The sequence below is a fragment of the Leifsonia sp. GW821-FHT13C09 genome (assembly GCF_058806435.1).
Map to the genome: position 1 here is coordinate 113,121 of NZ_JBXAPS010000002.1, position 56,444 is coordinate 169,564.

General features: G+C 71.0%; 54 protein-coding genes (2 of these 54 cut by a window edge). 23 read left to right on the forward strand and 31 right to left on the reverse strand.

From position 1 onward, the window contains the following. On the reverse strand, positions 1-1,128 hold the 5' portion of the coding sequence (locus AC1ROW_RS08660; protein ID WP_493018475.1) for an MFS transporter. The gene continues 567 nt to the left of window position 1, outside the view; only the first 1,128 of its 1,695 coding nucleotides appear in the window; it begins with the start codon at positions 1,126-1,128; its stop codon lies beyond the left edge, outside the window. Positions 1,129-1,434: 306 nt separating this feature from the next. On the opposite strand from AC1ROW_RS08660, the gene AC1ROW_RS08665 reads away from it, so the two are divergent. Next, positions 1,435-2,034, forward strand: coding sequence for a TMEM175 family protein (locus tag AC1ROW_RS08665; protein WP_493018476.1), 600 nt, complete (start codon positions 1,435-1,437; stop codon positions 2,032-2,034). Positions 2,035-2,044: 10 nt separating this feature from the next. Here the strand turns inward: AC1ROW_RS08665 and AC1ROW_RS08670 are convergent, their stop codons facing one another. After that, positions 2,045-2,623 carry a helix-turn-helix domain-containing protein gene (locus AC1ROW_RS08670; protein WP_493018477.1) on the reverse strand — a complete coding sequence of 193 codons (579 nt, stop codon included), beginning with the start codon at positions 2,621-2,623 and terminating at the stop codon, positions 2,045-2,047. 148 nt (positions 2,624-2,771) lie between these two features. Here AC1ROW_RS08670 and speB point away from each other — a divergent pair, with 148 nt between their 5' ends. The 4 genes from speB to AC1ROW_RS08690 are packed head-to-tail and all read left to right on the forward strand — an operon-like array spanning position 2,772 to position 6,462. After that, entirely contained in the window at positions 2,772-3,761 is a 990-nt protein-coding gene (speB, locus tag AC1ROW_RS08675) for an agmatinase (RefSeq protein ID WP_493018478.1), read from the forward strand. A gap of 41 nt (positions 3,762-3,802) precedes the next feature. After that, positions 3,803-5,401: a purine-cytosine permease family protein gene (locus tag AC1ROW_RS08680; RefSeq protein WP_493018479.1), complete on the forward strand. Its 1,599-nt coding sequence runs from the start codon at positions 3,803-3,805 to the stop codon at positions 5,399-5,401. Continuing rightward, the gene (locus tag AC1ROW_RS08685; RefSeq protein ID WP_493018480.1) at positions 5,398-5,787 is read left to right on the forward strand and encodes a nuclear transport factor 2 family protein; all 390 of its coding nucleotides are present in this window, start codon (positions 5,398-5,400) and stop codon (positions 5,785-5,787) included. The genes AC1ROW_RS08680 and AC1ROW_RS08685 overlap by 4 nt, the downstream gene beginning before the upstream one ends. Then, positions 5,788-6,462 carry a cyclase family protein gene (locus AC1ROW_RS08690; RefSeq protein WP_493018481.1) on the forward strand — a complete coding sequence of 225 codons (675 nt, stop codon included), beginning with the start codon at positions 5,788-5,790 and terminating at the stop codon, positions 6,460-6,462. A 19-nt stretch (positions 6,463-6,481) separates the two neighbouring features. Here AC1ROW_RS08690 and AC1ROW_RS08695 read toward each other — a convergent pair whose 3' ends face one another. From AC1ROW_RS08695 to AC1ROW_RS08780, 18 genes are all read right to left on the reverse strand, one after another. Then, positions 6,482-7,474, reverse strand: a complete 993-nt coding sequence (locus tag AC1ROW_RS08695; protein WP_493018482.1) for an ROK family protein — start codon at positions 7,472-7,474, stop codon at positions 6,482-6,484. Beyond that, positions 7,471-8,508: an SIS domain-containing protein gene (locus tag AC1ROW_RS08700; protein WP_493018483.1), complete on the reverse strand. Its 1,038-nt coding sequence runs from the start codon at positions 8,506-8,508 to the stop codon at positions 7,471-7,473. Before AC1ROW_RS08700 ends, AC1ROW_RS08695 begins: the two co-directional genes overlap by 4 nt. Before the next feature lie 11 nt (positions 8,509-8,519). After that, entirely contained in the window at positions 8,520-10,049 is a 1,530-nt protein-coding gene (locus AC1ROW_RS08705; RefSeq protein ID WP_493018484.1) for a GMC family oxidoreductase, read from the reverse strand. 13 nt (positions 10,050-10,062) lie between these two features. Further along, a complete protein-coding gene (locus AC1ROW_RS08710; RefSeq protein WP_493018485.1) occupies positions 10,063-10,821 on the reverse strand; it encodes a DeoR/GlpR family DNA-binding transcription regulator in 759 nt (252 codons plus the stop codon). A gap of 36 nt (positions 10,822-10,857) precedes the next feature. After that, positions 10,858-12,303, reverse strand: a complete 1,446-nt coding sequence (locus AC1ROW_RS08715) for an APC family permease (RefSeq protein ID WP_493018486.1) — start codon at positions 12,301-12,303, stop codon at positions 10,858-10,860. A gap of 189 nt (positions 12,304-12,492) precedes the next feature. After that, the gene (locus AC1ROW_RS08720; RefSeq protein WP_493018487.1) at positions 12,493-14,004 is read right to left on the reverse strand and encodes an APC family permease; all 1,512 of its coding nucleotides are present in this window, start codon (positions 14,002-14,004) and stop codon (positions 12,493-12,495) included. A 122-nt stretch (positions 14,005-14,126) separates the two neighbouring features. Then, positions 14,127-15,509, reverse strand: coding sequence for an LLM class flavin-dependent oxidoreductase (locus AC1ROW_RS08725; protein ID WP_493018488.1), 1,383 nt, complete (start codon positions 15,507-15,509; stop codon positions 14,127-14,129). A gap of 6 nt (positions 15,510-15,515) precedes the next feature. Then, positions 15,516-16,751, reverse strand: a complete 1,236-nt coding sequence (locus AC1ROW_RS08730; RefSeq protein WP_493018489.1) for an SfnB family sulfur acquisition oxidoreductase — start codon at positions 16,749-16,751, stop codon at positions 15,516-15,518. A gap of 172 nt (positions 16,752-16,923) precedes the next feature. Further along, positions 16,924-17,592, reverse strand: a complete 669-nt coding sequence (locus tag AC1ROW_RS08735) for a phosphatase PAP2 family protein (protein WP_493018491.1) — start codon at positions 17,590-17,592, stop codon at positions 16,924-16,926. A 90-nt stretch (positions 17,593-17,682) separates the two neighbouring features. Beyond that, on the reverse strand, positions 17,683-18,174 hold the full coding sequence (locus AC1ROW_RS08740) for a hypothetical protein (RefSeq protein ID WP_493018492.1): 492 nt from the start codon (positions 18,172-18,174) through the stop codon (positions 17,683-17,685). Positions 18,175-18,275: 101 nt separating this feature from the next. Further along, the gene (locus AC1ROW_RS08745; protein WP_493018493.1) at positions 18,276-18,731 is read right to left on the reverse strand and encodes a hypothetical protein; all 456 of its coding nucleotides are present in this window, start codon (positions 18,729-18,731) and stop codon (positions 18,276-18,278) included. Between the two features lie 175 nt (positions 18,732-18,906). Then, a complete protein-coding gene (locus tag AC1ROW_RS08750; protein ID WP_493018494.1) occupies positions 18,907-19,884 on the reverse strand; it encodes a zinc-binding dehydrogenase in 978 nt (325 codons plus the stop codon). Between the two features lie 33 nt (positions 19,885-19,917). After that, entirely contained in the window at positions 19,918-20,334 is a 417-nt protein-coding gene (locus AC1ROW_RS08755; protein ID WP_493018495.1) for a substrate-binding domain-containing protein, read from the reverse strand. Positions 20,335-20,519: 185 nt separating this feature from the next. After that, entirely contained in the window at positions 20,520-21,008 is a 489-nt protein-coding gene (locus AC1ROW_RS08760) for a flavin reductase (protein ID WP_493018496.1), read from the reverse strand. Positions 21,009-21,030: 22 nt separating this feature from the next. Beyond that, a complete protein-coding gene (locus AC1ROW_RS08765; protein WP_493018497.1) occupies positions 21,031-21,687 on the reverse strand; it encodes a LysE family translocator in 657 nt (218 codons plus the stop codon). A 2-nt stretch (positions 21,688-21,689) separates the two neighbouring features. Next, positions 21,690-22,946 (reverse strand): tryptophan 7-halogenase, encoded by a 1,257-nt coding sequence (locus AC1ROW_RS08770; RefSeq protein ID WP_493018498.1) that lies wholly within the window; start codon positions 22,944-22,946, stop codon positions 21,690-21,692. Beyond that, positions 22,924-23,238 (reverse strand): tryptophan 7-halogenase, encoded by a 315-nt coding sequence (locus AC1ROW_RS08775; RefSeq protein WP_493019002.1) that lies wholly within the window; start codon positions 23,236-23,238, stop codon positions 22,924-22,926. The genes AC1ROW_RS08770 and AC1ROW_RS08775 overlap by 23 nt, the downstream gene beginning before the upstream one ends. Before the next feature lie 179 nt (positions 23,239-23,417). Beyond that, the gene (locus AC1ROW_RS08780) at positions 23,418-23,804 is read right to left on the reverse strand and encodes a MarR family winged helix-turn-helix transcriptional regulator (RefSeq protein ID WP_493018499.1); all 387 of its coding nucleotides are present in this window, start codon (positions 23,802-23,804) and stop codon (positions 23,418-23,420) included. Between the two features lie 89 nt (positions 23,805-23,893). Here AC1ROW_RS08780 and AC1ROW_RS08785 point away from each other — a divergent pair, with 89 nt between their 5' ends. Beyond that, entirely contained in the window at positions 23,894-25,366 is a 1,473-nt protein-coding gene (locus AC1ROW_RS08785; RefSeq protein ID WP_493018500.1) for an MFS transporter, read from the forward strand. A gap of 71 nt (positions 25,367-25,437) precedes the next feature. Here the strand turns inward: AC1ROW_RS08785 and AC1ROW_RS08790 are convergent, their stop codons facing one another. Both AC1ROW_RS08790 and AC1ROW_RS08795 read right to left on the reverse strand, forming a co-directional pair. Continuing rightward, positions 25,438-26,829 (reverse strand): APC family permease, encoded by a 1,392-nt coding sequence (locus AC1ROW_RS08790; protein ID WP_493018501.1) that lies wholly within the window; start codon positions 26,827-26,829, stop codon positions 25,438-25,440. Positions 26,830-27,002: 173 nt separating this feature from the next. Next, complete coding sequence (locus AC1ROW_RS08795) at positions 27,003-28,727, reverse strand: amidohydrolase (RefSeq protein WP_493018502.1); 1,725 nt, start codon at positions 28,725-28,727, stop codon at positions 27,003-27,005. Positions 28,728-28,850: 123 nt separating this feature from the next. Between AC1ROW_RS08795 and AC1ROW_RS08800 the strand changes: the two genes are divergently transcribed. After that, the gene (locus AC1ROW_RS08800; protein ID WP_493018503.1) at positions 28,851-29,453 is read left to right on the forward strand and encodes a TetR/AcrR family transcriptional regulator; all 603 of its coding nucleotides are present in this window, start codon (positions 28,851-28,853) and stop codon (positions 29,451-29,453) included. Between the two features lie 130 nt (positions 29,454-29,583). Here the strand turns inward: AC1ROW_RS08800 and AC1ROW_RS08805 are convergent, their stop codons facing one another. Further along, positions 29,584-30,582, reverse strand: a complete 999-nt coding sequence (locus tag AC1ROW_RS08805) for a LacI family DNA-binding transcriptional regulator (RefSeq protein WP_493018504.1) — start codon at positions 30,580-30,582, stop codon at positions 29,584-29,586. Positions 30,583-30,815: 233 nt separating this feature from the next. Here AC1ROW_RS08805 and AC1ROW_RS08810 point away from each other — a divergent pair, with 233 nt between their 5' ends. The 7 genes from AC1ROW_RS08810 to AC1ROW_RS08840 all read left to right on the forward strand — a co-directional run bounded on the left by AC1ROW_RS08810 (position 30,816) and on the right by AC1ROW_RS08840 (position 39,378). Continuing rightward, positions 30,816-32,108, forward strand: coding sequence for an ABC transporter substrate-binding protein (locus AC1ROW_RS08810; RefSeq protein ID WP_493018505.1), 1,293 nt, complete (start codon positions 30,816-30,818; stop codon positions 32,106-32,108). Positions 32,109-32,155: 47 nt separating this feature from the next. Further along, positions 32,156-33,187, forward strand: coding sequence for a carbohydrate ABC transporter permease (locus AC1ROW_RS08815; RefSeq protein WP_493019003.1), 1,032 nt, complete (start codon positions 32,156-32,158; stop codon positions 33,185-33,187). Continuing rightward, positions 33,187-34,068, forward strand: a complete 882-nt coding sequence (locus tag AC1ROW_RS08820) for a carbohydrate ABC transporter permease (RefSeq protein ID WP_493018506.1) — start codon at positions 33,187-33,189, stop codon at positions 34,066-34,068. Before AC1ROW_RS08815 ends, AC1ROW_RS08820 begins: the two co-directional genes overlap by 1 nt. Positions 34,069-34,127: 59 nt before the next feature. Continuing rightward, positions 34,128-36,443 (forward strand): beta-xylosidase/alpha-l-arabinosidase, encoded by a 2,316-nt coding sequence (locus tag AC1ROW_RS08825; protein WP_493018507.1) that lies wholly within the window; start codon positions 34,128-34,130, stop codon positions 36,441-36,443. Positions 36,444-36,661: 218 nt separating this feature from the next. Beyond that, entirely contained in the window at positions 36,662-37,408 is a 747-nt protein-coding gene (locus AC1ROW_RS08830) for a 3-hydroxybutyrate dehydrogenase (protein ID WP_493018508.1), read from the forward strand. Continuing rightward, on the forward strand, positions 37,405-38,313 hold the full coding sequence (locus tag AC1ROW_RS08835) for an alpha/beta fold hydrolase (RefSeq protein ID WP_493018509.1): 909 nt from the start codon (positions 37,405-37,407) through the stop codon (positions 38,311-38,313). The genes AC1ROW_RS08830 and AC1ROW_RS08835 overlap by 4 nt, the downstream gene beginning before the upstream one ends. Beyond that, positions 38,314-39,378, forward strand: coding sequence for an alpha/beta fold hydrolase (locus AC1ROW_RS08840; protein WP_493018510.1), 1,065 nt, complete (start codon positions 38,314-38,316; stop codon positions 39,376-39,378). 7 nt (positions 39,379-39,385) lie between these two features. On the opposite strand, the gene AC1ROW_RS08845 is transcribed toward AC1ROW_RS08840, so the two are convergent. From AC1ROW_RS08845 to AC1ROW_RS08855, 3 genes are read right to left on the reverse strand one after another with little or no spacing between them, the layout of a single operon-like run. Then, positions 39,386-39,901, reverse strand: a complete 516-nt coding sequence (locus AC1ROW_RS08845) for a GNAT family N-acetyltransferase (protein ID WP_493018511.1) — start codon at positions 39,899-39,901, stop codon at positions 39,386-39,388. A gap of 7 nt (positions 39,902-39,908) precedes the next feature. Then, a complete protein-coding gene (locus AC1ROW_RS08850) occupies positions 39,909-40,178 on the reverse strand; it encodes a type II toxin-antitoxin system TacA family antitoxin (protein WP_431348364.1) in 270 nt (89 codons plus the stop codon). Positions 40,179-40,218: 40 nt separating this feature from the next. Beyond that, entirely contained in the window at positions 40,219-40,827 is a 609-nt protein-coding gene (locus tag AC1ROW_RS08855; RefSeq protein ID WP_493018512.1) for a TetR/AcrR family transcriptional regulator, read from the reverse strand. 58 nt (positions 40,828-40,885) lie between these two features. Between AC1ROW_RS08855 and AC1ROW_RS08860 the strand changes: the two genes are divergently transcribed. Then, complete coding sequence (locus tag AC1ROW_RS08860) at positions 40,886-41,935, forward strand: agmatine deiminase family protein (RefSeq protein ID WP_493018513.1); 1,050 nt, start codon at positions 40,886-40,888, stop codon at positions 41,933-41,935. After that, positions 41,932-43,635: an amidase gene (locus AC1ROW_RS08865; RefSeq protein WP_493018514.1), complete on the forward strand. Its 1,704-nt coding sequence runs from the start codon at positions 41,932-41,934 to the stop codon at positions 43,633-43,635. Before AC1ROW_RS08860 ends, AC1ROW_RS08865 begins: the two co-directional genes overlap by 4 nt. A 71-nt stretch (positions 43,636-43,706) precedes the next feature. Here AC1ROW_RS08865 and AC1ROW_RS08870 read toward each other — a convergent pair whose 3' ends face one another. Then, complete coding sequence (locus AC1ROW_RS08870; protein ID WP_493018515.1) at positions 43,707-44,168, reverse strand: NAD(P)-dependent oxidoreductase; 462 nt, start codon at positions 44,166-44,168, stop codon at positions 43,707-43,709. 80 nt (positions 44,169-44,248) lie between these two features. Here AC1ROW_RS08870 and argG point away from each other — a divergent pair, with 80 nt between their 5' ends. Together argG and AC1ROW_RS08880 are read left to right on the forward strand one after the other, a co-directional pair. Continuing rightward, a complete protein-coding gene (gene argG, locus AC1ROW_RS08875; RefSeq protein ID WP_493018516.1) occupies positions 44,249-45,685 on the forward strand; it encodes an argininosuccinate synthase in 1,437 nt (478 codons plus the stop codon). A 7-nt stretch (positions 45,686-45,692) separates the two neighbouring features. After that, entirely contained in the window at positions 45,693-46,178 is a 486-nt protein-coding gene (locus AC1ROW_RS08880) for a MarR family winged helix-turn-helix transcriptional regulator (protein WP_493018517.1), read from the forward strand. A gap of 15 nt (positions 46,179-46,193) precedes the next feature. Here AC1ROW_RS08880 and AC1ROW_RS08885 read toward each other — a convergent pair whose 3' ends face one another. After that, a complete protein-coding gene (locus tag AC1ROW_RS08885; RefSeq protein ID WP_493018518.1) occupies positions 46,194-48,845 on the reverse strand; it encodes a helix-turn-helix transcriptional regulator in 2,652 nt (883 codons plus the stop codon). 602 nt (positions 48,846-49,447) lie between these two features. Between AC1ROW_RS08885 and AC1ROW_RS08890 the strand changes: the two genes are divergently transcribed. Then, positions 49,448-50,761 (forward strand): UDP-glucose dehydrogenase family protein, encoded by a 1,314-nt coding sequence (locus AC1ROW_RS08890; RefSeq protein ID WP_493018519.1) that lies wholly within the window; start codon positions 49,448-49,450, stop codon positions 50,759-50,761. Between the two features lie 33 nt (positions 50,762-50,794). Here AC1ROW_RS08890 and AC1ROW_RS08895 read toward each other — a convergent pair whose 3' ends face one another. Continuing rightward, positions 50,795-52,111 carry a serine/threonine-protein kinase gene (locus tag AC1ROW_RS08895; protein ID WP_493018520.1) on the reverse strand — a complete coding sequence of 439 codons (1,317 nt, stop codon included), beginning with the start codon at positions 52,109-52,111 and terminating at the stop codon, positions 50,795-50,797. 97 nt (positions 52,112-52,208) lie between these two features. On the opposite strand from AC1ROW_RS08895, the gene AC1ROW_RS08900 reads away from it, so the two are divergent. The 3 genes from AC1ROW_RS08900 to AC1ROW_RS08910 all read left to right on the forward strand — a co-directional run bounded on the left by AC1ROW_RS08900 (position 52,209) and on the right by AC1ROW_RS08910 (position 53,197). Beyond that, a complete protein-coding gene (locus AC1ROW_RS08900) occupies positions 52,209-52,700 on the forward strand; it encodes a MarR family winged helix-turn-helix transcriptional regulator (protein WP_493018521.1) in 492 nt (163 codons plus the stop codon). A gap of 70 nt (positions 52,701-52,770) precedes the next feature. After that, on the forward strand, positions 52,771-52,935 hold the full coding sequence (locus AC1ROW_RS08905) for a hypothetical protein (RefSeq protein WP_185276055.1): 165 nt from the start codon (positions 52,771-52,773) through the stop codon (positions 52,933-52,935). Between the two features lie 10 nt (positions 52,936-52,945). After that, positions 52,946-53,197, forward strand: a complete 252-nt coding sequence (locus AC1ROW_RS08910; RefSeq protein WP_493018522.1) for a DUF6458 family protein — start codon at positions 52,946-52,948, stop codon at positions 53,195-53,197. A 62-nt stretch (positions 53,198-53,259) separates the two neighbouring features. Here AC1ROW_RS08910 and AC1ROW_RS08915 read toward each other — a convergent pair whose 3' ends face one another. Then, positions 53,260-54,630: a pyridoxal phosphate-dependent decarboxylase family protein gene (locus tag AC1ROW_RS08915; protein WP_493018523.1), complete on the reverse strand. Its 1,371-nt coding sequence runs from the start codon at positions 54,628-54,630 to the stop codon at positions 53,260-53,262. Positions 54,631-54,797: 167 nt separating this feature from the next. Here AC1ROW_RS08915 and AC1ROW_RS08920 point away from each other — a divergent pair, with 167 nt between their 5' ends. Continuing rightward, positions 54,798-55,706, forward strand: coding sequence for an aminoglycoside phosphotransferase family protein (locus tag AC1ROW_RS08920; RefSeq protein ID WP_493018524.1), 909 nt, complete (start codon positions 54,798-54,800; stop codon positions 55,704-55,706). A 50-nt stretch (positions 55,707-55,756) separates the two neighbouring features. Here the strand turns inward: AC1ROW_RS08920 and AC1ROW_RS08925 are convergent, their stop codons facing one another. Beyond that, positions 55,757-56,444, reverse strand: partial view of a DEAD/DEAH box helicase gene (locus AC1ROW_RS08925; RefSeq protein ID WP_493018525.1) — the 3' end only. It continues 1,340 nt past the right edge of the window; only the last 688 of its 2,028 coding nucleotides appear in the window; its start codon lies beyond the right edge, outside the window; it ends in the stop codon at positions 55,757-55,759.

Sequence of the window (56,444 nt, forward strand, 5' to 3'; positions counted from 1 at the left end):
GGTCAGCAGCGCGAACTGCCAGTACTCGAAGTTCACCGGGATGAGCAGGAGGCCGACGAAGGTGACGGCCACCAGCACGAGTCCGACGGTTGCGAACGCCCGCGATCCGAACCGGTCGGACAGCGCACCGGAGATCGGGCCCGCGATGAGGAAGCCGATCGTGATCGGCAGCATGTAGATGCCGGCCCAGAGCGGCGTGGACTCATAGCTGTAGCCGTGCAGCGGCAGCCAGATCCCCTGCAGCCAGATGATCAGCATGAACTGGAGGCCGCCTCGGCCGATCGCCGCGAGGAAGCCCGAGAAGATGCCCGACGAGAACGCGCGGATCTTGAACAGCCGCATGTCGAACATCGGCGAGGGCACCCTCAGCTCGATCATTACGAACGCGATCAGCAGCAGGATCCCGCCGATGATCGAGCCGAGGACCCACGGGTTGCCCCAGCCCTGCGACGACCCGCCGTAGGGCTGGATGCCGTAGGTGATGCCGGTGAGGAGCGCGATCAGGCCGATCGCGAAGGTGACGTTGCCGAGCCAGTCGATCTTGCCGGGGTTCTTCTGGCCGACCTCGTGCAGCGACTTGATGGACCAGATGGTGCCGATGACGCCGAACGGCACGGAGACGAAGAAGACGGCGCGCCAGTCGATCTCGGCGAGCACACCGCCGAGGATGAGGCCGATGAAGGAGCCCGCGATGGCGGCGACCTGGTTGAGGCCGAGCGCGAACCCGCGCTTGTTGGCCGGGAACGCGTCGGTGAGGATCGCGGTCGAGTTGGCGAACAGCATGGCGCCGCCGATGCCCTGGACGAATCGCCAGGCGATCAGCCACATGGCGCCGGGCCCGCCGCTGAACGGGTCGAGGCAGAGCGCGATCGCGGCCAGCGTGAAGATCACGAAGCCGAGGTTGTAGATGCGCACGCGCCCGTACTGGTCGCCCATCCGGCCGAACATGACGACGAGGACGGCGGTGACGAGCATGTAGCCCATCAGCATCCAGAGCAGGTAGGAGACGTTGCCGGGCTGCAGCGGGTTCAGCTTGACGCCGGTGAAGATGGCGGGCAGCGAGATGATGACGATCGAGGAGTTGATCGTCGCCATGAGCATGCCGAGCGTGGTGTTGGAGAGCGCCACCCAGCGATAGTGGGGGTGATCTTTGGTGAAGATGCCGGTGCGGGCCAAAAGAGTCCTTCGTGCGTTTCGTATGGAGTGTCGTGGGGCGCCGGCCCAGGCGGAGGTGCGCGCCCGAGCGGGAAGCGCGTCGGCGCGCTGATGATTTATATGCGTTAACTATATATCCGGTTGGGGTGTTCCCGGAAGTCGCTACGAGTTCCGCGCCGACCTCCCTCGCCCCGATCGGTTGACAGCCGGCACCCCGCCTGGCTTAGATGAGCCCCTGAGCGAGCCCAAGGGACGAGCGGGCAGGAACGGGGAGGAACCGTGTCGAAGACGAGGTTGGAGGCGTTCAGCGATGGCGTCCTCGCCGTCGCGATCACGCTCCTGGTCCTCGACCTCCACCTCGCGCCGGGCAACGGGACAAGCCTGCTGGCCCAGGTGGCGGCCGCCTGGCCGTCGTTCGCCGCGTACGTCGTCAGCTTCCTCGTCATCGGCGTGATCTGGGTCAATCACCACTCCGTCCTGCGGCTCGTGGTCACCGTCGACCGGCTCCTGCTCTTCTGGAACCTGATCCTGCTGATGTTCGTCACCGCGATCCCCTTCACCACGGCCACCCTGGCCGGGGCGCTCGCGGACGGCAGCGCCGCGGACGCGCGCGTGGCGGCGGTGCTGTACGGGGGAGCGTCGACCGGGTTCGCCGTAGCCTTCACGCTGCTCTTCGGGAGGGTCACGCTCCTCGAGGTGCGCGAGGGGCGGCTCGATCCGCGGGAACGCAGAGCCGACCTTCGTCGCTTCGGGGCCGGTACGGTGTTCTACCCGCTGCTGACGATCATCGGCATCGCCTACGCCCCGGCGATGCTGGTCGGTTTCGCCGCGCTGAGCGTGTACTACCTGTTCAATCAGACCGGCGCGGCGGAGGCGTAGCGCACGGCCGTCAGGCGCTCCAGAGCGCCGGCACCAGCACCCACAGCACCTCGGCGCCGTCGTCGGTCAGCACCCGCCAGCTGTGCGGCTCGTGGCCGCTGAAGGTGAGGCTGTCGCCCGGCCCGAGCTGCCACTCCCGGTCGGAGAAGCGCACCTCGATCCGGCCGCGGAGGACATGCAGCACGTCGACATCCGCCGCCACCGCGTAGAGCTCCTCGCCGCCGTGGCCTCCGGTCTGGATGACGGAGCGGATGACCTGGACGCGCGACTCCGAGCGCGGCGAGAGCAGGCGCTCCTCGGTGTCCGCGCCGCCGAGGTTGACCTTGGCGCCGGTGCCCGCGGGGACGAGCTGCACGTCCGGCTCTTCGAAGAGCGAGCCGACCGGGATGGAGAGGACGTCGCACAGGCTGATCAGCGAGGAGACGCTCGGGGAGGTCATGTCGCGCTCGACCCGCGAGAGGAAGCCCTTTGTCAGCCCGGTGATCTGCGCGACCTCGTCGATCGTGAGCTGCTGCGCACGCCGTGCCGCCCGCAACCGCGGGCCGATGGCGACGCGGCGGTCGGCGGGTTCGAGGGGCATCGGGCGCATGGGACAACGGTAACGGGTCGGCGGCCGCCGGGCCCGAATCGGCGGAGCGCGTTGACGTCCACGCGAATCGCGTTGTAGCCTCTCATGCAACAAAGGTTCCGTCATAGAAAACCAGCAAGAGCGCACCACACTGCACCAAGGAGGCTGCATGCCGCAGAACGTCGGCCCCATCGACTCATCGCGCACCCCCCGTTACGCCGGCCGCGACGGCTTCGCCCGGCTGCCGCGGCTCGACCAGGTGGGCCGCGCCGACATCGTCGTGGCGGGCGTCCCGTTCGACACCGGCGTCTCCTACCGTCCCGGGGCGCGCTTCGGCCCGAACCACATCCGGGAGGCCTCCCGCCTGCTGCGCCCGTACAACCCGGCGCTCGACGTGTCGCCGTTCGAGCTGACGCAGGTGGCCGACGCGGGTGACATCGCGGTGAACCCGTTCGACATCGCGGAGGCGATCGAGACCGTCCAGTCGGCGGCCTACGACCTCACCGCGGACGGGACGCGCCTGGTCACCCTCGGCGGCGACCACACCATCTCGCTCCCGCTGCTCCGCGCCGCCGCCGAGCGCCACGGCCCGGTCGCCCTGCTGCACTTCGACGCGCACCTGGACACCTGGGACACCTACTTCGGCGCCGAGTTCACGCACGGCACGCCGTTCCGCCGCGCGTTCGAGGAGGGCATCCTCGACACCGAGGCGCTCAGCCACGTCGGCACTCGCGGCCCGCTCTACGGCGAGAAGGACCTCGACGACGACCACCGCTTCGGCTTCGGCATCGTCACGAGCGCCGACGTCTACCGGCAGGGCGTGGACGAGGTCGTTGCGAAGCTCCGCGACCGCATCGGCGACCGCCCGCTCTACATCTCCATCGACGTGGACGTGATGGACCCGGCGCACGCGCCCGGCACCGGCACCCCGGAGGCCGGCGGCGTGACGAGCCGCGAGCTGCTGGAGATCATCCGCGGCTTCGTCGGCCTCAACCTGATCGGCGCGGACGTCGTGGAGGTCGCCCCCGCCTACGACCACGCCGAGATCACCGGGGTGGCGGCCTCCCACCTTGCGTACGATCTGGTGTCGCTGCTCGCGCTGCGGCACCGCGAGGAATCCGCCCGGCAGCCGGCCGACCCCTCCGCACTCCCCCACTGAGAACACCCCCATCCCCCCACCCGACCCCGAAGGGAACCCGCATGTCCGACGACGACGTCACCGCTGCACTGAACCCCCGCCCCAAGATCACCGAAGTGGAGGCCCACGGGATCGACACGATCCCGGACGCCGACCGCACCTCCAACTGGCTCGACCTCGCCCGCATCCAGTTCGGCGGCGTGAACACGTTCGCCACGATCCTGCTCGGCACCTTTCCCATCGCGCTCGGGCTGTCGTTCTGGCAGGCCGTGGCCGCGACCGTGCTCGGCGTCGCGGTGGGTATCGCGTTCCTGGCTCCGATGGCGCTGTTCGGGCCGAAGACCGGCACGAACAACGCGGTGTCCTCCGGCGCACTGTTCGGCGTCCGCGGCCGGATCGTCGGATCGTTCCTGTCGCTGCTGACCGCGATCGCGTTCTACTCGATCTCGGTGTGGGTGTCCGGCGACGCGATCGTCGGCGCGCTGACCCGGCTCGCCGGTGTGCCCGACTCGGTCGGGCTGCGGCTCGGGATCTACGCCATCATCGGCCTGATCGTGATCGTGGTGGTGATCTACGGCTACCAGTTCATGCTGCTGGTCAACAAGGTCGCCGTCTTCGCGAACACCGCGCTGATCCTGCTCGCCATCGTGGCCTACTCGGGCGTCTTCGACGCCGGCTACGATCCGGGCCCCAAGGCGCTCGCGATCGGCGGCGCGTTCTGGCCGACCTTCATCGCCGCCGCGCTGATCGTGATGGCCAACCCGATCTCGTTCGGCGCGTTCCTCGGCGACTGGTCGCGCTACATCCCGCGCTCCACCAAGCCGACGAAGCTGATCGGCGCGACCGTCCTCGGCCAGGGTCTCGGACTCATCCCGCTGCTGTTCGGCGTCGCCACCGCGACGCTCGTGTTCGGCAAGTCCGACTACGTCGTCGCGCTCATCCACGTGTCGCCGCTCTGGTACGCACTGCTGCTGCTCGTGGTGGCGTTCATCGGCGGCCTGTCGACCGGCACGACCTCCCTCTACGGCACCGGCCTGGACTTCTCGTCGGTCGTGCCGCGCTTCAGCCGGGTGCAGGCGACGATCTTCATCGGCACCATCGCGTTCCTCTTCATTCTGGTCGGCCGTCTCGTGTTCGACCTGCTCGGAACCGTGAACGCGTTCGTCGGCGCGATCGTCGTCACCACGACCCCGTGGATGGTCATCATGACCATCGGCTACGTCGTGCGGCGCGGGTTCTACGACCCGTCCGACCTCCAGGTGTTCAACCGCGGCGAGACGGGAGGCCGGTACTGGTTCGCGGCCGGCGTCAACTGGCGCGGGATGACGGCGTGGATCGTCGCCGCCGTCGTCGGCCTGCTGTTCGCGAACTACCCGCCGATCATCGTCGGGCCGTTCAGCGACCTCGCCGGCGGCATCGACCTGAGCCTGCTGTCCAGCGTCGTGGTCGCCGGCGTGCTCTACGGCTCGCTGCTGGCGATCTTCCCGGAGCCGCGGTACGTGTTCGGACCGGACGGCCCCCGCGGCGTGCGCTCGACCGACGCGGTCGTGCCGCCCATCCACCTGGACGAGCGGTCGGCGGCGGCCCGTGCGCACGCGCGCCGGGCGAAGGCCCAGCTGCGGGAGCCCCGCACGATCGAGGCGCCGGAGGCCGGCGCATGAGCGAGCAGGAGGTCCTGGCCGCCGTCGACCGGATCATCGACGACTTCGGCCACCACCGCCGCGACGCCTACTTCACGGGTTTCGCCGACGACGCCACCTTCGTGCTGCACACGCACCCGGTCCGGCTGGAGTCGCGCGCCGAGTACGAGGCGGCGTGGGACGCCTGGGAGCGCGACGGCTTCCAGGTGCTCGGCTGCCGGTCGACCGGGCGGCGCGTCCAGTTCGCCGGCGACGACGTCGCGATCTTCACGCACGACGTGGAGACCGAACTCGCCGACGGCGACGGTCGCACGACGGTGCGGGAGCGCGAGACCATCGTCATGGAACGCCGCGACGGTGCGTGGACATGCGTTCACGAGCACCTGTCGCCGCGTGAGGAGGCGTAGATGCGAGTGATCGATCTGAGCCATCCCATCCGCAGCGGGATGACGGTCTTCCCCGGCGACCCGGCCGTGCGCGTGGCGCCCGCCGTGACGATCGCGGAGGCGGGGGTGAGCGTGCTGAGCCTGGAGCTCGGCAGCCACACCGGCACGCACATCGACGCGCCCTCCCACACCGTCGAAGGCGGCACGACGATCGACGCCGTCGACCTGGGCCGGCTGGTCGGGCCGGCGCGGGTGATCGACGTGAGCGGCCTGCCGCCGCGGACCCGCATCCGCGCGGAGGACGTGCGCGGCCCGCTGTGGGAGGTCGAGCCGGGGACGATCGTGCTCTTCCGCACGGGCTGGTCCGCGCAGTTCGACGAGCCCGGCTACCTCGACCACCCGTTCCTGGACGCCGGGATCGCCTCCGCGCTGCTCGACGCCGGCGTGACCGTGGTCGGCGTCGACGCGCTCAACCCAGACGAGACAGTGGCCGACGAGACCGCGGCCGACGACCCCGCGCCTGCCTTGCCGTTCCACGACGTGTTCCTCGGCGCGGGCGGACTCATCATCGAGAACCTGACCGGGCTCGACCGGGTCACGGCGAGCGCGCCGCGGTTCGTGGGGCTTCCGCTGCCGATCGCGGGAGGCGACGGGGCGCCGCTTCGGGCGGTGATCGTGGAGGACGACGCGGAATAAGAGAGGAGCGGGAGCGGACCTACCGCCCGCGCCCGAGCATGAGCCACGAGCTGCGGTCCGGGCGACGGGATCCGAGGATCGCCGCTCCCAGCGCGCCGCCGAGATCGCCGAGCTCCGACACGCGGACCGGTGGCGTGGCGGAGTAGGTCGCGACCTCGCCCAGCCGGTCCAGGAGCGCGGGGCCGAACGCGGCGAAGCAGGACGCGGCACTGCCACCGAGTACGACGCCCTCGGAGCGGTGCACGGTGAGCAGGTCCAGGAGGCCGTCGGCGATCCCGCGGCCGTAGTCGGCGAACAGCGCCGCAGCGGCCGCGTCTCCGTCGAGGGCGCGGTCGAACGCCGCCCGGATGTCCTGCGGGCCTCCGCTCGGCCTGGCGAGCAGCGCGCTCGCCGACCGCTGCAGCGCCGTGCGCGACCCGACCTGCTCGAAGCACGCGCTCCTGCCGCAGTAACAGGGCGCCTCCCGGCCGGACAGGCTGAGGTGCCCGGCCTCCGGGTGGACGCCGTCGGCGCCGCGGACCGGTTCGCCGTCCACCAGCGCCGCGACGCCGACGCCTGTGCCGAGGGTCAGCATGAGCACGCTCCGGAACGGCCTCCCGGCGCCCGCGACCGCCTCCCCGATGGCGGCGGTCACCGCGTCGTTGTCGACGGCGACCGGCGCCTGGAACGCCGCCGCGAGCGCGCCCGCGAGATCGACACCGGTGAAGGCGGGGAGGGTGTCGGCGTTCCGGATGACGCCGTCCGCATCGATCGGCCCGCTCGCCCCGATCCCGATGGAGCGGACGTTCGCGGCGTCCGCCAGCGAGGCGGCGCGCTCGACCAGGAAGTCGACAGCGGCCTCAGGGGGCACCGGGCCGGGCGTCGGGACGACCAGCTGCGCGACGGTGTCGCCGTAGCCGTCGAGAGCGACCAGCCGGGTCCCAGTGCCTCCGAGGTCCACCCCGATCGCGATGTCGGAGCCGCGCCCGGACGGGTCCACGCTCGCGGCTTCCGCGCTCACGTCCTCGCTCACAGCGTCGTCGTCACCTTGCTGCCGAACGCGAACGCGCCTGGCACGACACCGTTCGTGCGCGCCAGGTCGACGGCGACGAGCTCGGCCACGACTGCACCCGTCGCGAGGCGCGTCAGCGACGGCCCGTCGGGCGCGCGGACGATCGTCGCACCGTCGACGCGGAGGTCGCCGACGACGACCACGTGCGCGCCGCTGTCCACGAGGTCCGCGGCCAGCCGGGCGGTGCTCTCGTCTGCGTCGGCCTCGTAGGCGCCGTACAGGAACGCCGTCATCCCGGGTCCGGCGAGCTCGAACGGCCCGTGCCGGAACTGGCCGCCGACGTAGCCCTCGATGGCGACCTTCGACGACTCCTTCGTGATCAGCCCCGCGAGCAGGGCTGTCGCGGCGTCGTCGCGCTTGGCGACGGCCGCCAGCCGTGGGCGCGCGGGCTCCAGCACGCGCTCCGCGAGACCGGCGTCGATTTCGCGCCCGAGCTGGGCCTCGACGGCGTCGGCCGCCGCGGCGATCTCGGCCTCCACGGTTGCCGCCTCCTCGCCGACGAGCACGGCGGCGAGGCGGCGGTGCACGGCCAGGGTGTTCAGGTAGCTCTTCGTGCTCACCGTCGCCTCGTCCCCGCTGAGGAGCGGGAGGTAGACGTCGGACTGCAGCGCGAGCGGGCTGGCGGCGTCAGCGGCGATCCCGACCAAGGCGCCGGTGCGCAGCCGACCGGACTCCAGCCGGTCGAGCAGCTCGACCACCTCGCCGCTGGCACCCGACTGCGAGGTCGCGACGAGCAGCGTGCCGGGCGTCAGGAGCCCCGGCGCGTCGAGCAGCTCCCCGGCGTCGACGCGCCAGGCGTCGTGGCCGGCGCGGACCGCGCTGCGCCAGGTCGGGATGCTCGCGAAGTGCGAGCTGCCCATGCCGGTGAACACGATCCGGTCCCAGCGGCGGCCGCCGAGGGCGGCGAGCTCCGGTGCGGGGCCGGCCGTCACGAGCCGGCGCAGGGCGGCGGGCTGCTCCAGGATGTCCCCTTCGAAGGGGGTCAGCGTCGTCATGGTCGGTCTCCTCAGCGCGCGTCCGCGATCGTTCCCGCGGCGTCGAGGACGCGCGCGCCGAGCAGACGGTTCGCGACGTTCACCCCGATCATCGCGGTGGGAAGGTTGATGTTGCCCCGGGTGATCGTCGGCATGATCGACGCGTCCGCGACGTAGAGCCCGGTCACCCCGCGCACTGCGCCGTCGTTGTCGACCACGGCGAGTGGGTCGGTGGCCGGACCCATCTTGCAGGTGCCCGCCGGGTGGCAGTAGTTGACGATGTCGTCCAGCGGGTCGGTCTCCCCGACGCGCTCGCCGAGCACCTCGGCCAGCCCCGGCTGCGACACCATCGACTCGAGCAGATCCAGGGCCTCGCGCAGGACGGTGCGGTCGTGGCCGTCGGGGTCCGTCCCGTAGCGGTGATCGATCACCGGCTCCATGACGTCGAGGTCGGGACCGAGCGTGACGCTGCCCTCGGAGCGGGCGCGCATCGCTCCGCCGTAGAGGGTGATGGGCGGCAGCCCGGGGTGTCCGCTGTTGGCGCCCGCGACCATGAACACGTGGATGTCGTAGGGGCCGTCGTCGCAGACACTGGAGCGCGCGCGCCCGACCGTCTGCTCGTCCGGGTTCCACTCCAGCGCCGCCAGCTCGTCCACGAGCCCGGGGCGCCCCGCGAAGTCGAGCTGCACGCACTCGTGATCGAGCAGGTGCTTGCCGACGCCGGGCACGTCGGCGACGACCGGAATGCCGAGCGCCGTCAGCTCGGCCGCCGGACCGACGCCCGAGCGAAGCAGAAGGGCGGGCGAGTGGTACGCGCCGGCGGCTAGCACCACCCGTCCCGCGTCGATGTGGGCGATGCCGGACGCGTGTGCGACGAACGCTCCGGTGACCCGGGTGCCGTCGAAGCTGAGGCCGGTGACGGCGACGCCTCCCGCGATGGTCAGGTTGGGGCGGTCGCGCACCGGGTCCAGGAAGGCGAAGGCGCTGTTCCAGCGCACGCCGTCCGAGATGTTGACCGCCATCGGGCCGATCCCCTCCGCGGCCTCCAGGTCGTCCAGGTCGTCGGCGAACGGGAGGCCGGCGGCCACCCCCGCCTCCACGAATGCGCGCTGCGGCGGCGTGAGCTCCGGCATAGTGTAGCGGCGGACCCGGAAGCGCTCCCGGACCCCGTCGAGCAGTGGGGCGACCTCATCGGCCGACCAGCCCGGGTTGCCGAGCCCGGCCCACTCGTCGTACTCGTACCGCGCCCCGACCGAGGCGGTGCAGCCGTTGTGCGCCGAGCAGCCGCCGATGATCCGGGCGCGCGGCAGATCGAGCGCACCCTCGCCGGACGACCGGGCGGTGCGGAGGTCGTAGTCGTGCGACAGCGGGATCGAACGCGCGTCGAGCATGTCGGCCGGCCACGCGCTCCGGTCGAACGCCCCGTAGTCGGGGCCGGCCTCCACCAGGAGGACGGTCTCGTCGCTGTGCGCGGCGAGGGTCCCCGCGAACGCGGCGCCGCCGGTGCCGCCGCCGATGACGAGGGTGTCGACGCGGGTAGGGAGGGGTGGTGTGGTGGTCATGGTGTTCCTTGGGTCAGGCGATCAGGAGCTCGGTGCCGGACACCGAGAAGTCGCGCTTCTGTTCTGAGCTGATCGCCGCGTCGGTGACGACGGCGGCGACCTGGTCGAGGCCGCAGATGCGGGCGAACGCCTCGCGGCCGAACTTGGAGGAGTCGACGGCGGCGATGGTCCGTCGCGACGCGGCGAGGCTGGCGCGCTTGATCGCGGCGTCCTCGAGATTCCACTCGGTGAACCCGGCGGCGGCGTCGACGGCGGAGGCCGTCATCACGTAGAGGTCGTAGCGGAAGTTCTGCAGCGCCCGCTCCGCCTCGGATCCGACGATGCTCGACTCGCCCGTCCGGATGAGGCCGCCCGGGATCATGACGCGTGTGGCGGACTCCGCGGAGAGGATGTCGGCGACGCGGAGGTTCAGGGCGCACACGGTGATGTTCCGGCCCACGAGCTCCTCCGCGATGGCCAGGCCGGTCGTCCCGCCGTCGAGGATGACGGTCTGGCCGTCGAGCACCTGCTTGGCGACGGCGATGGCGATCTGCCGCTTCGACTCGCTGTTGGTGCGGGAGCGCAGACCGAACGGCGGCTCGAAGCTCCCGCTCGCCGCAGGCGCCGCCCCGCCGTGGGTGCGGACGACGACGCCGGCGGCGGCGAGCTGGTTGAGGTCGCGGCGGATGGTCATCTCCGACACGTCGAACCGGGCGCTGAGCTCCGCGATCGTCGCCTCGCCGCGGCGGCCGAGCTGCTCGAGGATCTGCTGCTGTCGGGTTTCGGCGTTCATCGTGGTCTCCTGAGGCTCTGGTGGCGCGGTCCTGGATCAGTCAACCTCAGGCAGCTCCCCAGCGCGTGCCATCCAGGCCCGATTCCCCGGACGCAGGTTGCGGCCGATCAGGACGGCGACGCCGATGACCACGTAGAGCACCGCGATGAACGGCGCCAGGAGCACCGGGAAGGCCGGGAGCGGGACGATGCTGTAGTACGCGATCAGCAGCAGCGCGAGCGTGGAGACGATCGGCGCGACCACGTGCGCCCAGACGCTGAACTCGTCGGGGTGGTGCCGGCGGAAGAAGAGGAACGCGGCGATGTTCATCAGGATGAAGATCGGAATGTAGACGAAGGTCCCAGCGGTCCCGAGCAGGTTGAAGAGGTTGTACGGGCCGAGCGGGAGGCCGACGGCGAGGCAGACCAACACCGCGACGATCGACTGCACATAGACCGCGACGACCGGCGTGCGGTGCTTGCGCTGGACGGTGGCGAGGACGGACGGGAGGGCGCCGGTGCGGGCGATTCCGAAGATGGTCCGGGTCGCGCTGGTGGTGCAGGCGATGCAGACGCCGAGGCCGGAGTTGACGAGTGCGATCAGGATGATGAGCGAGGCGCCGTCGAACAGCCGGTCGGCGAGCACGAACGCCGGAGCGGTGGGCGACGAAGCGAGCTTGCCGAGGTCGTTCGTTCCCCAGCCGATCTGCAGGCCCCAGGCGGTGACGACGTAGAAGATGCCGATGAGAGTGAGGGAGCCGATGATCGCCTTAGGCACGATCCGCTTCGGGTCGCGCGACTCCTCGCCGACGGCGGCAGCGCTCTCGAAGCCGGTGAAGGCGAAGATCGAGAGGACGATCGCGAGGAAGAAGCCGGAGCCGTCGGTGATGTTGGCCGGGTTGAAACCGTTGAGGTTCACCCCGCCCGGGCCGGGGTGGATGAGGCCGGAGAGCGCGAGCCCGAGTCCGACCACCATCTCGAAGCAGGTCATCACGACGAGGAACTTGATCGAGATGACGATCCCGCGGTAGGCGCAGGCGAAGCAGATCGCGAGGATGACGACCGCATAGACCCACCACGGCACGTCGAACCCGTACTTGCCGGACAGTTCGTCCTGGAGCACGGCCCCGGTGAACGCGGCGAGCGCGGCGGGGACGACGGTGACCATGATCGCGTAGAGCCAGCCGGTCATGAACCCGGCCTTCGGGCCGATCCCGGCCGAGACGTAGGTGTAGAAGCCGCCGGCGGAGGGGAGGTGGCGGGCGACCCCGCGCATCGGCACCGCGATGACGAGGCAGACGAGGAAGGCCGCGAGGTAGGTCAGCGGAGCGGTGACGCCGGCCTGGCCGGTGGTGAAGGCGATCGTGTAGAAGATGCCGAGGGTCGGCGAGATCTGGGCGATCGACTGCATCAGAGTGCCGCCGAGCCCGATGGAGCCTCGGTTGAGACCAGAGGGGAGTTCGGGCTCCTCCACCGTCGAGGCTTCGTACTGGGTTGCTGACATGTGCGTTCTCCTTCGAACCGGGTGACCACACTCTAACACGTCTCGTGTTCATTCGCACATATTCGTTGTTCGAATGGACACCTTCTGTGCGAGTCGCGGAACAATCATCATGCCCACCGTGCCGACGACGAAGCCCCGCGGCGATCGGGATCGCCGCGGGGCTGGCTGGAGCGCAGGTAGGGATAACGTTCAGGGACGCCGGAACCGCTCGGCCCGAGGCGCGCCGCAGTCCTCCGCGTCCTCCTCCACATCCCCCGGCGCCACACCCGCGTGCGCCCGAACCCGCGCCACCACCGGCCCGAGCGCGAAGGCCGCGACCAGCAGCACCACGATCCCGACCGCGAGCGGCACGCTGCCGCCGACGAGCGTCGGCAGGTTCTGCAGGATGAGCACCAGGAAGAGCAGGAGCCCGGCGAGGCCCAGCGCCGGGGCCACGGCGCGGCGCCAGAGCGAGACGCCGGTGCCGCGGTTGCGCCCGAAGAAGACCAGCACCGCGACGCTGGTGATCCCGAGCAGCAGCACGATGCCGACGGAGGAGAAGCCCGCGAGCCACGTGTAGAACTGGTTGATCGGGTCGAGGCCGGTGACGACGCCGATCAGGAGCAGCACACCCACCACCACGCCGGTGGCGACCGAGGCGCGGTGCGGCGATCCGAGGCGGGCGTGCGCGTGGCCGAGGCGCTGCGGGAGGGCGGCGCGGCCCGAGAGGGTGAACACGTAGCGCGAGACGATGTTGTGGAACGACAGGATGCAGGCGAACAGACTGGTCACGAACAGCACCTGGATGATGTGCTCGCCGACCGTCCCGAGGTACTGCTGGGTGACGTCCGCGAGCAGCGTGCCGCCGTGGTCGGTCGCGGTCTTGACCGCCTTCGAGTCCCCCACCGCGCTGATCAGCGCCCAGCTGGAGACCGCGTAGAAGACGCCGATAAGGATCAGCGACAGGTAGGTGGCGCGCGGGATGGTGCGGTCGGGGTCGCGGGCCTCGTCACGGAACACGGCTGTCGCCTCGAAGCCGATGAAGCTGAGGATGGCGAAGAGGATGCCGATGCCGGGCGCGCCGGAGAGGATGGCGGACGGCGACACGATCCCGGTCGAGAGGCCCTCCGGGGTGTGGCCGCCGAACACGATCACCGCGTCCAGGACCAGCACGATCAGCACCTCGGCGACGAGGAGCACCGCGAGCACGCGCCCGGACAGCTCGATGTTGCGGTAGCCGAGGAAGACGACCACGCCGAACGCGACGGCCGCGTAGATCCACCACGGGATGCTCGGCACCCCGTATGAGCCGAGCAGCGACTGGATGCCGGGGCCGATCAGGCCGAAGACCGCGGCCTCCAGCGTGATGTACGACAGCAGGGCGGCGAAGCCGGTGCCGAGTCCGGCCGCTCGGCCCAGGCTGCGGTCGACGTACGAGTAGAAGGCGCCGGCCGACCTCACGTACGGCGTCATGGTGGTGAAGCCCACCGCGAAGAGCAGCAGGACGACGGTCGCGATCACGAACGTGAACGGGAAGCCGGTGCCGTTGCCGATCGCGATGCCGAGCGGGACCGGTCCGCCGATCACGCCGAGCGGGGAGGCCGCGGCGACGACCATGAACACGATCGAGGCGACGCCGAGGTTGCCGCGCAGGCGCGAGCGTGCCGGGGCGGCGGTGGAGGTCGGGATGGGCGCGGCGCTGGTCTGGTCTTCGATGGCCATGAGGGTTCTTTCGGGTGGAAGAAGGAGCGGAGCGGGACGGGTGTGAGCAGACAGTAGCGACACCCCGGAGGCGGTGTCGCGGCGGATTACCGAATGTTGCCGGCGGGCGGCGGAGAGCGGCGTCAGACCGCCGGGACGGGCTCGTCGAGCGTGACCAGCGCGGCGGGGTGCGGCGCGCTCGGGCGTGCCGACGCGCCGCCCAGCTTCTCGCGCAGCGTGCCCGGCCGGTACGCGGTCTGGTAGCGCCCGCGCCGCTGCAGCTCGGGCACCAGCAGGTCCACGACGCCCTCGAAGGTCTCCGGCACCGCGGCCGCGGCCAGGTTGAAACCGTCCACGCCGGTTTCGTCGACCCACTCCTCGAGCGCGTCGGCGACAGTCTCCGCTGAGCCGGCGATCACCGGGCCGTCGCCGCCGATCCGCGCGTACTCCGCGATCTCGCGCACGGTCCACTCGCGGTCCGGGTCGGCCGCGCTGAACGCCTTGACCACCGACTGGATGGCGTTGGAGTCCTGGTCGCGCAGCACGGCGTCGTCGTCCAGCGCGCTGAAGTCGATGCCGGTCCACCCGGACATCAGCGTCAATGCGCCGACGCGGGAGGCGACCTCCAGGTACTCGTCCAGCCTGCGGCGCGCCTCGGCGTCGGTCTCGGCGACGATCACGGTCTGCTGGTTGATGACAGCGACCGACGCGGCGTCGCGGCCGGCCGCGGACACGGCCTCGCGGAGCCCGGCGACCTGTCGTGCCAGCACCGCCTTGCTCGGAGCGGCGACGAACACGTTCTCCGCATGCTTCGCCGCGAACGCCAGCCCGCGTGCCGAGGCGCCGGCCTGGAACAGGAACGGCGTGCGCTGCGGGCTGGGCTCGCTGAGGTGGATGCCGGGCACTCGGAAGAACTCGCCTTCGTGCCGGATCGGCCGGACCCGCTCTGGATCTGCGTAAACGCCGGTCTCGACGTCCGCGACGACCGCGTCGTCGTCCCAGCTGGCCTGCCAGAGCTTGTAGACGACCTCCAGATACTCCTCGGCGATCTCGTACCGGCGGTCGTGCGCCTCCTGGCCGCTGACCCCGAGGTTCAGCGCTCCGCTGTTCAGGTAGGAGGTGACGATGTTCCAGCCGATGCGGCCGTTCGTCAGGTGGTCGAGTGTCGACATCCGGCGGGCGAAAGGATAAGGGTGCTCGAACGAGACGCTCGCGGTGACGCCGAAGCCGAGGTGCTCGGTCGCGGCCGCCATCGCCGGGATCAGCTGCAGCGGGTCGTTGACCGGCACCTGCACGCCGCCGCGCAGCGCCGCGTCCCTGCTGCCGCCGTAGACGTCGTACACGCCGAGGACGTCGGCGAGGAACACCGCGTCGATCAGCCCGCGCTCGAGCGTCTGCGCCAGCTCGATCCAGTAGTCGAGGTCGAGGTAGCGGCGGGACTCGTCCCTGGGGTGCCGCCAAAGGCCGGGCGAGAGGTGCCCGACCGTGTTCATCGTGAACGCGTTGAGCCGGATCTGCTGCGCCATCGCCGGTCAGATCCAGGAGTGCCGCGCGGGCAGCGTGCCGTTGAGCGCATAGTCGCCGATGATGACCGGCTTCCAGCGCACCGGGTCGTGCAGCGTGTGGACGCGCGCGTTCCGCCAGTACCGGTCGAGCGCCTTGGCGCCGAGTGTGGCGCGGGTGCCGCCGAGCTCGAGCAGCCGGCTGGAGGCCTCCAGCGACAGCTCGGTGGTCAGCACCTTGGCGCGGGCGACGGCGATGGAGGCCGCGGCCACGTTGGCCTCGTCCGCGGCCGGCTTGGCGGCGTCGATGGCCTCCCCCGCCTTCTCGGTGAGGGCCTCCGCCGCGGCGAGGTCGATGTCGAGCCGGCCGAGCCGCTCCAGCGTCAGCGGGTCCTTGGCGGCGGAGTCGACGCCGCTGTCGATCCAGGGTCGCGCCGCGCGGACGGCGTCGTGGGTCTCGCGGATGGCGCCGCGCGCGATGCCGAGGTCGATCGCCGCGGTCGTGAGCTGGGCGAAGGGTCCGGCGATCGTCGGGTTCTCGTACTCGGTGTGCATCGGGAACACCCGGTCGGCGGGGACGCGCAGGTCCTCCAGCACGACCGAGCCGCTGGAGGTCGCCCGCTGGCCGAATGCGGACCAGTCGTCCACCACGGTCAGGCCCGCGGAGTCACGCTCGGTGAACACGAGCTGTTCGAGCCCGTCCTCGTCCACCGCGAGCACCGGGATCCAGTGCGCGTACGCCGAGCCGGTCGAGTAGAACTTGCGGCCGGTCACGACGACCTCGTCGCCGTCGCGCACGAGGCGGGTCTGGATCTCGGCGACGTTCTTGCCGCCGGCCTCCGAGAACGCGTTGGCGAAGCGGGCGCCCGACAGCACGAGCTCGAAGAAGAACGCCTTCTGCTCCGGGGTGCCGGACAGACGGATGTCCTCGACGAGGCAGAAGTGGTTCTGCGGGATCTGGCCGAGTGACGGCTCGACGGCCGAGACCGTCGCGATCACGTCGGCGAGCGTCGCGTGCGACACCTCCGCTCCGCCGTACTCGCGGGGAATGGTGATCGCCCACAAGCCGGTCGCGCTGAACGCGTCGACGATCTCGATCGGGATGCGCCGGGCGGCGTCGATCTGCGCCGCGTGCGGGAGCACGGTCTCGGCGAAGGCGCGCGCGGCCGCGCGGGCCTCCGCGTCGGAGGAGATCACGCGGGCGGGGGAGATCACGCGGGCGGGCGCGGTGCTGCGGGCAGGGCTGACGACGGTGTCGCTGGGCATGGTGCCACCTCGGGAGGGTTCGGGACGGATTCTCTCGCCCAGAACGCTATCCCCCCGCGCACCGCCCCCGTCGCGCCGCCGAAACCCACCGTAACGTCCGAGGCGATTCGTGCCGAATGTCGCGTTACGTGCGCGCATTCGCGACATTCGTCACGAATGTGCGCGCGTGGCGTTACGCGGCGACGCGACGGGCGTCGGCAGGGAAGACGCGCCGGGCGACGAGGTTCCAGAGTCCGGCGAACAGCAGCACGCCGGCGACGCCGTTGAGCACACCGCCGACCACGTCGGTCCCGTAGTGGACACCGACGTAGAGGCGCGACCACATCACGAGGGCCACGAAGACCGCGCCCACCACGATGACGATCGTGCGGGCGAGCGTGCCGCGGCAGACCATCGCCAGGGCGGTCACGAGCGCCGCGGCGAACACGACGTGGCCGCTCGGGTAGCTGAGGGTCGCCGGGTTGACGTGCAGCAGGTGGGTCAGGCCGGCGGTCGTCGGGCGCGGCTGGGCGACGACGGTCTTGACGACCAGCGTCGTGAGCCAGCCGAGGCCGGTGACGATGACGGCGCCGAGGGCGAGCCTCCAGCCCTTCACGAACAGCAGGATCACGAAGGTGATCACGAGGATGACTGCGACGACCGTGGGCCGGTCGAGCTGGTCCAGCAGCAGGGCAGTCTTGTCGAGCAGCGGCGAGTTCAGGGCGTTCACGGCCGCGTCGAGCCCGTTGAAGCGCAGAGCGACCACCCATTTGGCGGCGAAACCGAGCGCGAAGGTCAGGACGAACAGGACGACGGTCCAGACGATCCAGTGTCTGGGGATACGGAGCTGGGCGGGCTTCACGAGACGGGTCTCCTTTCGGGCGGACGTCTCAGTCAAGCACTGTTCGGCTCAGCAAGCTCTAAGAGAGCACGGAGAAACGTTGCGCGTCTCTCAGGCGGCCGCGCCGCGGCGGACGTTCGCCGGGCGCGTGTTGACGACCTCCACGCGAGCGCCGACGAACGTGTGGGCGCTCTCGCTGATGTGGTACTGCGTGTGCGACAAGCGCGCGTCGTGCGAGCGCACCAGGTCGCGCGCGGCCGCACGGCGGGAGCGCACGCCTGCCAGCGCCACCGCCGCGCAGATCAGCACGGTCACCGCGGCCGCGATGGCCACCGCGTCGGCGAGGAGCAGCCAGCCGGCCGGGAGATGGGCCGCCGTCGCGAAGCCCACGGCCACGGCGACCGCCGCCAGCAGGGAGCCCGAGATCAGGACGGCGCGGCGGGCGAGCGCCCACCGGCTCATGGCGAGCAGCGCGGAGGCCGCGGCGATCTCCCGCTCCTGCTGGCGGCGGCGTTCCTTGGCCCAGTGCAGGTCGCGTTCGTGGCGGCGGGCGAGCCGCTGCGCGTCGTCGTGGGCGCGATCGTAGGAGGTGTGGTGGTTCACAGACGTGTCCTTCGGGTAGACGTGGCTGTCCTAGGTGAGGTGGAGCCGGTGCTGTGGTGCGATGTGCTGCGATGCGGCGCGGCGCGAGCTGCCGCGCGTGGTCAGTGCGACGGCGTGCTGACGACCGCCGGGGAGCCGGCCGGGAGCGACGACACCGAGCCGAGCGTCGGAGCCGGGCCGAACGCGGGGGCGGAGACGACGGGCATCGGAGCCGGCGCGGGCGGCGGGGTCAGGGCGACGACCGGGGCGAGCGCGGGCGAGGAGGGCGTCGCCGGGGCGGCAGGCGCGGCCGGGTCCGCTGAGCGGCGGCCGCCCGGGGTCGGCAGGGACTCGGGGGCGCGCAGTCCGATGTCGGAGAGCGTGCTGTCCGTCCAGCCGGCGCGCTGTGCGACCTGCCAGGCGGAGACGTAGTCGGCGATGGCGCTGTCGAGGTCGTTGAGGCGCTTGGCGAGTTCGCGCACCGCGTCGAGACGGGCGGTGATCTCGGACTCGAGAAGCACGTGCGCGCGCTCCGCGGCCTTCTCGGGGTCGACGGTGGTTCCGTTCGAGGGGTTCACAATAGGGTCCTTCCGCTTGGTTCGGGTCGGGGCAAAAGGCTTGGAACATCGACGCTGCGATGCGTCACGGCGAGCATAGCCAGAAAGACCGTTCTGTGGGTCGTTTGGAGGACATTGATTTGTCCCCCAATCCGGGCGACACGGACCCGGCGTGTCGCGGAGCCACCGGCGTGCCTCAGGGGCGCAGCAGCACCTTGCCTGTGCGGCCGGAGCGGGTCGCGACCTCCACCGCCTCCCGGATCCGGTCGAACCCGAAGACGGCCTCCACCGGCAGTGTGATCGCGCCGGTCGCGGCCGCGCGGATCAGCTCGCCGAAGAGCTCCGCACGCTTGCCCGGCTCCATGGAAGAGCTGACCTTGCTGCCCCAGAAGCCCTTGACCACGGTCTGCTTGAAGATGAGGTCACCGGACGACAGCCGCATCGGCTCGCCCGCGGTGGAGCCGAACGACACCAGCGTGCCGCCCTCCGAGAGGAGCGCCAGCAGCTCGCCGCTCGCCTCGCCGCCGATCGAGTCGACCGCCACCGCGATCCGGGCGCCGTTCGCGAGGGCGCGCACACGCTGCCGCCAGTCGTCGGCGCCGGTCGCGACCAGGTTCGGGATGCCCTGCGCCCCCAGCGCGTCGGCGTCGTGCTGCCGGCGCACCAGCCCGATGACCTTCTCGTCGCGGGTCGCCGCGAACTGCGCGAGCAGCCGGCCGACCGCGCCGTTCGCCGCGTTCTGCAGGATGACCTCCCCCGGCTTCACGTCGAGGTAGTCGAGTAGGCTGAGCGCGCTGAACGGCATGGCGACGAGCTGCGCGGCGACCTCGTCGCGCAGCCCGTCCGGCACCGGGATGAGCGCGCCCGCCGGTGCGACGAACGCCTCCGCCCAGACGCCGAACGTGCCGCCGGTGACCACACGCTGCCCGACAGCGAGCGCCGTGACGCCGTCGCCGACCGCGTCCACGACGCCTACGGCCTCCGTCCCCGCCCCGGCGGGCAGCGTCGGCTTGAAGCCGTACGTGCCTCGGATGGTCCACAGGTCGTGGTTGTGGATGGGCGAGAGCACGGTGCGCACCCGCACCTGACCCGCCTTCGGTTCGGGGAGCGGACGCTCCTCCACCTTCAGGACCCGTGCCGGGTCGCCGAACTCGTCCTGGACGATCGCGCGCATGCGGTCCATGCTAGGCGGCCGGGCGCACGGCGCTCAATGCACGGCGGCGACCGTCCCGCCCGGGACGAGCTCTCCCCGCATCAGGATCTGACCCGGCTCCCCCGCTCCCTGCTCGATCGCGTCGATCATCAGGTCCACGGACGCACGCCCGATCTTCTCGATGGGCTGACGGAAGGTGGTCAGTGCCAGCAGGGAGGTCGTGAGCGGGCCGATCCCGTCGAAGCCGGTCACCGAGAGCTCCCCCGGCACGTTCACGCCCGCGGCCCGGCAGAACTCCATCACCGCGACCTGCGTGCGGTCGTTCGGGCACCTACCCGGTCGCCCAGGCGGCGATCGACCAGGTGACGGACGTCGCGGACGTCCCGGCCAGCCCCGGCTGCTTATGGGTGCGTTCAGCGCGATCCGAGCGGCGATGATCCCGCAAATGCAGGCAGCGTTCTCGGGCTCCAAGACGATGAAGCAGGCGCTCAGCGACGCGACGACAGCCGGGAACCAGGCGATCGCCGACTAGAAGGCGCAGTTCGCGGGGGGACTGAGAGCGGGCGAAGCGCGGCGGGGCACGGTCCTGATGGCTTTGCTCCGCCGCGTTCGGCCGGCGGCCGCCGCGACGCGTTTCGGTCCGGCCCGGAGTGCCCTCAATCAGCAGGAACCCGCGGGACGAACACGCCCTGATGTCTGTACAAAGCCCGCTCGTCATTGCCGCGCACTGCGCGGACGCCCCCGACCACCACAAACAGACCTGAGCCGATGGCGGTGACGGACTCGATTCGTCCGCTGAACTGGCCGACGAACTCACCTGGCAGGTGGAGACCGTCATCGTTGACGTGCAGCTTCTCGTCACCCCAGTCCCAGCGCGGCTCCGCTTCACCGCAGAGCCGCAACGCCAAAGCACGCTGTGCGTCCGTGAGCAGGGTCAGAGCCACGGGGAGGGCGACGGATACGCTCTTGCCGAAGTGACCCCGCGGGTTGGCGACGAATCCGAACATCACGGGTTCGGTGGACAGAGACACGAACGAGGTCAGCAGCATCGAGATCTGTCCTTCTGCTGCTCCAAGCGTGGCCGCCCAGGCAGCTGTAGGACGCTGTCTCAGAACGTCGCGATACACCTCGTCCAAATTATTCATCGGTTCCCCCTTCGCGCCGCCATTACCCTCCCTGAGCTGGGACAATCGCTGCTTCTCCAGCGAGAATCAGCGCCAACACGAGCATGAGTACGCCGGCCGCGGCGTTGAAGTACGCGATGGCGCGTGGCGAGCGGCCCAACCGGGCCCGGGCACGGTGAGCTCCTTCGACCCACGCCAAGTCGATGACTACTCCGAGCAGGACAGGCACGGCGGACATGATGAGCAATTGGACCTGAAGTGGAATCGCGTCGTCGTTGTGCGGGAGGAACGAGGGCACGATCGCGGCGAAGATGATCAGCGCCTTCGGGTTGGTGAACCCGACGACGACCCCCAGCGTGAAAGGACCGCGGCGTCCCCGATCCGCTCCCCCGTCGGTGTCGAGGCTTCCCGATGCTGTCCTTGAGCGGCGGAGGAAGCTCAGACCGATGAACGCGAGCATGACTGCCCCGAGGATCCGCACCACCGCAAGCAGGAATTCGTACTGCGTCAGCAGGACGCCGAGGCCGACCGCGACTATCACACCGACAGTGAAGGTGCCGATAGCGTTGCCGAACACGGCCCGAAGCGCCGTACCACGGCCGTGGGCGAGAGCGACGCCGACCAGGTAGATGACGCTCGGACCGGGGACCGCTATCAGCACTCCGACCGCGACAGCGAGGCCGACGATAGCCGCGATCATATTCAGCTGGACGCGTTCCGCGACAGCCCGTCGATGTACTCATAGCACGTTGGGAGGGTTGCGATCGCCTGGTCGGCGCGCACTCGCACAGCTGAGAAGTTGTCGGTCGCCGCGTCCTTGCCTTGCGCGCGAATCGCTGGACGTGGCTGGCGCGGGCCGCCGGTGAGGCCAAGGAGCATCGTGTTCCAGGAATAGGACTCGAAGCCGTGATAATCGGGGTAGATGCTCTGATCGTCGAGCAGCATCGCATCACCCACTCTGAGCACGCGTTCTACCTCGGGAGTCCTCACACGGGTCTTGAGATCGCGCCAGTAAGCGGAGTCGTTCCGGCGCGCCGCGGAGAAGTGGAGGGCGAGGAAGTGCTTGACGCCTTCGGTCATCCCACGGACGCGTCGGTTGTACTCCTCTCGGAGCGGCGCGTCGTCGGCGTCATCTCCGGATGGCATGAATCGGACGAACAGCTCGATCGCTTGCTGGATGAAGAAGATGCCGGTCGATTCCAGGGGCTCCACGAAGGCAGCAGAGAGGCCGATGCCCACACAGTTGCCGAGCCACGGCGTAGTGGCGCGACCGATGCGCATCCGGATGTGATTCGCCTCATAGCCGTCGGTGTCGACCGGGATGGAATCGCGGAGCTCCCGTTCGGCTTCGTCCGGGGTGATGAATTCGTCGCAATAGACGTACCCGTAGCCGTTGCGCTGGTAGAGCGGGATGGTCCACCGCCAACCGGCGGTCATCGTCTTCGCAGTGGTGAACGGCTCCATGTCCTCAACCTCGGCGCGCGGAACACGCAACGCCACTGCCCGGTTGTTCGGGAGCACGTCGGCGAAAGACTCGAACTCCACGCCGAGCGCGCCTCCGAGCAGCAGGCTCCTGAACCCCGTGCAGTCGACGAAATAATCCGCTTCGATGAGGCCGCGTTCCCCGGTCAGAACACCGTCGATACGTTCCGAGCGGGTTCGGACCTCCACGACGTCGTCGGTGATGTGTGTGACACCTCGCGCAACTGCGTACTCAGCGAGGAACTCAGCGACCTTGTCAGCGTCGAAGTGGTAGGCATACGGGAATTGATCCCGCTGCTCCATGAGAGTGGTCTCGCCGAGTGATTCCGGCGCGAGCACGTATACCGTTCCGTCCGAACGTCGAGGCGATCGGAGGGCCTCGCAGAGATTCGGGCTGACGAACGTCGCGGTGTCGAACCGGCCTCGCTCTTCCGGGTCCGCGGCGAGCCACCATTCAGCGAGGGAGAATCCACGCACATTTGTCCCAGCGCTCGAACGGATGAAAGAAGTGCGATCCGTCGCCGGACCAGTTCTCGAACTTGATCCCGAGCTTGTATCCTCCGCCGCAGCGCGGCAACCACTCGGACTCGTCAAGGCCGAGGAAATCGAAGAAGTGCCGGATCGTGCTGAAGGTGGCCTCACCCACGCCGATCCGGTTCACGCGTGCCGACTCGATGACTGTGACCTCGAGCGACGGCACCGCCTTCGATAAGTACGCCGCGGTCATCCATCCCGCTGTTCCACCGCCGACAACCAGAATCCTCTTCATGTCTCCCCCGAGATCGTGTGCTCGGCGCCAGACGGACCAGCCCGCCAGCGCGCTCGCCGCCACGCTAGTGGCAGCCCGGCGTAGCTTCTGCGCCGTTCGTGCGGGTACCGCATTTCAGGGACCGAAGTTTCACCCGGTCGGCCATCCCGCCGTGGCGGGCTCGGCGGCAGAGGTGTGCTCTACGCGGACCCCGCCCCCGCGAAGGCCTTCTCGAGCAGCCCGTCGTACTCGCGCTTCGCGTCGTCGTGCACGCGCGCGCCGTCGGCCGTGATGCCGACGAACAGCGCCCGCCGGTCGTAGTCGCAGGTGTTCCGCTCCACCAGGCCCGCCTTCACGAGGCGGTCGACGATCCGGGAGAGGGCACTCTGGGTCATCGGCGTGAGGTCGACGAGGTTGCGCATGGTGCACGACTCGTTCGCGTAGCCCGCGACGAGGTCGAGGACCTCGTACTCGCTGAGGCCGAGCTGGTGGCTCTGCTGGAGAGTGCGCTCCAGCTCCGCGGCGGTGTTGAGGTAGAGGCCCTGCAATTCTCGCCAGCGGGCCGAGACGTCGACCGGTTCGTTCACGGGTGCAATGATACGCTCGCTTCCTTGCGAACTACATGAATGTGCATACTTTGCTGACACAATCTATTCCGTGTCATAGACTCTCGTTCGTGCTGAACTCCGACACCGCCTCCCGCCCCGCCGTCCGGCCGTCCGGGCCGCCCACCACCGCCGGATCCGCCCCGGCCGTCCGGTGGAGCCGCGCCCGCTGGCTGCTGCTCTTCGCTACCTGCATCGTGATCGCGCTCGACGGCCTCGACGTCTCGATGGTCGGGGTCGCCCTCCCGTCGATCGGCAAGGAGCTCGGCCTCCAGCCGGGGGCACTGCAGTGGATCGTGTCGGGCTACGTGCTCGGCTACGGCAGCCTCCTGCTGCTCGGCGGGCGCCTGGCCGACCTGCTGGGCCGCCGCACGGTGCTCCTGGTCGCGCTGAGCGTCTTCACCGTGGCCTCCCTCGCCGGAGGGCTTTCGATGGATGCGGGCCTCCTGATCGCCAGCCGCTTCGTCAAGGGCGTGGCAGCCGCGTTCACCGCGCCCGCGGCGTTCTCGCTGATCACGACCAACTTCGAGGAAGGGCCCGAGCGCAACAAGGCCATCTCGATCTTCACGACCTTCGCCGCGAGCGGCTTCTCGCTCGGGCTCATCATGAGCGGGCTGATGACGTCGCTGAGCTGGCGGTGGACCTTCCTCTTCTCGGTCCCGCTCGCCGTGCTCGCCCTGGCGCTCGGGTTCCTGTTCGTGCCGAAGGACGCCCGCGAGCGCGGCGCCGGTCACGACGTCCTCGGCGCGATCCTGCTGGCGGCCGGGATGCTGCTGCTCGTCTACACGGTGGTGTCGGCGCCGGGTGCGGGCTGGGGCTCGCTGCCCACCGTGCTCGGCTTCGTCGTCGCCGGCGTGCTGCTGGCCGCGTTCGTGATCCTGGAGCTGCGGGTGCGGCATCCGCTGATCCGGTTCGGGATCTTCCGGATCGCTTCGGTGCTGCGCGCGAACCTCACCGCGATCACCCTGTTCGGCTCGTACGTCTCCTTCCAGTTCGTGCTGACGCTCTACCTGCAGGACGTCCTCGGCTGGTCGCCGCTCGGCATGGCGCTCGCGCTGCTGCCGACCGGGCTGGTGGTCGTCTCGAGCGCGCCGTTCACCGACCGCCTGATCGACCGCTTCGGGCCGACCGTGCTGATCATCGTCGGCCTGGGCTCGCTCTCCGCCGGCTACCTGCTGTTCCTGCGGCTCGGCACCGCTCCGGTCTACTGGCTGGACGTGCTCCCGCCGGTGGTGCTGCTGGGTGTCGGCTTCGGGATCGGCTTCCCGTCGATCCAGGTGCAGGCGACGACCGGTGTCCACGACGACGAGCAGGGACTCGCGGCCGGGCTCGTGCAGACCAGCGCCCAGGTCGGGGGCGCCCTCGCACTGGCGGTCACGACCGCGCTGATCGCGGGCGGCCCGGCGGCGGCCGCGACCCACGACCCGGCCGGCCTCGCCGCACAGCTGGCGCACTACCGTCCCGGACTCTACCTGAGCGCGGGGCTGGCGCTCGCCGGCCTCCTCATCGCGGCACTCCCCCGCCGCCGCCCCGCGAAGCCGTAACAGTCGAGTACGACGAAAATCAGGCTTTGATCGTGCAAATGCCTGATTACCGTCGTACTCGGCGGCTTGTATCAGGGGTGCTCGAGGGGGGCGGTTAGGGCGGGGGGTGCGATGCGGAAGAGCCGCGTCCGCCAGAGCAGGTAGCCGAGGCCGAGCGCGACCCAGACCCCTCCGACGACCATGGCGCTCGGCTCGAGGCTGAACCAGAGGGCGACATTGACCGCCACCCCGAGGGCCGGGAGCACGACGAACCCGAAGGCGCGGCGCCAGCCGCGCTCCTTCACGAACCGGACGTAGGTGAAGATCACTGACAGGTTGACGAAGATGAACGCCGCGAACGCGCCGAAGTTGATCAGCGAGGCCGCGCGGCTGAGGTCGAGGAAGACGGCCGAACAGGCCAAGGCCGCGATGAGCAGCACGTTCCCGGCCGGGACGCCCGCCTTGTTGAGCCTGCCGAAGAAGCGGCGCGGGAGTGCGCCGTCGCGGCCCATCGCGAACAGCAGGCGCGCCGCGCTCATCTGCTGCGTGATCCCACAGCCCAGCACCGCCACCATGAAGCCGCCGATGAAGAGCGCCTGGAACGCCGCACCCCCGATGTACTTCGCGATCTCGGGCGACGCCCCGACGATGTTGCCGACCTTCGACACGTCCGGGAACAGCACCTGCATCACGTAGGTGACGCTCACGAAGAAGAGGCCCGCGACCCCCACGATGATGAGGATGGCACGCGGGATGTCGCGCCGCGGGTGCTCCGCCTCCTCCGCGAGCGTGCTGACCGCGTCGAAGCCGAGGAACGACAGGGCGAGGATCGCGGCGCCGGACGCGATGGCTCCGGCGTCGATCCCGGGAGAGAAGAACGGCGCGACCGAGAAGTGCGCGCCGTTCGCGCCTTCGACGATGTTCTTGATCGTGAGCCCGACGAACGCCACGGCGACCACGACCTGGATGACGACCAGGATCACGTTGACCTTGGCCGCGATCCGCACGCCGATGAGGTTGAGCGCGGTGCACAGCACGATGGTCGACAGGATCCACACCCATGACGGCACCTCCGGGAACGCCGCCGTCATGTAGATCGCCGAGAGCAGTGCGTTGATCATGGGCAGCAGGAGGTAGTCGAGCGTCGCCGCCCAGCCGACCAGGAACCCGAGGTGCGGGTTGATCGCCTCGCGAGTGTAGGTGTACGCGGAGCCCGCGCGCGGGTAGAAGCGGACCATCTTGGCGTAGCTGAGCGCCCAGATGAGGACCGCGATCAGCACCAGCAGGTACGACAGCGGAACGTGACCGTGGGTGATGTCGGCGACGATCCCGAAGGTGTCGAACACCGCCAGCGGGGCCATGTAGGCGAGGCCGAGGAACACGATGTGGCGCAGGGTGAGGCTGCGGCGGAGGCCGGCGGCCTCCAGCTCCTCGGCGGTCTCGGCGGAACGGGCGGGCGAGATGGCGGGGTCGAGCTGGGACATCGGGTGGATCCTTTCGCGACGGTGGAGAGGAACGGCGACGGTGGGAGAGGGACGGGAACAGTCGGGGAGGAACGTGATGTGGAAGACGGTGGTGAGGGATGCGACCCGGACGGCCCTGCGACGAGAGGGGCGGCGCGAGTGCGGCGCTGCGACGAGCGCGGCGGCGCGGCCCGCTAGTGCCCCGCCGCCGAGCAGTGCGCGAGCGCCCCGAACTGCTCCGGCGCCGGCGCATCCCGGTCCGCGTCATGCACGACCTCGCCCCCGACCACCGTCAGGGCCGCCCGCTGCTCCAGCAGCGCGGCCGGGTCGCCCTCGTGCGCGTAGAGGTCCCCCGACCACGCGACGACATCCGCTTTCGCCCCCACGCGCAGCACCCCCAGGTCGTCCTCCGCGTGCCACGCCCACGCACCCTCGCGGGTGTAGCCGCGGATCGCGTCGTCCAGGCCGATGCGCTCGGCGGGTGTCCAGGCGTCGCGTCCGTCAAGGCCCGCGCGGGTGAGCGCCGAGTAGAAGCCGACGAGCGGATCCATCTCCCCGACCTGCCAGTCGCTGGACAGCGCCACGTGCGCGCCCGATGCCATCAGCGAGCGCAGGCGCCAGGCGCGGTCCCAGCGCTGCTCTCCGACGTTCTCCATCCAGGTGCCCGCGACCAGGTCGGGCGAGCAGTGCCGCGGCTGCATCGCGGCCGTCACGCCGAGCGCCGCGAAGCGCGGGAGGTCGTCGGGGTGCAGGCACTCGACGTGCACGATCCCGTGCCGGCGGTCGCGCGTGCCGTTGGTCCGCGCTGCGCCCTCGATCGCGTCGAGGGCGAGACGGATGCCGCCGTCGCCGGTCGCGTGCGTGTGCGTCTGGAAGCCGAGCCGGTCGAGCTCGGTGACGATGCGGGTCAGCTCGCCGATCGGGGCGGAGGGGTGGCCGCGGTGGCCGGGGCGGTTCGCGTAGTCGTCCAGCATCCAGGCGGTGTGCGGCTCGATCACGTCGTCCGCATAGAGCTTCACCGGGCCGAAGCGCAGGAGCTCGTCCACCGGTGCGCCGTCCACGGCGTCCCGCAGCTCGCGGCGGAAGGCGCCGTCCGCGTCGATGGGATGGAACAGCGCCGCGATCACCCGCGAGCTGAGCAGCCCGCGCTCGCGCGCCCGGTCGAGCAGGCCGATCTCCGCGAGCGGGACCTGCGGCTCGACCACGGTCGTGATCCCGGACGCCGTGGCGAGCGCGAGGCTGCCGAGCAGGCGGCGGTAGCGGCGCTCGGGCGAGTACAGCGGGATGTCGCGCTGCAGACCCGCGAGCCCCGCGGTGGTCATCGCGCTGGTGTAGAAGTCGGTGACCCAGCCGGTCGCGCGGCCGTCGTCGTCGCGCTCCGGGCGGCCCCACGGGATGTCGTGGCCGTCCGCGATCCCGAGCACCCGCAGGGCGGCGTCGTTCAGCCAGACCGAGTGCTGGTCGTAGGTCGTGACGAACACCGGCCGGTCGGTGAGCCCGGCCAGATCCCCGGCGTTCGGGCGCCGGCCGGTCACGATCGAGTAGACGGCGTTCTCCGCGCAGATCCAGTCGAGGTCGGCGCGCCGCTCGGCGAGGTCGCGGATGCGGCGGCGCACCTCCTCCAAGGTCTCGGCGCCCTCCAGGCTCACCGCGTCGGGGTCGAAGCCCAGCAGGAGGTGGTTGTGGCTGTCGATGATCCCCGGTGTGACCAGCGCGCCGCCGAGCTCGCGGGTCTCGCGCGCCGCCGGCGCCTCGGCCGCCGGGCCGACGTAGCTGATCCGGCCGCCGGTCACGCCCACGGCCTCGGCCCACGGCTGAGCGTCGTCGAAGGTCCGGACCCGGGCTCCGGTGAGCAGGAGGTCGGCGGTCTGCGTGGTTTCGGCGGTCTGCGTGATTCTGGCGGTCCGGGGTGCGGTCACGGTGGTCCCATCGACGGTGAGGAGAATTTTTTGACACTTGCGTCAAAGAATTCGACGAGTGTGCCACGCCGCCGCGAACGGTGTCAAGCGAGTCCGGCAGGCGCGCGCCGGTAGGGTCGAATCGTGGCCCGGCCGAAGAAGCAGGATGAGCGCCGCGCCGACCTCATCGAGGCGGCGCTGAGCGCCGTCGGCGAGCACGGCCTCCGCTCGCTCTCGCTGGCCGACGTCGCGGCCACGGCAGGACTCACCCGCGGGGCGATCCTCTACTACTACGACGACCTCGACCAGCTCCTCGTCGAAGCCCACCGCGCCGGCCTGGAACGGTTCTGCGACCGCCGGGACGCGGTGGTCGCCGGCATCCCCGAGCCCCAGCTGCAGCTCGCCGCCGCCATCCGGGAGGGCCTGCCGAGCGGCCCGGACGACGCCCTCATGCGCCTGCTCTACGAGTTCGACGTGCTCGCCGGCACGTCCACGCTGCATGACGAGCTGGTCGAGCGGATGTACCTGCGCCAGCTCGCCACCTACACGGGCATCCTCGAGCGCGGCGTCGCGTCGGGCGCGTTCGCGCCGGCGCTCCCGATCGAGACCCTGGCGATGAACCTGGTCGCGCTGGAGGACGCCTACGGCCTCCACATCGTCGCGGGAAACAGCCTCATCACGGTCGAGAGTGCGGAGGCCGCGATGCGGGCCGCCGCCTCCGGCCTGGGCGCCCCGACCACCCTCTGAGCCGGTTCCGGGGCGCACGCCCCGGAAGGAGACACGGTCGTGGATCTCCTTCCGAAGGCTGTCCGAACGGAGACGGGCAGCGTGTCGCAGCCGGTTCTCCTTCGCAAGCGGCGACCGCTTGGACCGGGCGCTACGCCGGCGGCGCCGTGCTCGCGCGGCGGATGAGCCGCGTCGGCAGCCGGATGTGCGTCGGGTCCGGCTCATCGCCGGCCATCAGCGCCACCACCAGCTCCGCCGCCGCGGCCCCGAGCCGTCCCATCGGCTGCCGGATCGTCGTCAGTGGCGTGGAGAACCGCGACGCCTCCGGGATGTCGTCGAAGCCCACCACCGACAGGTCCCGCGGCACCTCCAGCCCGAGCTCGTGGGCCACCTCGATGACCACGATCGCGGACAGGTCGTTGGCGGCGAAGATCGCGCTGGGCCGTTCGGGCGCGGCCAGCAGGTGGCGGGCGGCCTCCCGCGCGCTGTCCTGCTCGTAGTTGCCGACGCCGACGATCGCCGGGTCGAAGGGGATGCCGGCCTCGGCCAGCGCGCGCCGGTAGCCGGCGTCGCGGGCGGCCGACGAGCGCAGGTCAGGCCGGCCGGCGACGAAGCCGATCCGTCGGTGACCGAGACCGATCAGGAAGTCCACCGCGCTGCGCGCCCCGCCGAAGCTGTCTGACTCCACCGTCGGGAGGTCGGCGCGGCCGGTGTGCGGGTCGACGGCGACGATCGGGACGTCCGCGTTCACGTTGACCACGGTCGGCGTCACCATGATGACGCCGTCGATGAGCGTGCCGCTCAGCCGGCTCAGCGACCGGCGCTCCCAGCCTTCCTGCGCGAGCTGCCGCGAACCGCTGTAGGCCAGGAGGTCGTAGCGGGAGTCCGCGAGCGCTGCGCCGACGCCCTTCAGCACCTCGGCGCTGAACGGCTCGAAGTCGGCCACGAGCACCCCGATCACACCGGTCTGCCGCGAGCGCATGCTGGACGCCACGAGGCTCGACTCGTAGCCGAGCTCCTCCACGACCTGGAGGACCCGCTCGGCCGTGTGCGAGGCGACGCCGTAGCGGCCGTTGACCGCTTTGGACACGGTCGCAGCGGACACTCCGGCCGCCTCGGCCACGTCGTTGATGGTTGGACGCCGTCCCATGATCGAGCAGCATAGCAACATGGAAAAGGATTTCGAAAAGGATTTCGAAAACGTTTGACACTCCCAGGTGGGCTTGCGACACTGACGTGGTCCGGTCAGCCTCCCGGACCCGACGAGTCCTTGATCGGCCCAGGCGAGAGGCTTCGCCAGGCCGGCAGCCCCCGGCACGGACATCGTCACAGGCATCGCGAATCCGCGGATGCCGCTCAACGAAGAGAACAGGTTGGAATCACATGAAAGCCAAGAAGCTCCTCATCGGAGCAGCTGTCCTGGCCGCCGGCTCGCTCGCGCTCACCGCGTGCAGCGGCACCTCCTCCGACAGCTCCAGCAACAGCAAAGTGACCATGTCGCTGTGGCAGAACTCGACCACCGGCCCCGGCCAGCAGTACTGGAAGGACGCGATCGCGGCCTTCGAGAAGGCCAACCCGAACGTCACGATCAAGATGCAGTCGATCCAGAACGAGGACCTCGACGGCAAGCTGCAGACGGCGCTCAACTCGGGTGACGCACCGGACATCTTCCTGCAGCGCGGCGGCGGCAAGATGGCCGCGATGGTGCAGGCCGGCCAGGTCATGGACCTGACCGACAAGGTCTCCTCCGACACCAAGAAGGTCATCTCCTCCGGCTCGTTCAAGGCCGAGACCTACCAGGGCAAGGTCTACGCGATGCCGCTCTCGGTCCTCCCTGGCGGCCTGTTCTACAGCCAGGACCTCTTCAAGGCGGCAGGGATCACCGAGGCTCCCAAGACCATCGACGACCTCAGCGCCGATGTCCAGAAGCTGAAGGCCACGGGCGTCGCCCCGATCGCCCTCGGCGCCAAGGACGCCTGGCCCGCCGCGCACTGGTTCTACTGGTTCGCGCTCCGCGAGTGCTCCGGCGACACGATGCAGAAGACGGCGGACTCGAAGAGCTTCTCCGACGGCTGCTGGCTCAAGGCCGCTCAGGACCTGCAGACCTTCGCCGGCCAGAAGCCGTTCAACGACGGCTTCCTGACCACCTCCGCCCAGCAGGGCGCCGGCTCCTCCGCCGGTCTGGTGGCCAACCACAAGGCCGCGATGGAGCTCATGGGCGCGTGGGACCCGGGCGTGATCGCCTCGCTCACCCCCGACCAGAAGCCCCTGCCCGACCTCGGCTTCTACCCGTTCCCGGAGCTCTCCAAGGCCGGCAAGGGTGAGCCAGGCTCGATCATGGGCGGCGTCGACGGCTACTCCTGCTCGGCCAAGGCTCCGAAGCAGTGCGCCGACTTCCTGAACTTCATCGCCACGACCCCGCAGCAGGTCGCCTACTACAAGGCGTTCAACTCGCCGCCGGTCAACACCGAGGCGCAGAAGCAGGTCACCGAGCCGTACCTCAAGGAGGTGCTCGCCGCCTACAACAAGGCGCCGTTCGTCTCGCAGTGGCTCGACACGGTCCTCGGCCAGAACATCGGCAACGCGCTGAACGTGGCCGTGGTCGACATGCTGGCGGGCAAGACCGACGCCAAGGGCATGATCCAGGCCGCCAACGACGCCGCCAAGAAGGGCTGAGAGGCCCGACAGTGAGCAACACCCGCGAGTCAACCTCGACCGAGCGCGTGTCGACGGCGGATCTCGCGCAGCACGACGGGAGCGGCGCCACCGCGTCGCTCCCGTCGCAGCCGCGCCGCCGCCGCGGCGCGGGCTGGGGCCTCCGCGCCGAGATCCTCCTCCTGGCCGGCCCCGCCGTCATCGTCTTCCTGGCTTTCGTCATCCTCCCCGTCGTGATGGCCGCGTACTACGGCTTCTTCCGCTGGGCGGGTTACGGCCCCCCGACCGACTTCGTCGGCCTCCAGAACTACCTCGTCATCCTCACCGACCCGGCGTTCCAGGCGGCGCTCGGACACAACGCGTTCATCGTGGTGATGTCCATCGTCATCCAGGGGCCGGTCGCCATCCTCCTGGCGCTCCTCCTCAACCGGAGGATGAAGGGCCAGTCGATCATCCGGGTGCTGATCTTCGTCCCGTACGTCATCTCGGAGGTCGTGGTCGGCACCGGCTGGAGCCTGCTGCTCGCCACCAACGGGGCCTTCAACGGCTTCCTGCACAACGTCGGCCTCGGCTGGATGGCGCACGACTGGCTCTCCGACCCGAACATCGCCATCTGGACGCTGATGGGCATCCTGACCTGGAAGTACGTCGGCTTCGCCGTCATCCTCTTCCTCGCCGGGCTGCAGGGCATCCCGGAGGAGCTCTACGAGGCCGCCGCCCTCGACGGCGCGTCGTACTGGCAGATCCAGCGCAGGATCACGCTGCCGCTGCTCGCCCCGACGCTGCGCATCTGGGCCTTCCTCTCGGTGATCGGCGCTCTCCAGCTGTTCGACCTCGTCTACATCATCTGGGGTCAGTACGTCGCCTCCACCGCCGGCACCTCGACCATGGCGACCTACATGGTCGCCAACGGCCGCAACGCCGGCAACTTCGGCTACGGCAATGCCGTCGCCGTCGTGATCTTCTTCATCTCGCTCTTCGTCGCGCTCATCTACCAGCGTTTCGTCCTCCGCCGCGACACCGCAGGCGCCGTGACGACCGCCAAGAAGGCCGAGCGCACGAAGAGCCGGGCCGGGTCCTCGAAAGAAAGGACGGCGTGATGACCACCCTCACCGCTGCCCCCACCCGTTCCACGCGCGCCCAGCGCCGCGCGGAGCGCAAGAGCCTGCCGTGGGGTTCGCCCACGGTCTACTTCATCGCGTTCGTGATCATCGCACTGATGATCGTGCCGATCGCATACATCATCATCGGCGGCTTCCGCACCAACTCGCAGATCACGGTCGATCCGGCCGGCTTCCCCAACCCGTGGAACCCGGCCAACTACCTCGACGTGCTCACAGGCGGCGTGTTCTGGGGCCAGGTGCTGAACTCGACGATCGCCGCCCTGGTCACCACCATCGGCGCCGTCGCGCTCGGCCTGATGGCCAGCTACGTGCTCGCCCGTTACCCGTTCCGCGGCAACGGCTTCCTGTACGCACTGTTCGCCGCGGGCCTGATGTTCCCGATCACGGTCGCCATCACGCCGCTCTACATCGTGGTGCGCAACCTCGGCCTGATGAACTCCCTCGCCGGCGTCATCATCCCGCAGATCGCCTTCGCGCTGCCGACGACCATCATCATCCTCGTGCCGTTCCTGCGCGCGATCCCCGACGAGATCCAGGAGGCCGCCTTCATCGACGGCTGCAGCCGCCTGGGCTTCTTCTTCCGGATGGTGCTGCGGCTGTCGCTCCCCGGCGTCATCACCGTCGGCATCCTGGCCTTCATCGGCAGCTGGAACAGCTACCTGCTCCCGCTGTTCATCCTGAACGACCAGGCGACTTTCACCCTCCCGCTCGGCGTCCAGGCGTTCTCCTCGCAGTACGCCACGGACACGTCGAAGGTGCTGGCGTTCACGTCGCTGTCGATGATTCCCGCGCTGATCTTCTTCAGCCTGTTCGAGCGTCGCATCGTCGGCGGCCTCACCGGTGCGGTCAAGGGCTGAGCCCGCCTCCGCTCGCGTTCCCGACACGTTCCCGTACCACTCGTATGCAGGAAAGAAGCATGACTACCACTGACAACCTCCCCACCGTCTCCGAGCGCGTGCGCGATCTGCACGCCCGGATGACCCTCGACGAGAAGCTCGCGCAGATCGTCGGCTACTGGGTCGACAAGGGCGACGACAACGTCGCCCCGCTCGACGGGGAGATGACGACCGGCCAGAGCTATGAGGACGCCACCGCCCAGGGCATCGGCCACCTCACCCGTGTCTACGGCACACGGCCCGTCGACCCCGTGGAGCGCGCCTCCTGGCTGTGGTCGGAGCAGCGCCGGCTGCGCGAGCAGACCCGGCTCGGCATCCCCGCGCTCGTGCACGAGGAGTGCCTGACCGGGCTGGCGGCGTGGAAGGCCGCGACGTTCCCGACGCCGCTCGCCTGGGGCGCCGCCTTCGACCCGGAGCTGGTGGAGGAGATGGGTGCCGCGATCGGCGCCTCGATGCGCGAGCTCGGCATCCACCAGGGCCTCGCACCGGTGCTCGACGTCATCCGCGACCCCCGCTGGGGCCGGGTGGACGAGTGCATCGCGGAGGACCCGTACGTGGTCGGGACGATCGGCACCGCGTACGTGCGCGGCCTCCAGTCGTCGGGCGTGCACGCGACGCTCAAGCACTTCGTCGGCTACTCGGCGTCGCAGGCCGGCCGCAACCACGCGCCGGTGCACGCCGGGAACCGCGAGGTGCGGGACACACTGCTTCCCCCGTTCGAGATGGCGATCCGCGACGGCGGCGTGCGCTCGGTGATGAACTCCTACGCGGAGATCGACGGCGTGCCCGTCGCCGCGAACCCCGCCTATCTCACCGGCGTGCTCCGGGACGAGTGGGGCTTCGACGGGACGGTCGTCGCCGACTACTTCGCCGTGGCGTTCCTGCACACCATGCACCGCGTCGCAGCCGACCGCGGCGAGGCGGCCGAGCTTGCCCTGAAGGCCGGGATCGACATCGAGCTGCCGACCGGCGACGCGTTCCTCGCGCCGCTGGCCGAGCGCATCCGCGCCGGGCTCGCCGACGAGGCGCTGGTCGACCGCGCCGTGCTGCGCCTGCTCGCGCAGAAGGAGGAGCTCGGCCTGCTCGACGAGACCTTCGAGGAGCCGCCGGCCTCGGTCGACCTGGACTCCCCCGAGCACCGCGCCCTCGCGCTGCGGCTGGCCGAGGAGTCGCTGGTGCTGCTCACCAACGACGGCTCGCTCCCGCTCGAGGGCGACCGGGCCGCCGCGCGCATCGCCGTCGTCGGCCCCAACTCCGACGCCGCCGAGGCGTTGATGGGCTGCTACTCGTTCGCCAACCACGTGCTCGCCCACCACCCGGAGGTCCCGCTCGGCTTCGAGCTCCCCTCGGTGCTGGAGGCCCTGCGCGAGGAGTTCCCGTCCGCCGAGCTCGTGCACGCGCGCGGCTGCGACGTGGAGGGCGACGACCGCTCCGGCATCGTCACCGCGGTCAGCGCCGCGGCCGACGCCGACGTGGCCGTGGTCGTCGTCGGCGACCGTGCGGGCCTGTTCGGCCGCGGCACGGTCGGCGAAGGCAACGACGTGGAGAGCCTGGAGCTGCCCGGAGTGCAGCGCGAGCTGGTGGAGGCCGTCGTCCGCACCGGGACGCCGACCGTCGTCATCGTGCTCTCCGGTCGCCCGTACGCGATCGACTGGGCCATCACCGGACCGGACGCCCCTGCCGCTGTGCTGCAGGCCTTCTTCCCGGGTGAGGAGGGCGGCCGCGCCATCGCCGCCGTGCTCTCCGGACGTGTCGCCCCCAGCGGCCACCTCCCGGTGTCGCTGCCGCGGTCGGCCGGCGCTCAGCCGTTCTCGTACCTGCACCCGCTGCTGGGCGGGCCGTCGGACGTGACCAGCGCCGACAGCACACCGGTCCTCCCGTTCGGGCACGGCCTGAGCTACACGACGTTCGAGCGCACCGGGCTGGAGGCCGACGCGGCCGTGGCCGCCGGCGGCGAGTTCGAGGTGCGCGTGACCGTCCGCAACAGTGGCGAGCGCGCCGGCTCCGACCTGGTGCAGCTGTACGCGCGCGACGTGTTCGCGAGCGTCACGCGCCCGGTCGCGCAGCTGCTCGGCTACGCGCGGGTCGCACTGGAGCCGGGCGAGGAGGCCGAGGTGACCTTCCAGGTGCCCACCGCGCGCCTGGCGTTCACCGGCCTCGACGGCATCCGGATCGTGGAGCCCGGCGACGTCGAGCTCTGGGTCGGCCCGTCGTGCGCCGAGCGCGAGACCGAGACGCGCGTCGCGCTGACCGGCCCGAAGCACCCGGTCACCCCGGCCGACGGCCGGCTCGTCCGCACCGCGGTCGCCGCCTCCGCCCCCGCCCCCACCGCCTGACCCACCCTTCCCCCTTCCACCCTCCGCGAACGGAGGAGATCCGCCCTCCCCCGGCCGCGCTCTCCTCCGTTCGCTGCGTCTTGGGCCTCCCGAACCGCACATCTCCTCCGTTCCCGACGCGGCCCACCCGGGGCGCGCCGATCTCCGGGGCTGAGCCTTCCACCCGGCTGCGGGCCGCGGGTAGGGTGCGGGTGTCGGCTCAGGTGAAGGAGGCAGGCATGGCGGACCTCTCGGGGCGCAAGGCGCTCATCACCGGAGGGGCGAGCGGCATCGGCCTGGCGTGCGCTGAGGCGTTCGCCGCCGCGGGCGCGCACGTCACCGTCGCCGATCTGAACGGGGACGCCGCTCGCGCGACGGCGCACCGGCTCGGCGGCGAGGCGTGGGAGGTCGACCTGTCGGACACCGCGGCGCTCGGCGACCTGCGCCTGGACACCGACATCCTCGTCAACAACGCGGGCATCCAGCACGTCCGTCCGATCCCCGAGTTCGAGCCGGAGAGCTTCGCGCTCATCCTGCGGATCATGCTGGAGGCGCCGTTCCTCCTCATCCGGGCCGCGCTGCCCGGCATGTACGAGCGCGGCTTCGGGCGCGTGATCAACATCTCCAGCGTCCACGGCCTCCGCGCGTCCGAGTTCAAGGCCGCCTACGTCGCCGCGAAGCACGGCCTGGAGGGCCTGTCGAAGGTGACCGCCCTGGAGGGCGCTTCGCACGGTGTGACGAGCAACTGCATCGAGCCGAGCTATGTCCGCACGGCGCTGGTCGAGAAGCAGATCGCCGATCAAGCGCGGGTGCACGGCATCCCGGAGGACGAGGTGGTGGAGAAGATCATGCTCATCGAGCCGGCGATCAAGAGCCTGGTCGAGCCGGAGGAGGTCGCCGGGCTCGCGCTCTGGCTGGCCGGAGAGGGGTCGCGCATGGTCACCGGCGCCAGCTACACGATCGACGGCGGCTGGAGCGCGAAGTGACGGGCTTCACGCCGGCGGAGCCGTTCCGCGTCCCGGTCGACGGCGGCGAACTCGCCGGCGGGCAGTGGCACGCCGACGCAGGCGGGATGCCGCTGGTCGGCCTCCACGGGATCACGGCCAACCACGTGTCGTGGGGCCTGGTCGCCGCGGCGCTGCCGGGCGTGCGGCTGATCGCGCCCGACCTGCGCGGGCGTGGGCGCAGCAAAGGCCTCCCGGGGCCGTACGGCATGACCGACCACGCCGACGACGTCGCCCGGATGCTCGACGGCCTCGGCGTCGAGCGCGCTGTCGTCGCCGGGCATTCGATGGGCGGCTTCGTCGCCGTGCGGCTCGCCGAGCGGCACCCCGACCGGGTGGAGCGGCTGGTGCTGATCGACGGCGGTCTCCCTGTCCGTGGCACGGCCGATCTCGGGCCCGCACGCGACCGGCTGCGGATGACCTTCTCGAGCACGGACGAGTACCTCGCGTTCTGGCACCGGCATCCCGCGCTCGGCCCGTGGTGGAACGACGCCATCGAGGCGTACGCGCTGTACGACCTGGTCGGCACACAGCCCGAGCTGCGGTCGAGCGTGTCCGAGGAGGCCATGTCGGCCAACGCGGTCGAGGTCGACGGCAGCGGAAGCTACGAGGAGGCGCTCGCCGGCCTGACCCTTCCCATCGCATTCGTGCGCGTCCCCCGCGGGCTGCTGAACACCGACCCGCTCTACTCACCGGAGCAAGCCGCCGAGTGGCGCGCCCGGCTGCCGTGGTTCGAGGCGTTCGAGGCCGACGACGCGAACCACTACACAATCGTGATGACGGAGGCAGGCGTGCGCCAGCTCAGCCCGCACCTGCCCGGCGCGTACCCGGCTCACCCGCACTACCATTCGGCCCCTGTTCCGCACCCTCACCCGAAGGAGAAGTAAGTGATCGGAACCCTGCTCCCTGGCATCGTCGCCCGCAGCATCCCGACCTCCCGCTACACCGCCAACGTCCTGGCGCGCACCACCGACCCGACCGTGGCCGCCGACGCCACCCGGACCATCGTGTTCGTGCACGGCAACGTCTCGTCCTCCCTGTTCTGGCAGCCGTCGATGCTGTCGCTCCCGGTGGGAACGCGCGCCCTCGCGATCGACCTCCGCGGCTTCGGCGACAGCGAGACGCTGCCCGTCGACGCCACCCGCGGGGTCGGCGACTTCTCGGAGGATGTCGCGGCCGTGCTCGACGAGCTCGACAGCGGCCCGGTGCACCTGGTCGGCTGGAGCATGGGCGGCGGCGTGGTGATGCAGCTGCTGCTCGACCGCCCCGACCTCGTCCGCAGCCTCACCCTGGTGTCCACGGTCTCGCCGTACGGCTTCGGCGGAACCGCGGAGGACGGCGGCCTCCTCAACGCGTCCGCGTCCGGGACGGGAGGCGGCGGGGCGAACCCCGATTTCGTGGAACGACTCGCCGCCGGCGACACCGGGGAGGAGTCGCCCACCTCCCCGCGCGCCGTCTACCGCTCTGCGTACGTGGCGCCGGGCTTCACGACCGAGTACGAGGACCTGTGGGTGCACTCGATGCTGACGACCGCCACCGGCGTCGACAACTACCCGGGCGACGCGACGGCGACGGACGACTGGCCGGGCTTCGGGCCCGGCCCGCGCGGCGTCCTCAACACGATGGCGCCGATCTACTTCGACACGACCGACATCGTCGACCTCCCGGTCAAGCCGCCGATCCTGTGGATCCACGGCGCCCTCGACGCGATCGTGAACGACGCCTCCTTCTTCGACCTCAACCAGCTCGGCGCCGCGGGCGTCATTCCCGGCTGGCCCGGCGAAGAGGTCGCGCCGCCGCAGCCGATGCTGAAGCAGATCCGCGCGGTGCTGGAGAGCTACCGGGCGCAGGGCGGGGTGAGTCGGGAGGTGGTGTTCGAGGAGTGCGGGCACTCGCCGCACATTGAGAAACCGGAGGAGTTCCTGGCGGAGCTGATGGCGTGGGTCAGCTGAGGCCGGGTCAGCTGAGGTCTGCCGCCGTCTTCAACGCGTCCGCGATCTTCAGGTAGAGGATGCGCTCGGACCCGTCGGGGAACCGCCGGAAACCGAACCGCTCGTAGAACGGGACAACGGAGTCGTCGATCGCGTTCACGACGAGAGCGCGGATGCCGAGTGCCTCGGACGCCTGGATGGCGCGCAGCACGGCGTCCTGGAGCAGGGAGGCGCCGAGGCCGACGCCCGCATGCCGACGATCCACAGCGAGCCGACCGAGAAGCGCGACCGGGATCGGATCGGGCATGTTGCGGGCGAGGGCGCCTGGCGCGTCCGCGCGCGCGATCGAACTCGCCGACAGGCAGTAGTAGCCGGCGACGTGACGCGTGTCGTCCGTGACGGACACGTAGCTGCGCGAGCCTCCGGCGGCTTCGTTGTGGCGCGCCCACGCCTTCAGCCAGCGGTCGAGGGCGTCGATGCCGCAGTCGAAGTCGGAAGCGATGTCGCCCGCCTGAATGGCACGCGGCCGGTGGTACCGAGGCATGGAGCGATCAGTCGATGAAGACGGAACGGCGGCGGAACAGTTCGGCGAGACCCTCGACGCTCTGGGCCGGTGCGTCGAGCGCCTCCGCGAACGCCGCGAAGGCCTCCTCGTCGACGCGCAGTTCGCGGTCGCGGCGTACGACCTCCTCCGCCCGCTCGGTGAGCGTGTCGGCGGTGAAGTCGGAGACGGTGCGCCCTTGGAGGAGCGCCGCCCGTTCGATCAGCTCCCGCTGAGCGCTCGTGACGCGCACTTCGATTCGACGGTCTTTGGTGGGCATGGAGACCAGTGTACGGCAAATCACCGTACATGCAAAAGCGCTATCCCACCAGCACCCCGCGCTCCGCCCCCAGCATCCCTTCCACCGCCTGCGCCAGCAGCGACCCCCGGTCGGCCGCGCCTCCCCAGCGGACCAGCGCCTGCGCGTTCAGCCCGTCGAGCATTCCGAGCAGCTGCCACGCGACCGCGCGCGGGTCGTCCACCCGGAAGGACCCCGCCGCGACGCCGTCCGCGATCACGCCCTCGACGACGTCGCTCCACGCGTCCATCTGATCGCGCACCGCAGCACCCAGCACGGTGTTGCGACGGCCGAGCGCCCAGGCCTCCACCCACACAACGGTGACATCGTCGCGCGTGCCGTCGAGGAGGGTGCGCAGCAGCGTCGCGAGTCCGGCGGCCGGCGTCGGGGACGCGGCGAGCAGCGCGCGCAGCTCCGCGATCTCCGCGCCGACGATGCTCGTGAAGGTCTCCGCCACGAGCTCGTCCATCGACTCGTGGTAGTGCGCGACCAGGGCGGGCGTCACTCCCGCGCGGGCGGCGACGGCGCGCAGCGTCACTGCCGCGAGGCCCTCGTCCAGGGCGAGTGCGCGGGCGGAGGCGGCCAGTTCGGCGCGGCGCTCGGCGGGCGGTTTGCGGGCTGCTCTTGACATCGTGGGTCCAGTATAGGTATCTATTGATCATCCGATCAATAGAGCCCGGAGGTTCACGATGACCTGGCGCATGCCCGCCGAGACCGCACCGCACGAGCGCACCTGGATGGCCTTCCCGCGCGCCGGCATCACCCTCGGCGACGACGCCGCCTCCGCCGAGGAGGCCTACGCCGCCTGGACCGCAGTCGCCCACGCGGTCGCCGAGTTCGAGCCGGTGACGATGGTGGTCGACCCCTCCGAGCGCGAGCGCGCCGCCCGCATGCTCGGCTCGCACGTCGAGCAGGTGGAGGCGCCGCTCGACGAGTTCTGGATGCGCGACTTCGGCCCGACCTTCGTCGTGGACGACGAGCGTCCCGGCGCGCTCGGCGCGGTGGACTGGACCTTCAACGGCTGGGGCGACCCGGCCTGGTCCGAGTGGCGCAAGTCGGCCGAGATCGCCCGCTTCGTCGCCGAGCGCACCGGCGCCGAGCTGGTCAGCTCCGTGCTCGTGAACGAGGGCGGCGGCATCCACGTCGACGGCGACGGCACCGTGCTGCTCACCGAGACCGTGCAGCTCGACCCGCGCCGCAACAAGTACGCCGACAAGGCCCGCGTGGAGGCCGAGCTCGCCCGCACGATCGGCGCCACCCACGCGGTCTGGCTCCCCCGCGGCCTCACCCGCGACTACGACGACTTCGGCACGAACGGGCACGTCGACATCGTCGCCACCATCCCGTCGCCCGGACGCCTGCTCCTGCACGCCCAGCGCAACCCGGAGCACCCCGACTTCGAGGTGTCGCGCGAGCTGCGCGCGTTCCTCGCCGGGACGACCGACGCCGCCGGCCGCGCCTGGGACATCATCGACCTCCCGGCGCCGGCGACCCTCCGCGACGAGGAGGGCTTCGTCGACTGGAGCTACGTGAACCACCTCGTCGTCAACGACGGCGTGATCGCCTGCGGCTTCGGCGAGGAGGCGGCGGACGCGGCGGCGACCGAGATCCTGGAGGCCGCGTACCCGGGCCGCCGGGTCAGCATGGTGGACTCGCGCCCGATCTTCGCCCGCGGCGGTGGCATCCACTGCATCACGCAGCAGCAGCCGGCGGTGCCCACGAAGGCGGACGCAGCATGACCGCCTTCGACGTCGTGGAGGCCGGCATCGCCGACCTCCGCCGCGCCCTGGAGTCCGGCGAGACCACCAGCGCCGAGCTGGTCGACGCCTACCTCGCCCGCATCGACGCGTACGACACCGCCGGCCCCCGGCTGAACGCCGTGATCGTCCGCAACCCCGACGCCCGCGCCGAGGCCCGCGCGGCCGACGAGCGTCGTGCCCGCGGCGAGACGCTCGGCCCGCTGGACGGCATCCCGTACACCGCCAAGGACAGTTACCTCGCCCGCGGCCTCACCGCCGCCGCCGGCTCCCCGGCGTTCGAGCACCTGGTCGCCCAGCGCGACGCCTTCACCATCGAGCGGCTGCGCGCCGGCGGAGCCATCCTGCTCGGCCTGACCAACATGCCGCCGATGGCGAACGGGGGGATGCAGCGCGGCGTCTACGGCCGCGCCGAGAGCCCCTACAACGGCGACTACCTCACGGCCGCGTTCGGCTCCGGCTCCTCCAACGGGTCCGGCACCGCGACCGCCGCGAGCTTCGCCGCGTTCGGGCTCGGGGAGGAGACCTGGTCGTCCGGCCGGGCCCCGGCCTCCAACAACGCGCTCTGCGCCTACACCCCGTCGCGCGGGGTCATCTCGGTGCGCGGCAACTGGCCGCTCGTGCCGACGATGGACGTCGTCGTGCCCCACACGCGCACCATGGCCGACCTCCTGGAGGTCCTGGACGTCATCGTCGCCGACGACGCCGAGACGCGCGGCGACTTCTGGCGCGCGCAGCCGTGGGTGCCGATCCCGCGGGCGTCCGAGCTGCGGCCGGCGTCGTATCCCGCGCTGGCCGAGGGCGCGAACCTGGCCGGCCGCCGCATCGCGGTCCCCCGCATGTACATCAACCGTGACGAGGAGGCCGGCACCGGCGAGCACGTCGGCATCGGCGGCCCGACCGGACAGCGCATCCGCACCCGCGACTCGGTCATCGCCCTCTGGGAGGCCGCCCGCCGCGACCTGGAGGCGGCAGGCGCGGAGGTGGTCGAGACCGACTTCCCCGTCGTCTCCAACTACGAGGGCGACCGGCCGGGCGCACCGACAATCGCCACCCGCGGCCTGGTCTCGCCCGCCTACCTGCGCCGGGAGATCATCGACCTCTCGGCGTGGAGCTGGGACGACTTCCTCGCCGCCAACGGCGACCCGGCCCTGAACACGCTCGCCGATGCCGACGGCGCCCGGATCTTCCCGCAGCCGGAGGGCGCCCTCCCGGACCGCTACACGGGCTTCGACGATGACATCGCCGAGTACCCGGCCTGGGTGCGTGAGCATCCCGGCACGACGCTGGAGAGCATCCCGGAGCTGGCGGACGGCCTGCGCGGGCTGGAAGAGACCCGCCGCGTCGACCTGGAGGAGTGGATGGCCGGCCTCGGTGTCGACGCCGTCGTGTTCCCTGCGGTCGCGGACGTGGGACCGGCCGACATGGACGTGAACCCGGCCTCCGCCGACCTCGGCTGGCGCAACGGCGTCTGGGTCGCCAACGGCAACCTCGTGCCGAGGCACCTCGGGATCCCGACCGTCACGGTCCCCATGGGCACGATGGCCGACACCGGGATGCCGGTCGGCCTGACCTTCGCGGGCCGCGCCTACGACGATGCCGCGCTGCTGTCGCTCGCGGCGGCCTTCGAGGCGACCGGCCGGCGGCGAACCGAGCCCCCGCGCACGCCCCGCCTCGGCTGAGCCGCACGCATTCGGCACGAATGTCGCTTCTGACGCGCGCAGAGGCGACATTCGTGCCGAATGGCGGACGCTCAGCCGGCGACGCCGACGGCGACGCGCTCGGTCTCGGGACGGCCGAGGGCGTTGAGCATCGCGGTGGCGAGATCGGCCCGGGTCAGCAGGAACCCGCGCGGCACGCTAGCGCCGATCCGGGCCCGGTAGCGGCCCTTGGCCTTCCCGTTCGTCAGCCGCGGCGGCCGGAACGCCGTCCAGACGCTGTCCGACGCGGCGAGCGCCGCCTCCATCGCGCGGAGGTCCTCGCACACAGGCCGCAGCGCCCGCTCCACGATCGGCATCGCAATGCGCCGGCTGACAAAGCTGTCGTCGGGCGGCGGCGGCGCGACGGGCGCGGCGCTGACGACGCGGACCGTCACATGCGGGTCGAATGCGGCCGGCCGCCGCACGACGACCGTCACCTCGTCGCCACGGGCCAGCGCCTGCCGGATGAGCTCTGCGCCGGTGCGCCCGCTGGCGCCGAAGATGGTGAGCCTCATCCGGCAAGCATCCCGCACACCCCGGCCGGCCTCCAGACGCCCGCCGGTCGCATCCGCCAGCCCGCACTAAGCTGGAACGCGTGTCCAAAGTCTTGAGCAGTCTTCCGGTCGGTGAGCGAGTCGGCATCGCGTTCTCGGGGGGTCTCGACACCTCCTGTGCGGTCGCGTGGATGCGCGAGAAGGGTGCGATCCCCTGCACCTACACCGCGGACATCGGCCAGTACGACGAGCCGAACATCGACGAGGTGCCCGGCCGCGCCAAGGAGTACGGCGCGGAGGTCGCGCGGCTGGTCGACGCCAAGCGCGCGCTGGTCGAGGAGGGCCTGATCGCGTTGCAGTGCGGCGCCTTCCACATCCGCTCCGGCGGCAAGACCTACTTCAACACCACGCCCCTCGGCCGCGCGGTCACCGGCGTCATGCTCGTGCGCGCCATGATGGACGACGATGTCGAGATCTGGGGCGACGGGTCCACCTACAAGGGCAACGACATCGAGCGGTTCTACCGCTACGGCCTCATCGCCAACCCGCGCCTGCGCATCTACAAGCCGTGGCTGGACGCCGCGTTCGTGGAGGAGCTCGGCGGCCGCAAGGAGATGAGCGAGTGGCTCGTGGCGCGCGGTTTCCCCTACCGCGACGCCACCGAGAAGGCCTACTCCACCGACGCCAACATCTGGGGCGCCACCCACGAGGCGAAGCGGCTCGAAGAGCTGGACGCCGGGCTGGACATCGTGGACCCGATCATGGGCGTCGCCGCCTGGCGTGAGGACGTCGAGGTCGCTCCGGAGACCGTCACCGTCCGCTTCGAGGCCGGCCGCCCGGTCGCCCTCAACGGCGCGGAGTTCACCGACCCGGTCGCGCTCGTGCTGGAGGCCAACGCGATCGGCGGCCGCCACGGCCTGGGCGCGTCCGACCAGATCGAGAACCGCATCATCGAGGCCAAGAGCCGCGGCATCTACGAGGCGCCGGGCATGGCGCTCCTCTACATCGCCTACGAGCGCCTGCTCAACGCGATCCACAACGAGGACACCGTCGCCAACTACCACAACGAGGGCCGCCGCCTCGGCCGACTCATGTACGAGGGCCGCTGGCTCGACCCGCAGTCGCTCATGCTGCGGGAGTCCCTGCAGCGCTGGGTGGGCTCGGCGATCACCGGCGAGGTGACCCTGCGCCTGCGCCGCGGCGACGACTACACGATCCTGGACACGACGGGTCCGTCGCTCAGCTACCACCCCGACAAGCTCTCGATGGAGCGCGTCGGCAACGCCGCCTTCGGTCCCTCCGACCGGATCGGCCAGCTCACCATGCGCAACCTCGACATCGCGGACTCGCGCTCCCGCCTCGAGCAGTACGCGGCCTCCGGCCTCATCGGCGGCCCGACCGGCGAGCTCGTCGGCGAGCTGGAGGAGGGCAGCGCCCGCTCGATCCTGGAGCTCGACGTGAGCGGCTCCGACGACGCGCTGTCGCGGGAGATCGACGCGTCCTCCGAGGGCGCCGCGTTCGACGCCGGGACCGACTGAGACCACGATGGCCGGGGAGGCGACGCCGAGCGACCCTGCGGGGGTCGACCAGGCGCGCAACCAGGAGCAGGGCGAGCACGAGCCGGACCAGTGGCCGCTCGGCCGCCTGCTCGGCGCGGCCTCCCGGGCTGTCGAGCGCGCCTGGTACGAGGCGCTGGAGGCGCGCGGCCTGACGCACGCCGGCCTCATCGTGCTGCACTTCCTCGAGCTGGGCTTCGACTCGCAGACCGACCTGGCCCGGTTCGCGCAGGTGGAGGCGCAGACCATGTCGCGCACGGTGGACCGGCTGGAGCGCGAGGGTCTCGTCGTCCGGCTCCCCGATCCCGCCGACCGCCGCAGGCACATCGTGTCCATCACCGACCGCGGTCACGCCGCCTTCGAAGCCGTACGCGGTCTGGAGGACGAGGTGTTCCCCGAAGTGGACGACCCGGAGGCGCTGAGGGCCGCGCTGATCCAGATCGTCAGCGCGGCTCCCGCACGTCCCTCCCGCTGACGCGGGGTCGGCCGGTCAGGCGATCCGGTCGTCGCCTTCGTAGCGGTTCCGCCCGATCGGCAGCCGCGGGCGCAGCAGCCCGAGGTCGTACGCGACACGCACCGCCTCCTCGCGCGAGTTGGCGCCGAGCTTGCGGTAGATGCTCCGGGTCTGCGTCTTCACCGTGTTGATCGAGACGACCAGCGAGCGGGCGATGTACTCGAGACTCGCAGTCGACTGGAGCCGGTCGAGCACGATCCGCTCCCGCTGGGTGAGCTGCGCGGCCATCGCCGCCTCCGAGAAGAGCGGCGTGATCCGCGACAGTGCCGCGTCGATGTCGCTCGAGCCCGCCGTGGGGGCCGGCGGAAGCGGGGCCACCTGACCCTCGATCGTCAGCACGAACGGCGTGAGGAGGCCGTTGGCCTCCGCGAGCTGGCGGGCGTTCAGCCGGATCGTCGTCGCCCGCGCGCTCTTCAGCCGGTACAGCGCCTCCGCCTGGACGAGCAGCATCTCCACGCGGGTCCGCGGCCCCGGGCTCTCCGCGAGGACGGTCTCGGCCAGCAGCTGGGCGCTCCGGTACTCGCGGAACATCAGCAGCAGCCGCGCCGAGACCGGCCGGAGCGCGTTCGTGCCGTCCGGGAAGGCCTTGATGAGCTTCTGCGCGGCCACCAGGTTGCCCTGCGACATGAGCAGGTCGGCGCTCAGAGCGACGAAGCGGGCGCTCTCGGTGTTGCTGGGCGTGTGCGTGCCCTTGCTGAGCAGCTCGCCGTCGATGACATGCTGGGCCTCCTCCAGCTCCCCGGCCGCAAGCGCGTGCAGCGCGGCCGCGAAGGCGGCGTAGCTGTGCAGCTCGCCGACGTCGACGGCGGCGCTGGGCAACCACGACGAGTGCTCCCCGGCCGGGTCGGCGCCGGCGTCGGCGAACGCGTGCAGCTCGGTCGCGATGAGCTGCTGGGCGATCGTCAGCGGGGCGAACGCCCGTGGCGCGAGCGGCCGGTCGCCGTGCCTGTGGTCGCCGAGGCGTTCGGCCACGGCTTTCGCCCGGTCGAGCTCGCCGTGCAGGGCGTGCGCGAGCGCCGCCGCCCCCGACGCGAAGATGTACAGGTCCGGGTCGTCGGAGACGCTGATCGCAGCCCGTTCGAACGACGTCACGGCCTCCAGCTCACGGCCGAGCCGGAGCTGGGTGAGGCCCATCTCGAGCCAGGCGAGCGGCGGCACGGAGACCGCGGGGTCCGGCGACGACAGCGGGCCGAGGAAGTCGTCGGCGTTCGCGAGCCTGCCCACTTTTCGGAGGGCGATCATGCTGGCGAGGTCGGTCCAGTACTGTCGCACGGGCTCCAGCCGCCTCCCGCGCAGCGCCTGCGGCTCGGCGGCGGCGTGGTAGTACTCGAGCGCCCCCGCGGCGTCGCGTCCCGCGATCTCGCGGAGCAGACCGGTGACCGTGAGCAGGATGGCCGACGAGCGGATCGCGCCGAGCTCGACGCCGCCGAGCACCTCGAGGTAGTCCGCGGCGTCCTCCGTGAACGAGGACGTCCAGTTGCGCGCGATGATCGTCTCGGCCGCGGCCAGGTCGTTCGCCCGCAGCGCCTGCCGCAGCGCGGCGACCGGGTCGCCGTTGGCCTCCAGCACGTCGAGGAGCTCGCCGGCGAGGCGCTCGCCCTCCCCCGGCGAGGCCGCGTCCAGCTCCGAGCGCAGCGCGACCCGCACCGGGTCGAGCAGCTCGAAGACCAGCCGGCCCTGACCGCGCGCGTACGTCCAGACGCCGAGGCCTGCGGCCTCGGCCGCACCGAGGGCGTCGCTCTCCGCGTGGTCGGCGGAGATGCGCTCCACGATGTGCGGCGACAGGTAGGGGGCGACCGCCGCGCGCTGAAGAGCCAGGCGCCTGGATTCGCCGACCGGGGCCGCGCCCAGCAGCTCGCCCACCACCGTCGCGGTGATGTCTTCGAGGGCGCGCACTGCGACGGGCTCGGCGAGGGCGGAGCGCGGGTCGTCGAAGATCCGCACCATCGCGCGGGCGGCCAACGGCCAGCCGCGACTCTGCCGGTGGACATGGTCGAGGATGCGCCGCTCGACCTCGAGGCCGAGCACGCGCACCACGTCGTCGAGCTCCTCGCGGTCGAACGCCAGGTCGTCGTTCTGCACGACCACGAGGTCGAGGACGGCCGCCAGGCCGGGAGCCTCGAAGGAGGTCAGCGCCCGCGTGAGCACCATGAGATGCAGGTTCGGAGTGCGGCGGAGCACCTGGACCAGCTCGGCGGAGAGGAGGCCGTCCCACCGGCGGTCGTACCCGTCGAGGACGAGCACGACGGTGCCGGGATGGCCGGCGATGATGTCCTGGGCCGCGGCGACCGGGTCGGTATCCCAGCGGTCGTCGGTCTCGCGCGGGTCGAACTCGGTGCGGACGGCGTCCCAGAAGCCCCTGACCTCCCCGGTCACGAGGTCGAGGTCGATCCAGGCCGCCGCCGATGCGGCGCCGCCCTGGCTCTCGAGCCATTTGCGCACGAGCGAGGTCTTCCCGTAGCCGGCCGGTGCGCGCACCACGGTGGCCTGCTCTCGCAGCGCGCTGTCGAGGCGCGCGGCCAGCGCGGGTCGGTCGATCGTGTAGCGGGAGAGCCGCGGCAGCCGCGTGGTCGCGCCGTCGAGGCGGCCTTCTCCGGACGACGCGTCGGTCGTGGTGGTGATCGTCATACCTGACTCCTTCGGCTCGGTGTGATTGAGAGCGAGCCGGTTGCCCGTCGGATCGTGATGCGCGGTCTGTTCCAATTCATGTTCGTGTTGTCCATCGGTTCCCCCCAGGATCGTCATGAAGCCCCCTCGTCCCCTGTGGGCGCTCCCGCGGAGCGCCATAGGCGATGCTGGCAGGCGGTTCGCACCGAATACCGCTGAGCGGAAGGCCGGTTCGCGGAGGATCGCACGGGAGTCATCAGCTCCTTCATCTCGTGATTCACCTGGCATCTAAAAGTAACATTATAGAGGCCACACGCCGTGTCTGTCATTTTCACCCAGCTGAAGCGACAGGTGACTCGCCGTCCGGGAAGCCCGGAACCCGGGTGATATATAGGCGTCGGTCAGGTGAAATCTGCGGAAAATGCTTGCCAATCGCCAACCGTGAAGCACAGGATTTCACTCAACGCGGCGACCGATTCGGGAGTCGGCGCGTAGGCCCGCTGCCATTCCCCTCCGGCGGCGACCGAGGTGCGGGCGCCGCCCCCTGACATCGAGCGGCGCCTGCACCGGCCATCCGCACACAGCCCCCGAACCGCACTCAGCCTTCCAAGGAGCACGACCAGGTGAGACTTTCCGTTGTCGGCTGCGGCTACTTGGGGGCCGTTCACGCGGCCGCGATGGCCGACCTGGGTCACGATGTCGTGGGCGTCGACGTCGACGCGCGAAAGGTGGCGCAGCTCTCGCAGGGGGAGGCCCCGTTCTTCGAGCCCGGCCTGCAGGAACTCCTCCTGGCGGGGCTGAGCAGTGGACGGCTCCGGTTCAGCACCGACCGCGCCGCTCTGAGCACGGCGGACCTCCACTTCATCGCGGTGGGGACGCCGCAGGTCTCGGGCGGCGCCGGCGCTGATCTCTCCTACGTGGACGCCGCGTTCGCCCAGGTGCTCGCGCACGCCAAGGACGGCGACATCGTCGTCGGCAAGTCGACGGTTCCGGTCGGCACCGTCGAGCGGCTTTCGGCGAGCGTCCGGAGCGCCGACCCGCGGGTGACGCTCGCCTGGAACCCGGAGTTCCTGCGGGAGGGCCACGCGGTGGCCGACTCGCTGACCCCCGACCGGCTGGTGTTCGGGGTCGCCGGCGGATCGCGCGACGACGCGGCCGCCACGGCGCTCGCACGGGTGTACGAGAAGCCGCTCCGCGACGGCACTCCCCTGGTGCTGACCGACTGGGCCACCGCGGAGCTGGTGAAGGTCGCGGCGAACGCGTTCCTCGCCACGAAGATCTCCTTCATCAACGCGATGGCGGAGATCGCGGAGGCCACCGGCGCGGACGTGACCCAGCTCGCGGACGCGATCGGTCACGACGCCCGCATCGGGCGGCGCTTCCTCAACGCCGGCGTCGGCTTCGGCGGCGGCTGCCTGCCCAAGGACATCCGCGCGTTCCAGGCCCGCGCCGGCGAACTCGGGCTGGGCGAGACCGTGGCCTTCCTCGACGAGGTCGACAAGATCAACCTGCGCCGCCGCGCCCGCGTCGTCGCACTGGCCGAAGAGCTGCTCGGCTCCGCGCCGGCCGGCCGACGGGTCGCGGTGCTGGGTCTTGCGTTCAAACCCGACTCGGACGATGTCCGGGACTCCCCCGCACTCGAGATCGCGAGCGCCCTGCGCGCCGCCGGAGCCGACGTGGTGGCCGCGGACCCGCACGCGGCGCCCAACGCCCGCCTCCGCGATCCAGAGCTGGTGACGGTCGAGTCCGCGGACGAAGCGCTGACGGGCGCGGACCTCGTGATCCTGCTCACCGAATGGCGGGAGTACGCGGAACTCGACCCGGAGGCGACGGCGACCCGCGTGTCCGGCCGTCGCATCATCGACGCGAGGAACGTCCTCGATCCCCAAGCGTGGGTGGGCGCGGGCTGGGAGTACCGCGGGCTGGGTCGACGCTAGGCACTGAAGGCGAGCACCGCACCGGCGGTGCGATCAGCCGCCGCCCTTTCCAGCGCCGTGGCCCGGGCCGCCGTCGTTTCCAGGGCCTTTGTTGGGAGCCGGTTTCGGCTTCGCGGGCGCAGGAGCAGCAGGCGGAGCCGGTGCGGCGGGCGCCGCCGGGGCCGCGGTCTGCGCGGGGGCAGGAGCCTGCGACGACACGGGCGCGACGGTCTGCGCGGGGCCGGTGACCGTCGGACTCGGCCGGGGCGTCGTCCCGCCGGTCCGAGCGGGGGTCGGCTCCGTGAAGGCGGGGGCGAGCGCGCTGCCGAGCGTGAGCGTCAGAGCGACGAGGAAGACGCTTCCAGCGGCAATGACGCCCGCGACGATCCGGCGTCGCCGCGAACCATGATCCATGCCTCGGTACGCCCACCTGCGTGACGGCTGCGTGGCGCCCGCGAGGGCGCCTCCGCCCAGCTCGGTCGCGGGCATCGCCACCGTCGGCGCCAGCTCGCCCGGGGCATCCTGTGCCGGTAGCGTCCAGCCGGCGAGCTGCGGAGCGAGCTCCCTGGCCATGACCGCCACCTCGAGCGCGGTCGGGCGGAGGCTCGGGTCCCGTGCGGTCATCGCGCCGAGCAGACCGCGCCAGTCCTCCGGCAGCGACACGGGGATGCGCGGGTCGCGGGCGAGACGCGCGGTCACGGCTTCCAGCGGGGTCCCGGGGTACTCGGTCACGCCGGTGAGGGCCTCCAGCACCACGAGGCCGAGCGCGTAGATGTCCGCCGCGGGCCCGGGCTCGGCGACACTCGCCTGCTCCGGGCTGAGATAGCCGGCCGTGCCGATGATCGTTCCCGCGGTGGTCAGCCGTTCGGTGCCGAGAAGGTGTGCGATCCCGAAGTCGGCGAGCTTCACGTGCGGCATCCCGCCCGGCACGCCGGAGTCGCCGAGCAGGATGTTCGCGGGCTTGAGGTCGCGATGGACCATCCCCGCGCCGTGGACCACGACCAGGGCCTCGGCGATGCCGACGGCGATCGCAGCGGCCTCCACCGGAGCCACCGGTCCCCGGTCGAGCCGTGTCCGGAGGTCCTCGCCGTCGACGATCTCCAGGACCAGGAAGCTGGGGGTCGGGTCGCCCTCCGGCGACAAGTGCGCGTCGAGCAGTGTGACGAGGTTCGGGTGCGAGACCCGGGCGAGTGCGGTGGCCTCCGCTCGCCGGCGGGCGTCGTCGCTCGCCTCCCCCGCCGCGAAAACCTTGACCGCGACGAAACGCTCCAGCTGGCGGTCGAGGGCCCGGTAGACGGTGCCCATCCCGCCGCGCCCGAGTCGATCGCGCAGTTCGTAGCGATCGAGGAGAAGCCGGGTATCGGGGTGCACCGCCCGAGCATACGCGCTCCCGGGCATGCCGTGAATCCGCCGAAAATCCCGCATCCTCCCGTTGCGCGAACGCACAGGGAGGAGGTGAGTGACAAGAGTGACCGAACGTTCCGAGGAGCCACCGCCCGACACCGGCGTGCTCGAGGCGCTCCAGGTCTATCGCGCGGCCGAGACCGCGATGCGGCGGCGCACGGGCGCGGCCATGGGCATCGGCGAGAACGACTTCCTCGCGCTGCGCCTCATCCTCGACAACGCGGCGGAGGGGCGCCGGACGTCCGCCAAGGACGTCAGCGCCTACGTCGGCGTCTCGAGCGCCTCGACCACCGCGCTGGTCGACCGGCTCGTCCGCGGCGGATACATCGAGCGCAGGACGAACGACGCCGACCGCCGGTCGGTGGACCTCGTCCCGACGCGCGCGGCGTTCGGCGACACCGGTCCGCTCAAGGTCGCGCAGGAGCAGATCGCCGCTCAGGCGGCCGAGCTGAGCGAGGAGGAGGCGCGCACCGTGACCCGCTTCCTGACGAAGATGCGGCGGACGGTGGACGGGATCGGGGCGGAACGACACGCGAATAGGCCGGAAAGGTCCTGACGTCAAGGGGATTGTTCGACAACCGAAACAGTTGTTGTGTGGAGCGCGTCAAGGAAAGGACAACCCCTCCATGAACATCCTGCTCATCATCATCGCCATCATCGCGATCATCCTGCTGCTCACCGGCGGCTTCGTGTCGTCCTTGAACTTCCTGCTCTGGGTCGGCATCATCCTCCTGGTTCTCGCGGTGATCGTCTGGCTTGTGCGGCTGCTGACCGGCAGCCGACGCGTATAGGGAGGTCTCCATGAGTCTGGGCACCGGAATCGTCCTGTTCGTGATCGGAGCGATCCTCGCGTTCGCCCTCAACATCCAGGTCGACTGGATCAATCTCCACTTGGTCGGTTACATCCTGATGGTCGCCGGCGTGGTCGGCATCATCATCGGGATCATCCTGCTGACCCGTCGCCGCCGCACCATCGCGACGACACGCTCCACCGTGGACCCCGTGACCGGCGACCGCGTCACCCGACGCGGCGTCGACGACGACATCGTCTGATCGGACCCCCCGGAAAGACGAAGCCCCCGCCGAACGGCGGGGGCTTCGTCATGTCCGGAGGCTCAGCCTTCCATCGAATCCAGGATCTCCACGAGGTCCTCGAACGTGGTCAGCGGGTTGAGGATCGCGAACCGCGTGTTGGTGCGGCCCGCGTGCGAGCTCGGCGTCACGAAGGCGCGCTGCTCGTCCAGGAGTCGTGCCGACCAGAGGGCGTAGTCCTCCTTGGTCCAGCCCTCGCGCTCGAAGACCACGACAGACAGCTGCGGCCGGCGCACCAGGTGGAAGCCCTCGCGGCGGTCGATCTCGTCCGCGATGCGGCGGGCGAGCTCCAGGGAGGCCGTCACGGCGTCCCGGTAGGCGGCGGCGCCGTGGGAGGCCAGCGAGAACCAGAACGGCAGGCCGCGCGCGCGACGGGTCAGGTGCGCGGCGTAGTCGGACGGGCTCCATTCGGTGGCCTCGGTGAGCGTGTCGAGGTACTCGGCGTGCTGGGTGTGTGCGCGACGGCCCTGCTCGGGGTCGCGGTAGAGCAGCGCGCAGGCGTCGAACGGTGCGAACAGCCACTTGTGCGGGTCCACGATGAGCGAGTCGGCCCGCTCGACGCCAGCGAACCGGGGACGGGCGAGCGGCGAGAGCATCCCCGCCAGGCCGTAGGCGCCGTCCACGTGCAGCCAGAAGTCGAACTCGTCCTTCAGAGCGGCGATGGACGCGATGTCGTCTACGATGCCGAAGTTGGTGGATCCTGCGGTCGCGACCACGGCGAAGACGGCGGCGCCGTGCTCGGCGAGGGCCGGGCGGACCGCGTCGCCGGTGAGGACGCCCGACTCGCCGGGCGAGACGGTCACGACCTCCACGTCCATCACGCGCGCGGCCGAGGCGACGGAGGAGTGCGCCTCGGCGCTGCAGACGATGATCCAGCGCCCGGCCGGGTTGCCGCGCTCGGTCCGCGCCTGGTCGCGGGCGGCCACCAGCGCCGAGAGGTTGCCGAGGGTGCCGCCCTGCACGAAGACGCCGCCCGCGGTCGACGGGAGGCCGAACTCGGCGGCCAGCCACGACAGCACCTGGTTCTCGGCGTACACGGCGCCGGAGCCCTCCAGCCAGGACCCGCCGTAGACGGCACTCGCGGACACGACGAGGTCGAACGCGGTCGCCGCCTTCGTGGGCGCGGTCGGAATGAAGGAGAGGTAACGCGGGTGGTCCGTCGTGATGCACGCGGGCGCCAGCACGTGCTCGAAGACGGCGAGCGCGCGCTCGGCGCCCATGCCGTTCTCGGAGACGGTGCGCCCGGCCAGCCGGCGCAGCTCGGACTCGGGCAGCGGCTTGTCGAGCGGCGTGTCCGTCGCAAGGATGCGACGGCGCGAGTAGTCGAGCACGAGGTCGACGAGCTCGGTGGTGGCGTCGGTGACGCTGTGCATGCGGGCGGGGTCGGTAGTCATGGGGCCTCCGCACCAATGCTGGCACACGACTTCAGCACGATTTCGCGGCGGTACGCAGGTTTGCTGCGCATTTGGATACTGGTACGCGGTGGCTTTGCGCGGTGAAGCGGCGATGTCGCCCGACGTGGGCGGTGCGTGGCGTCCGCCCGGGCGGCTAGGCTGCTCCGGTGCCGCTGACCCCGCCTGCCGACATCCCCACCGACGCCGAGCTCGTCGCCGCCCTGGTCGCCGCACAGCATCCCGACCTGTCCGGGCCGCTGCGGCTGGTGTCGGACGGCTGGGACAACCAGCTCTACCGGCTGGGCGAGGCGTACGCGGTCCGCATCCCGCGGCGGGAGGTCGCCGCGCACCTGATCGAGCACGAGCAGCAGATGCTGCCCGGCATCGCGGCGCGTGTGCACGCGACGGTCCCCGCGCCCGTCCGCGTCGGACGGCCGTCGGAGCTCTTCCCGTGGCCCTGGAGCATCGTCGAGTGGATCGACGGAGTCGACGGGGCTTCGATCGGCGCCGACCGGCGGGCCGGGATCGCCGAGCCGCTGGCGGAGTTCGTCGGCGAGCTGGCGGTGCCCGCGCCGGAGGCTCCGCCCAACCCGGTGCGCGGGGTCCCGCTGCAGTCCCGGCGCGACGTCGTGGCGACACGGCTGCGCTCGCTGTCCGGCCGCATGGAGGTCGCGGCGCTGGAGCAGGCGTGGAGGGAGGCGCTCGCAGCGCCGGCCTGGGAGGGGCCTCCGCTGCTGCTGCACGGCGACCTCCACCCGGGGAACCTGCTGCTCACCCCGGAAGGCGGCCTCGCGGCGGTCATCGACTTCGGCGACGTCACGTCGGGCGACCCGGCGACCGACCTGGCGACCGCCTGGTTGACCTTCGACGGCGACGCGCGCGAGCAATTCCGGGCGGCGCTGCCCGTCGCTCCAGACCGCGCGACCTGGCTCCGCGCACGCGGCTGGGCGGTCACGATGGCGAGCGCGCTCGCGACGTCATCCGACGACAACCCCCGCATGGCCTCCCTGGCCCGCCACGCCCTCGACCAACTCGCCGCCGAAACCCCTGACGCAAACCGCCGAGTACGCGGATAATCTGCGTACTCGGCGGTTTTCGCCTGATTTCGGGCGTACTCGGCGGGTGGTTACGCCTGCGAGAGGGTCAGCACGACGTCGTCGCCGGGAGCGGCGGGCACGAAGTCGGCCTCGATCTCGGCGCGCTCCAGGAGCTCGTTCATGCGGCGCTGGCGGTGGCGCGGGATGAGCGTCACGACCGTGCCCTGCTTGCCGGCGCGGCCGGTGCGGCCGGAGCGGTGCAGGTAGGTCTTGTACTCGTCCGGGGCGTCGGCCTGGATGACCAGGTCGATGTCGTCCACGTGGATACCGCGGGCGGCGACGTCGGTCGCGACCAGCACGCTGACCCGGCCGCTGGTGAGCTGGGCCAGGTTGCGCGTGCGGCGCGACTGGTTGAGGTCGCCGTGCAGGCTGACGGCGGGGATGCCGGCGTCGTCCAGCTGGTCGGCCAGCATCTCGGCGAACGCGCGGGTGCGGGCGAAGATCAGCGTCTTGCCGTCGCGGTCCGCGAGCTGCTCGATGATGGCCGGCTTGTCGCGGTGCTCGATGACCAGCACGCGGTGGTCGATGGTCGAGGACGCCTGGTCCTCGCCGGCGACCTCGTGCACGGTCGGCTCCACGAGGAACTCGTCCACGAGCTGCGCCACCCCGGTGTCGAGGGTCGCGGAGAAGAGCAGCTTCTGACCGCCGTCAGACGTGCGCCGCAGGATGCGCTGCACGGGCTCCAGGAAGCCCAGGTCGCACATGTGGTCGGCCTCG

Excerpts from the sequence above, each read along its gene's own strand:
- AC1ROW_RS08730 (WP_493018489.1), bottom strand. The coding sequence starts at position 16,751 with ATGCCCAGCGACACCGTCGTCAGCCCTGCCCGCAGCACCGCGCCCGCC.
- AC1ROW_RS08750 (WP_493018494.1), bottom strand. The coding sequence starts at position 19,884 with ATGCGCGCGATCGTCCAGGACGAGTTCGGCGACCCGGCACGGGTCCTG.
- AC1ROW_RS08820 (WP_493018506.1), top strand. The coding sequence starts at position 33,187 with ATGACCACCCTCACCGCTGCCCCCACCCGTTCCACGCGCGCCCAGCGC.
- AC1ROW_RS08915 (WP_493018523.1), bottom strand. The coding sequence starts at position 54,630 with ATGACTACCGACCCCGCCCGCATGCACAGCGTCACCGACGCCACCACC.
- AC1ROW_RS08845 (WP_493018511.1), bottom strand. The coding sequence starts at position 39,901 with ATGCCTCGGTACCACCGGCCGCGTGCCATTCAGGCGGGCGACATCGCT.
- AC1ROW_RS08790 (WP_493018501.1), bottom strand. The coding sequence starts at position 26,829 with ATGTCCCAGCTCGACCCCGCCATCTCGCCCGCCCGTTCCGCCGAGACC.
- AC1ROW_RS08705 (WP_493018484.1), bottom strand. The coding sequence starts at position 10,049 with ATGACCACCACACCACCCCTCCCTACCCGCGTCGACACCCTCGTCATC.
- AC1ROW_RS08885 (WP_493018518.1), bottom strand. The coding sequence starts at position 48,845 with ATGACGATCACCACCACGACCGACGCGTCGTCCGGAGAAGGCCGCCTC.
- AC1ROW_RS08680 (WP_493018479.1), top strand. The coding sequence starts at position 3,803 with ATGTCCGACGACGACGTCACCGCTGCACTGAACCCCCGCCCCAAGATC.
- AC1ROW_RS08910 (WP_493018522.1), top strand. The coding sequence starts at position 52,946 with ATGAGTCTGGGCACCGGAATCGTCCTGTTCGTGATCGGAGCGATCCTC.
- AC1ROW_RS08905 (WP_185276055.1), top strand. The coding sequence starts at position 52,771 with ATGAACATCCTGCTCATCATCATCGCCATCATCGCGATCATCCTGCTG.
- AC1ROW_RS08775 (WP_493019002.1), bottom strand. The coding sequence starts at position 23,238 with ATGAAGAGGATTCTGGTTGTCGGCGGTGGAACAGCGGGATGGATGACC.
- AC1ROW_RS08685 (WP_493018480.1), top strand. The coding sequence starts at position 5,398 with ATGAGCGAGCAGGAGGTCCTGGCCGCCGTCGACCGGATCATCGACGAC.
- AC1ROW_RS08810 (WP_493018505.1), top strand. The coding sequence starts at position 30,816 with ATGAAAGCCAAGAAGCTCCTCATCGGAGCAGCTGTCCTGGCCGCCGGC.
- AC1ROW_RS08825 (WP_493018507.1), top strand. The coding sequence starts at position 34,128 with ATGACTACCACTGACAACCTCCCCACCGTCTCCGAGCGCGTGCGCGAT.
- AC1ROW_RS08805 (WP_493018504.1), bottom strand. The coding sequence starts at position 30,582 with ATGGGACGGCGTCCAACCATCAACGACGTGGCCGAGGCGGCCGGAGTG.
- AC1ROW_RS08830 (WP_493018508.1), top strand. The coding sequence starts at position 36,662 with ATGGCGGACCTCTCGGGGCGCAAGGCGCTCATCACCGGAGGGGCGAGC.
- speB (WP_493018478.1), top strand. The coding sequence starts at position 2,772 with ATGCCGCAGAACGTCGGCCCCATCGACTCATCGCGCACCCCCCGTTAC.
- AC1ROW_RS08710 (WP_493018485.1), bottom strand. The coding sequence starts at position 10,821 with ATGAACGCCGAAACCCGACAGCAGCAGATCCTCGAGCAGCTCGGCCGC.
- AC1ROW_RS08725 (WP_493018488.1), bottom strand. The coding sequence starts at position 15,509 with ATGGCGCAGCAGATCCGGCTCAACGCGTTCACGATGAACACGGTCGGG.
- AC1ROW_RS08855 (WP_493018512.1), bottom strand. The coding sequence starts at position 40,827 with ATGTCAAGAGCAGCCCGCAAACCGCCCGCCGAGCGCCGCGCCGAACTG.
- AC1ROW_RS08870 (WP_493018515.1), bottom strand. The coding sequence starts at position 44,168 with ATGAGGCTCACCATCTTCGGCGCCAGCGGGCGCACCGGCGCAGAGCTC.
- AC1ROW_RS08880 (WP_493018517.1), top strand. The coding sequence starts at position 45,693 with ATGGCCGGGGAGGCGACGCCGAGCGACCCTGCGGGGGTCGACCAGGCG.
- AC1ROW_RS08715 (WP_493018486.1), bottom strand. The coding sequence starts at position 12,303 with ATGTCAGCAACCCAGTACGAAGCCTCGACGGTGGAGGAGCCCGAACTC.
- AC1ROW_RS08760 (WP_493018496.1), bottom strand. The coding sequence starts at position 21,008 with ATGAATAATTTGGACGAGGTGTATCGCGACGTTCTGAGACAGCGTCCT.
- AC1ROW_RS08690 (WP_493018481.1), top strand. The coding sequence starts at position 5,788 with ATGCGAGTGATCGATCTGAGCCATCCCATCCGCAGCGGGATGACGGTC.
- AC1ROW_RS08865 (WP_493018514.1), top strand. The coding sequence starts at position 41,932 with ATGACCGCCTTCGACGTCGTGGAGGCCGGCATCGCCGACCTCCGCCGC.
- AC1ROW_RS08700 (WP_493018483.1), bottom strand. The coding sequence starts at position 8,508 with ATGACGACGCTGACCCCCTTCGAAGGGGACATCCTGGAGCAGCCCGCC.
- AC1ROW_RS08670 (WP_493018477.1), bottom strand. The coding sequence starts at position 2,623 with ATGCGCCCGATGCCCCTCGAACCCGCCGACCGCCGCGTCGCCATCGGC.
- AC1ROW_RS08720 (WP_493018487.1), bottom strand. The coding sequence starts at position 14,004 with ATGGCCATCGAAGACCAGACCAGCGCCGCGCCCATCCCGACCTCCACC.
- AC1ROW_RS08765 (WP_493018497.1), bottom strand. The coding sequence starts at position 21,687 with ATGATCGCGGCTATCGTCGGCCTCGCTGTCGCGGTCGGAGTGCTGATA.
- AC1ROW_RS08850 (WP_431348364.1), bottom strand. The coding sequence starts at position 40,178 with ATGCCCACCAAAGACCGTCGAATCGAAGTGCGCGTCACGAGCGCTCAG.
- AC1ROW_RS08860 (WP_493018513.1), top strand. The coding sequence starts at position 40,886 with ATGACCTGGCGCATGCCCGCCGAGACCGCACCGCACGAGCGCACCTGG.